Origin of the sequence: Duganella rhizosphaerae, assembly GCF_040364205.1 — a bacterium.
Lineage (GTDB): Bacteria > Pseudomonadota > Gammaproteobacteria > Burkholderiales > Burkholderiaceae_D > Rugamonas > Rugamonas rhizosphaerae.
The window spans coordinates 115,344-160,979 of the sequence record NZ_BPWK01000017.1; the positions used below are offsets into that span (position 1 = coordinate 115,344).

Genomic DNA, 45,636 nt, shown 5'->3' on the forward strand with positions numbered 1-45,636 from the left:
TACACAGACAACGCGTGGACGCTGTATGTGCTGGACGTGGCGACGGGCGCGATCAGGAAGATCGCCAGCGAACCGCTGTACGGCGTGAACAAGACACTGCGCGCCGCGTGGGCGCCCGATTCGCGCTGGATCGCCTACGCGCTCAATTCGATGACCTACACCCGCAGCGCCTACATTTACTCGCTGGAGCAGAACAAATCGTGGCCGGTGACGGATGGCTTGTCCGACGTCGTCGATCCGGTGTTCGACAAGAGCGGCAAGTACCTGTACTTCTTCGCTTCGACCAACGCCGGGCCTAGCAACAACTGGTTCTCGCAGCAGAACGAAGACAACCGCGTGACGCGCACCGTCTGGATGGCGGTGTTGCGGCGCGACTTGCCGTCGCCGTTGATCAAGGAGAGCGACGAGGAGAAGAGCGCCGCGTCGTCCGCGCCGGCCGTCGCCAAGGACGCGGCCAAGCCGGAACCGGCCAAGGTCGATCCGAAGACCGGCCGCGACGATCCCAAAGTGACGGTCGCGCCGGTGGCGCCGATCTCGATCGACTTCGACGGCATCGAAACCCGCATCGTCGACCTGCCTATCCCTGCCGCCGCCTTGTCCGACCTGGGCACCGGCGAAGCAGGGCAGATCTTCTTCCTGCGCGAGAACGACGGCAAGAAAGCCATCCAGCGCTTCGACCTGAAAGACCGCAAGGCCGAAACCCTGCTGGCGGAAGCCGACGATTTTGAAGTCTCGGCGGACGGCAAGAAGATCCTGTACCGGGCCAAGGAAGCCTGGGCCATGGGCAGCGCCACCGCCAAGACGCTGACGCCGGGCGAAGGCAAGATCAAGGTCGAAGCGATCGAAGTGCACGCCGAGCCGCGCGCCGAGTGGACGCAGATCTTCAACGAAGCCTGGCGCATCAATCGCGACTTCTTCTACGACCCCGGCATGCACGGCGCCGACTGGAACAAGATGCGCGCCAAGTACGCGCAGTTCCTGCCCGAGCTGTCCAGCCGCGGCGACCTGAATCGCCTGATCCAGTGGCTGTGCAGCGAGATCGGCGTGGGCCACCATCGCGGTGGCGGAGGTGACTTCTTCACCGACGCCAAGGCGGTGCCTGGCGGCTTGTTGGGCGCGGACTATGAGGTCAGCGACGGCCACTATCGCTTCAAGAAAGTCTACGGCGGCTTGAACTGGAACCCGGCGTTGCGCGCGCCGCTGACCGAGCCGGGCCTGAACGTCAAGGCCGGCGAATACCTGCTGGCGGTGGAAGGGCGTCCGCTGCTGGCGCCGACGAACCTGTACAGCGCCTTCGAGAACACCGCCAACAAGGCCATCGACATCACCGTCGGCCCGAACGCGGACGGCAGCAAGTCGCGCACCATCACCGTGGTGCCGGTAGCGACCGAAGACGCCTTGCGCAACCGCGACTGGATCGAAGGGAACATCCGCAAGGTGAACGCGGCCACCGGTGGAAAAGTCGCGTATGTGTACGTGCCGAACACCGCGACACTGGGCCACACCTACTTCAAGCGTTACTTCTTCCCGCAGGCCGACAAGGACGCGGTCATCATCGACGAACGCTTCAACGGGGGCGGCAGCGTGGCCGACTACTACCTGGAGATTTTGCAGAAGAAGGAAATCGCCTGGTGGACCATGCGCTACGGCGCCGACATGAAAACCCCGTCGGCCTCGATCCAGGGACCGCGCGCGATGCTGATCGACGAGACGGCAGGTTCGGGCGGCGACCTGTTGCCGTGGATGTTCCGCAAAAACCAGATGGGACCATTGATCGGCAAGCGCACCTGGGGCGGCCTGGTGGGCGTCCTCGGCTTCCCGACGTTGATGGATGGCGGCGGCATCACCGCGCCCAACCTGGCCTTCTGGACTCGCGATGGCGGCTGGGGCGTGGAAAACGAGGGCGTCGCGCCGGATATCGAGATCGACCAGAATCCGGCCGACGTCATCGCCGGCCGCGATCCCCAGCTGGAAAAGGCGATTGAAGTCATCAAGGCCGAACTGGCGAAGAACCCGCCGGTGCGGCCTGTGCATCCGGCCTTCCCGATCAAGGCGAAGTAAGGCAAAGTGTTCGGAAGTGAACAGCCATAACGTTCACTTCCGGACATCGGCCGACCGAATGCGGCCGCAGAAGCGCCAGAACAACCGTGGCATGGATGTTGCAAACGCTATGGGTTTTCCCCACCACGGATTTTCAATCACATGAAGCTAAGAGACTTTCGCATCGGCTGGCGCGCGCTGGTACAGGAGCCGGCCTACACGCTGGCGGTGGTGCTGGGTTTGGGCGTCGGCCTGGCCGCGTGCCTGCTGCTGCTTGGCTTTGTGCGCTATTCGATGGAGTACGACGCCCACTTCCCGGACGTGGACAAGGTCTACGTCGTCAAGCAGCATTTCAACGTCGATCCCGCGTCGCCCCTGCAGGAAGTGGTGCCGATGTTCCTGCGAGAGCCTGCGCTGAAGACGCCAGGCATTGCCGGCGCCGCCGTCTACATTCCGGCGCGGCCGGAGATCACGCCGCTGACGGTACGCATCAACCGCGGCATATTCACGGTGCGCGGCTTGACCGTCATGCCGGGCTTTACCGAGATGCTTGGACTGCGCGCGGTGCACGGCAACCTGGCGGATGCACTGGACAAGCCTGATCGCTTTGTCGTCACCGAGGCCGGCGCGCTGCGCTTGTTCGGCACGGTCAATGCGGTGGGCCGCACGATGCTGGCGGAAGGGAACACCGTGCAGGTAGGCGCCGTGGTGCCTACGCCTCCGGGCAATACGACGATACCGTTCGAGCTGCTTTTCGGCGTCAACTCGGTGGTGGCGGGGCCGGATATCCGGCACGAGATGATGACCGGCGAGCATGGCTGGATGGGCAAGATGCTGCTGCGCGTCCAGCCTGGCGCCTCGCTGCCAGCGATCATCGACAGCTTGCAGAAAGTGGTGGACACGGCGCCGAGCATGCAGAATTTCTCGCCGGAGGTGCGGGCCCGCCTCGGCAAGCGCAAGGCGATAGAACTCACCATGTCGCCGCTGCGCGATGCCTACTTCGACTACAAGATGCAGAACAGTTTCGTGTCGGCGCCCGGCGACCGCGCCAACCCGGTACTGGTGGCGGGCCTGGCGGCGCTTGCGTTGCTGATCCTGGTCATGGCGGCGATCAACTACGTCAACCTGAGCATGGTGCGCGTGCTGCGGCGCCAGCGCGAGGTGGCGATGCGGAAGGTACTGGGCGCCGGCGTGGGGCAGCTCATGCTGCTGTTCCTGCTCGAATCGTTGCTGGTGGCGCTGACCGCCACCGCGCTTGGATTGATGCTGGCGTGGCTGGCGTTGCCGGTCTTCTCGCAGCTGGTCAACCGTCAGCTGGAAGGCTTGTTCTCGTTGCAGAATATCGTCGCCGCCTTTGGCCTGGGCGGCATGCTGGGGGGGCTGACAGCGATCTACCCGGCATGGGTCGCGCTGCGCGTGCATCCGACGCAGGTGCTGGCCGGCCGTCCCGACACGGAATCCCGCGCCAGCATGCAATGGCGGCGCGCGTTGACGGTGTTGCAGGTATCGGTCGCGATGGGTTTCGCCAGCGTGACGATCGCCGTGGCGTGGCAGACCCATTATGCAATGCACGCCTCGCCCGGCTTCGATCCGATGCCGTTCGTGATTGTCGACATGCCCGAGCGGGTCAAGGACAGCGAGAAGGCGCGGCGCTTCTATTCGACCCTGGCGGCGCAGCCGGGCGTGGCCGGCGTGGCGATATCGGAAGATCCGGTGGGCCGGCTCGATTGGGCTTGGACCCATGACATGACGCGTCCCGGTGGGCAGAGCGCGGGGATGGAAATGAAATCGGTCAGCGCGAATTTCTTCGAGCTTTACGGCATCGCGCCACTGGCAGGGCGCTTGTTCCAGGCTGCTGTGGACAAGGAGGATGACCGGGTGCCGGTGGTGCTGAACGCGGTCGCGGCGCGCGAGCTGGGTTTTGCCAGCGCCGAGGAGGCAATTGGTCAAACCTTGCTGTTCAAGGGTTTCGACAATAAGGTGATTTACAAGCGCATCGTCGGCATCGCTCCAGAGTTGAGATTCCATTCGCTGCGCGATGCACCGATTGCGACGGCCTACGAACTGTGGACGGCGGGGACGGTGTTAAGCGTGCGCGCGTCAAGCGATCCGGCGGCCGTCGAGCGCAATGTGCGGGCGCTGTGGCCCAGCTTTTTCCCGGATGCGATCCCCAAGATCGTCCGCGCCAGCGATGTACTGGCTGCCAATTATGCCGACGATGCGCGTCTGGCCAAGCTGATGTCGGTCGCCACCGGCATTGCGCTGGCGATCGCCGCCTTCGGCACGTATGTGCTGTCGGCGAACACGGTGCAGCGGCGTGCCAGGGAGATCGTCATGCGCAAGCTGCACGGCGCGCGCGGCGCCGACATCGGCCTGCTGGTGGTGCGGGAAATCGGCGCGCTGGTCCTGGCTGCGGCGGTGATCGCCTTGCCGGTGGCGGTGATAGCGATTCGCCGCTACCTGTCGCGCTATGTCGAACACGCGCCGATAGGCTATTGGACCTTGCTGTTCGCCCTGTCGCTGACGCTGGTCATCGCCCTCATCGCTATCGCCCGCCACACCTGGATCGCCATGCGCATGGTGCCTGCCGAGGCACTGCGCACGTAGCGCATAACCCGGGGTCAGGTCCTAATGCCGCTAAGTTAAGCCCTTAGCGGCATTAGGACCTGACCCCGGATTTTTAGAGGCTGGCCAGACTTTTGAACTGGGCGGCGCGGCGGCGGGAGACTTCGACTTCGAGGTCGTCGCGCAGCAGCAGATCGAGGCCGCCGGCGTCGTTGGGCGTGACCTGGTCGACGTAGTCCAGGTTGACGATGTGGCGGCGGCTGGCGCGGAAGAAGCGTTGCGGGTCCAGTCTTTCCTCCAGCTGGTTCAATGAACGCAGCATCAGCGGCTTGTGGTTGTCGAAGTAGACGCGCGTGTAGTTGCCGTCCGATTCGAACAGCCGCACATCCTGCAAGCCGACAAACCAGCATCGCTCACCATCCTTGATGAACAGCTTCTTGGCCGCCGTCGGCGCCACGGCAGGGATGCCTGCCGCCGCGTAGGCCAGCGCGCGGCTGTGACGCAACGAGCAGCGCTGCAAGGCCGCCGCCATGCGCGCCGCCTGGATCGGCTTTTGCAGATAGTCCAGCGCATTGACTTCGAATGCCTGCAGCGCATACTGGTCGAACGCCGTGGTGAAGATCACCTCCGGCGCTTCCTCCAGCGCGGCCAGCATATCGAAACCGCTACCGCCCGGCATCTGCACGTCGAGGAACACCAGGTCCGGCTTGAGCGCGGTGATCTGCTGGATGCCATCGGCCGCGTTGACGGCCTCGCCGACGATTTCCACTTCCGGGTGCGCCGCCAGCAAACGGCGCAGCTCTGCGCGCGCCAGGCGTTCGTCGTCGATCAGCAATGCGCGCATCAGGCGGCCTCCGGTAAAGTCATCGTGGCGCGTACCCAACCACTGTTTTCAGTCAGATCCAGGCTGGCGTTGGAACCCAGCGCCAGCGCCAGGCGCTTGCGGGTGTTGACCAGGCCAACCTTGGTGGAATTTGCAAACGGCAGGATCGCGCCCAGGTTGGCGATCTCGATATGGATCTTGCCGTCGTCCATGCGCTGCGCGCGGATGCGGATCTCGCTGCCGGTGGGGCTGGTCTCGACGCCGTACTTGACCGCGTTTTCCACCAGCGTCTGCAAGGCCATCGGCGGTATGCGCACCTGGTCCAGTCCCAGTCCGATTTCCACGCTGACCCGCATGCGTTCTTCGAAGCGGATTTTTTCAATCGCCAGGTAGGCCTGCACGGCTTCGATCTCCGCCGCCAGCGGCACTGTGTCGTGCTGGCCCGATTGCAGCGCGTAGCGCATCACGCTGGCCAGTTGATCGATCATCTGCGCGGCGGAGTCCTGGTCTTCGTAAATCAGGGCGCGCACGCTGTTCATGCTGTTGAAGAAAAAATGCGGATTGACCTGCGCCTGCAAGGCGCGCAGCTCGGCGTCCTTGGCGCTGATCTCCAGCCGCAGCGCCTCCTGCTCGAAGCGGTTGGCGCGGCGCAGCGACAGCACCGCCATGTAGAAGGTGTTCCACACCAGATAAACTCCCCACCAGAACATCAGCACGCCCGGCACCCAGGCCAGGTTGTGCACTTCACCGAAAGGCTTGATGACCACATAGCCGACCGTCTGCACACCGGCATGGATGGTCCCCAGGATCAGGATGGCCACCGTCATCATCTTCCAGCTGACCCGCACGCCGTTGCGGATTTGGCGCTTGAGCAGCCGGTGCCAGGTATCCGAGATCAACAGGCCGGCCACCACGCCCCAGAACGAGATGGCGATCATGCGCCCGGTGTGGGTGGCGCCGGGCGTCATGAGCAGCAGCAGCAGCGGCAGGAAGTTCCAGCCCGCCAGCTGGAACAGCCAGTACCAGTTCAGGCGCGCGAGCAGTGGACGGTCGTTGGTCATGATGGGTTTATTTTAAAAAGTTGTCGATGCGATCATACATCCAAGCCGGATCGTCGTACATGATGAAATGGCGGGCGTTGTCGGCCAGCTCCACTTTCACGTTGGGCAGCTGCTGGTACTGGCTCTTGTACAGCTGTTCGAACATCGGCTTGGTGCCATAGTCCTTGTAGGCGATCCAGGAGCCCAGCACCAGCGTCGGCGCCTTGATGCGGCTCACTTCAGGGCGCAGATCTTCGCTCATCATCTCGACCATCGCGTTGGTGACGGTGGCAGGGTCGGACTGCTTGCCCCAGCCGGCGGCGCGATCGATATCCTCCTGCTTGGTGATCATGGCGTGCAGGGTTTTCATCTGGTTGCTACGTTTGGTTTCCGCGTCCAAGGATTCCATGCGGGTCTTTATGCCTGCCGCCATTTCCTTCATCTGCGGGCCGGTAATGCTGGGCATCTGGATCGCTGCCAGCGCCGGCAGGGTGTCGACGATGACCAGACGGCCTACCTGGTCGGGATGGTCCGCAGCCAGCTTCATGCCGAGGAAGCCGCCCAGGCTATGGCCGATGACGATGGGATGGTTGAATTTGTTGGCGGCGATGTAGTCGCTCAGCTGCTGTTCCACGGCCGGCAGCAGCGGGCCTTCGATGGCGGGCACGCCGGCGAATCCAGCCAGGGTAACGACGTGGCACTGGCGGCTGCCGCAGTAGTGGGCGACGGTGCCGTTCCATACTTCGCCGGAGGAGGCCAGGCCGGGAATCAGGATCACAGGCTCGCCCTTGCCGGTCACTTCGACCTTGAAGGCGGGATGCGCGGCGGATGCGGCGACGGCAGGTGCTGCGGCGTAAGCCAGCGCCAGGCTGGCGGCAATGGTGGCGATACGTTGGATGAGCGAACGTTGCATGGTGACCTCCTTGGTTGTGACGTTGTGTCAAATAAGTGAGGCCATGCTATCGAACCGGCTTGGCACCGGCGATGACTACTGGATGAACGGTTTTTTGAAAGGATGAGCGGTAGTTGGGCAGTGCCGCCCACCTAGCCAGCTTCGGCGCGAAGTTTGCGCCAGAGCGTGGTGCGGCTGATGCCGAGGTAGTCTGCGGCGGCATCGCGGCGGCCGCCAAAGCGGGCCAGCACATCGGTCGCACTTTCGGTGGATGCGCGGGGCGCTGGAAGTGGCGGTGGTGGCGCGCCCGCGGCGCCAGGCAGGGCGGTGGTGTGCGCCGCCAGCTCCGGCGCCACGCTGAGGACGAAAGCCGGTGTCAATGCCTGCAAAGGTTCGGCCGCCAGGAACAGCGCCAGGCGCTCGGTCAGGTTGCGCAGTTCGCGCACGTTGCCCGGCCAGTCGTAGCGTTGCAGCAGCGGCGCGCAGGTCGCCATCTCGGCGTGCAGGTTGGGATGCGGGCGCGCGCCCAGCGAGGCCAATGCGTTCTTCAGCGACCATTCGGCCAGCGTCATCACATCCTCAGGCCGCGCGCGCAGCGGCGGCAGCGACAGGCGCAGCACCGCCAGCCGGTAGAACAGGTCGGCGCGGAAGCGGCCTTCGCGCACGCGCTGCTCCAGATCGCAGTGGGTGGCGCTGATGATGCGCACGTTGACGGCGATCGGCCGCGTGCCGCCCACCCGCACCACCTCGCGCTCCTCCAGCACGCGCAGCAGGCGGGTTTGCAGTGTCAGCGGCATTTCGCCTATCTCGTCGAGGAACAGCGTGCCGCGATTGGCCGCTTCGAACAGGCCCGCATGGCCGCCGCGCCGCGCACCGGTGAAGGCGCCTTCCTCGTGGCCGAACAGCTCGGACTCCAGCAGCGATTCCGCAATCGCGCCGCAATTGACGGCGACGAAGGGCCGGTTCTGGCCCAGCGTGCGCGGGCTCTCGCGGTGGATGGCCTGCGCCACCAGTTCCTTGCCGCAGCCGGTTTCGCCTTGTATCAGCACGGTCGCCGGGGATTTTGCATACAGCACCACGGACTGGCGCAGCGCCTCCATCGCGTCGGAATCGCCGCGCAGGTCGTTAATGCCGTGCTTGGCGCGCAGCGTGTCCGCCACCACGGCGCCGCGGTTGCGGCTGCGGTTCGATTCGAGCTGCGTCAGCCGCGCCATCTCCAGCGCGTCGTCGAAGGCGTGGCGGATCGAGGCGGCCGAGTAGACGAATACGCCGGTCAGTCCCGCTTCCTCGGCCAGGTCGGTAATCAGGCCGGCGCCGACGATGGCCTTGATGCCGGCCGCTTTCAAGTCGTTGATCTGGGCGCGCGCGTCTTCCTCCGTCGCGTAGGTGCGCTGTTCGACGTCGAAGCCGAAGGTGCCGGCGAATTCGGCCAGTTCAGGCAGGCGCTCCTGGTAGGTGACGATGCCGATGCGGTCCGACACACGGCGCGCCCGCGCCAACGCCTGCATCACGTCGAAGCCGCTGAACTTGGCGATTACCACCGGCACCGATAGCCGGCCTTTCAGGTAGGCCGCGTTGGAACCGGCGGCGATGACGGCGTCGCAGCGCTCGGTGGCCATGCGTTCGCGGATATGGCGCGCCGCTTCGTCGAAGCCGAGGTTGATCGGTTCGATGGTGGCCAGGTCGTCGTATTCCAGCGTGATGTCGCGGAACAGGTCGTACAGGCGCGAGACGGACACCGTCCAGATCACCGGTTTGTCGTTGGCGTCGAAGGGCAGGGGGGTGGAATGGCGCATGTTTCAATTGTAGTTCATATGTTTCGTCGTTTCAAATTGAAACGCTAGTGAAACATGGAAAATACGTAAGTTATTGATTTATATAGGGTGGCAATCTGGCACGCCCCTTGCACTAGATACCCCAACTTCACTGCAACATTGAAAGGTCACAACATGAGTCAATACTCCGCAGGCGCCGCGTTCCGCAAAGCCGTCCAGGAAGAATCCCCATTGCAGGTGGTCGGCGCGATCAACGCCAACCATGCCCTGCTGGCCAAGCGCGCCGGCTTCAAGGCGATCTACCTGTCGGGTGGCGGCGTGGCGGCGGGTTCGCTCGGCCTGCCGGACCTGGGTATCTCCAGCCTGGACGACGTGTTGACCGACGTGCGCCGCATCACCGACGTGTGCGACCTGCCGCTGCTGGTCGACGTCGACACCGGCTTCGGCGCCTCCGCCTTCAACGTGGCGCGCACCGTCAAGTCCATGATCAAGTTCGGCGCCGCCGCGATGCACATCGAAGACCAGGTCGGCGCCAAGCGCTGCGGCCACCGTCCGGGCAAGGAGATCGTCTCCAAGCAGGAGATGGTCGACCGCATCGCCGCCGCAGTCGATGCGCGCACCGACGAAAACTTCGTCATCATGGCCCGCACCGATGCGCTGGCCGTCGAAGGCCTGGACGCCGCGATCGAACGCGCCGTGGCCTGCGTTGAAGCCGGCGCAGACATGATCTTCCCGGAAGCGATGATCAGCCTCGATATGTACAAAAAATTCGCCGCCGCCGTCAAGGTGCCGGTGCTGGCCAACATCACCGAATTCGGCTCGACGCCGCTGTTCACGGTGGATGAACTGCGCAGCGCCGATGTGGGCCTGGTGCTGTATCCGTTGTCCGCCTTCCGCGCGATGAACAAGGCTGCGGAAAACGTCTACGGCGCGATCCGCCGCGACGGCACGCAGCAGAACGTGGTCGACACCATGCAAACCCGCGCCGAACTGTATGAGCGCATCAACTACCACAGCTTCGAGCAGAAGCTGGATGCCTTGTTCGCCGCACAGAAAAAATAATCAGGAGACCTATAAAATGACCGAAGCTACTTTCAAACCAAAAAAATCCGTCGCCCTGTCCGGCGTCACCGCTGGTAATACCGCACTGTGCTCCGTCGGCAAAACCGGCAACGATCTGCACTACCGCGGCTACGATATCCTGGACGTCGCCAGCACCTGCGAGTTCGAAGAAATCGCCTACCTGCTGGTGCACGGCAAACTGCCGACCGCCGCCGAACTGAAAGGCTACAAGACCAAACTGCGTTCGCTGCGCGGCCTGCCTGCGTCGTTGAAAGCCGCGCTGGAAGCACTGCCAGCATCGGCCCACCCGATGGACGTGATGCGCACCGGCGTCTCGGTACTGGGCTGCACGCTGCCGGAAAAGGACGACCACAACGTGCCGGGCGCGCGCGACATCGCCGACCGCCTGATGGCTTCCTTCGGTTCGATGCTGCTGTACTGGTACCACTTCAGCCACAACGGCAAGCGCATCGACGTTGAAACCGACGACGACTCCATCGGCGGCCACTTCCTGCACCTGCTGCACGGCGAGAAGCCGTCCGAAAGCTGGGTGCAGGCGATGCACACTTCGCTGATCCTGTACGCGGAACACGAGTTCAACGCCTCCACCTTCACCAGCCGCGTCATCGCCGGCACGGGTTCGGACATCCACTCCGCCATCACCGGCGCGATCGGCGCGCTGCGCGGCCCTAAACACGGCGGCGCCAACGAATTCGCCTTCGAGATTCAGAAACGCTACGAAAACGCCGACGAAGCCGAAGCGGACATCCGCAACCGCGTCGCCAACAAGGAAGTCGTGATCGGCTTCGGCCATCCGGTGTACACCATCTCCGATCCGCGCAACGTCGTCATCAAGGAAGTGGCGCGCAAGCTGTCGCAGGAAGCCGGCTCGATGAAGATGTTCGACATCGCCGAACGCCTGGAAACCGTCATGTGGGACATCAAGAAGATGTTCCCGAACCTGGACTGGTTCTCGGCCGTGTCGTACCACATGATGGGCGTGCCGACCGCGATGTTCACGCCGCTGTTCGTCATCTCGCGCACCTCCGGCTGGGCTGCGCACATCATCGAGCAGCGCATCGACAACAAGATCATTCGTCCAAGCGCGAACTATGTCGGTCCTGAAGACCTGAAGTTCGTCCCGATCAAGGACCGCAAATAATGAACACCCAATTCCGCAAACCCCTGCCGGGCACCAAGCTCGATTACTTCGACGCGCGCGCCGCTGTCGACGCGATCCAGCCAGGCGCCTGGGCCAAGCTGCCTTACACCTCGCGCGTACTGGCCGAAAACCTGGTGCGCCGCTGCGATCCGGCGACGCTTAACGCCTCGCTGTCGCAGCTGATCGAACGCAAGCGCGACCTGGACTTCCCATGGTTCCCCGCGCGCGTGGTGTGCCACGACATTCTCGGCCAGACCGCGCTGGTCGACCTGGCCGGCCTGCGCGACGCGATCGCGCTGCAAGGCGGCGATCCTGCGCTGGTTAATCCGGTGGTGCCGACCCAGCTGGTGGTCGACCACTCGCTGGCGGTGGAATGCGGCGGCTTCGATCCCGATGCCTTCGACAAGAACCGCGCCATCGAAGACCGCCGCAACGAAGACCGTTTCGACTTCATCAACTGGACCAAGAAGGCGTTCAAGAACGTCGACGTGATCCCGCCGGGTAACGGCATCCTGCACCAGATCAATCTGGAGCGCATGTCGCCTGTCATTCAAGCGGTGGACGGCGTGGCCTTCCCGGATACGCTGGTCGGCACCGACTCGCACACCCCGATGGTCGATGCGCTGGGCGTGATCGCCATCGGCGTCGGCGGGCTGGAAGCGGAGAGCGTGATGCTGGGCCGCGCATCGTGGATGCGTCTTCCGGACATCATCGGCGTCGAGCTGACGGGCAAGCCGCAAGCCGGCATCACCGCCACCGACACTGTGCTGGCGCTGACCGAATTCCTGCGCAAGCAGAAGGTCGTTTCGTCGTACCTGGAGTTCTTCGGCGAAGGCGCTTCGCACCTGACCTTGGGCGACCGCGCGACCATCTCCAACATGGCGCCGGAATACGGCTCCACCGCCGCGATGTTCTACATCGACGAGCAAACCATCAAATACCTCAAGCTGACCGGCCGCGATGATGAACTGGTCAAGCTGGTGGAGACCTACGCGAAGGAAACCGGCCTGTGGGGCGAAGCACTGAAGACCGCGGAATACGAGCGCGTGCTGAAGTTCGACCTGTCGTCGGTGGTGCGTACCATCGCCGGTCCGTCGAATCCGCACAACCGCGTGCCGACCTCCGAGCTGGCCGCACGCGGCATCAGCGGCGTGGTGGAGAACGAGCCTGGCCTGATGCCTGACGGCGCCGTCATCATCGCGGCCATCACCAGCTGCACCAACACCAACAACCCGCGCAACATGGTCGCCGCAGGCCTGCTGGCCCGCAACGCCAACGCGCGCGGCCTGACCCGCAAGCCTTGGGTGAAAAGCTCGCTGGCGCCCGGCTCCAAGACCGTGACGCTGTACCTGGAAGAAGCGGGCCTGATGCCCGAGCTGGAGCAGCTGGGCTTTGGCGTGGTCGCTTACGCTTGCACCACCTGCAACGGCATGTCCGGTGCGCTCGATCCGGCGATCCAGAAGGAAGTGATCGACCGCGACCTGTACGCCACCGCTGTGTTGTCGGGTAACCGCAACTTCGATGGCCGCATCCACCCATACGCCAAGCAGGCCTTCCTGGCTTCGCCGCCGCTGGTGGTGGCCTACGCCATCGCCGGCACGATCCGCTTCGACATCGAGAAGGACGTTCTCGGCCTCGACGCCAACGGCCAGCCGGTCACGCTGAAGGACATCTGGCCGACCGACGAAGAGATCGATGCGCTGGTCGCGTCCAGCGTCAAGCCGGCGCAGTTCAACAAGGTCTACATCCCGATGTTCGCCAAGCAGGAAGACGACGGCATCAAAGTGAAGCCGCTGTACGACTGGCGTCCGCAGACCACCTACATCCGCCGTCCGCCGTACTGGGAAGGGGCGCTGGCTGGCGCTCGCCCACTGAAAGGCATGCTGCCGCTGGCGGTCCTGGGCGATAACATCACCACCGACCACCTGTCGCCGTCGAACGCGATCATGCTCAATAGCGCTGCCGGCGAATACCTGGCGAAAATGGGCCTGCCGGAAGAGGACTTCAATTCCTACGCCACCCACCGCGGCGACCACCTGACCGCGCAACGCGCCACCTTCGCCAATCCGACGTTGAAGAACGAAATGGTGCGCGACGCCGACGGCAAGGTCAAAGCCGGTTCGCTGGCACGCGTGGAGCCGGAAGGCAAGGTCACCCGCATGTGGGAAGCCATCGAGACCTACATGGAGCGCAAGCAGTCGCTGATCGTGATCGCCGGCGCCGACTACGGCCAAGGCTCGTCGCGCGACTGGGCGGCCAAGGGCGTGCGTCTGGCGGGCGTTGAAGCGATCGTGGCCGAAGGCTTCGAGCGCATCCACCGCACCAACCTGGTCGGCATGGGCGTGCTGCCGCTGGAGTTCCAGCCCGGCGTGAACCGCCTGACGCTGGCGCTGGACGGCACCGAGAGCTACGACGTGATCGGCGAGCGCACCCCGCGTTCGACGCTGACGCTGGTGGTCAACCGCCGCAACGGTGAGCGCGTCGAAGTGCCGGTGATCTGCCGCCTCGATACTGCGGAAGAAGTGTCGATCTACGAAGCGGGCGGCGTGCTGCAACGCTTCGCCCAGGACTTTCTTGAATCCGTAAAGGCTGCCTGATCATGGCTCACACACCTCAAATCAAGATCCCCGCCACGTATATGCGTGGCGGCACCAGCAAGGGCGTGTTCTTCCGCTTGCAGGATCTGCCGGCTGCCGCACAACAGCCGGGCGCCGCGCGCGACGCCTTGCTGCTGCGCGTGATCGGCAGCCCGGACCCATACGGCAAGCAGATCGACGGCATGGGCGGCGCCACCTCCAGCACCAGCAAGTCGGTGATCCTGGCCAAGAGCAGCAAGCCCGATCACGATGTCGACTACCTGTTCGGCCAGGTCTCCATCGACAAGGCCTTCATCGACTGGAGCGGCAACTGCGGCAACCTGTCCGCAGCCGTTGGCGCCTTCGCCATCAGCGGCGGCCTGGTGGACGCGGACCGCATTCCGCCCGACGGCATGGCCGTGGTGCGCGTATGGCAAGCCAACATCGGCAAGACCATCATCGCCCACGTGCCGATCACCAACGGCGAAGTGCAGGAGACCGGCGACTTTGAGCTCGACGGCGTAACCTTCCCCGCAGCCGAAGTCCAACTGGAATTCATGGACCCGGCGGCGGAAGAGGAGGGCGCGGGCGGCTCGATGTTCCCGACCGGCCAACTGGTCGACGAGCTGGAAGTGCCAGGCGTCGGCACCATGAAGGCGACCATGATCAACGCCGGCATCCCGACCATCTTCGTCAACGCGGAAGACATCGGCTACCTCGGCACAGAACTGCAGGACGCCATCAACAGCGATCCGAAGGCGCTGGCACGCTTCGAGCTGATACGCGCGCACGGTGCGCTGCGCATGGGCCTCATTCACCATATCGACGACGCGGCCACGCGCCAGCATACGCCCAAGGTGGCCTTCGTCGCCAAGCCGGCGCCGTACACCTCGTCCAGCGGCAAGCAGGTCGCCGCGACCGACGTTGACCTGTTGGTGCGCGCCATGTCGATGGGGAAGCTGCACCACGCGATGATGGGCACCGCCGCTGTGGCCATCGGCACCGCTGCGGCGATACCGGGCACGCTGGTGAACCTGGCGGCCGGCGGCGGCGCGCGCACGGCGGTGCGTTTCGGCCATCCATCCGGCACGCTGCGGGTGGGCGCGGAAGCGACGCAGCAGAACGGCGAGTGGAGCGTGACCAAGGCGGTCATGAGCCGCAGCGCACGCGTGTTGATGGAAGGTTGGGTACGCATCCCCGGCGACACGTTCTAAGCTGAACACACCATAACGGAGGAGACATGAATTACGCTGATTTTTATCAGCGCTCTATCGTCACGCCTGAACAATTCTGGCAGGACGAATCAGCGCTCATCGACTGGAACGCCCCATGCACGAAAGTGCTGGATTATTCTCATCCTCCGTTCGCCAAGTGGTTCGTCGGCGGGCAGACCAATCTGTGCCACAACGCCGTGGACCGCTGGTGCGCCAGTCAGGGCGACCAGCCCGCGCTGATCGCCATCTCCACCGAAACCAATACGGAACGCAGCTACTCCTTCAACGAACTGCGCATCGAGGTCGAACGCTGCGCCGCGATAATGCAGGCGTTGGGCGTCGGCAGGGGCGACCGCGTGCTGATCTACATGCCGATGATCGCCGAAGCGGCATTCGCGATGCTGGCCTGCGCCCGCATCGGCGCGATACACTCGGTGGTGTTCGGCGGGTTTGCCGCCAACAGCCTGGCCAGCCGCATCGACGATGCGCGGCCTGTGCTGATCATTTCGGCCGATGCCGGTTCGCGCAACGGCAAGGCCATCCCCTACAAGCATTTGCTGGACGAGGCAATCGAACTGTCGTCCGCCAAGCCGGCCAAGGTGCTGCTGGTGGACCGCAAGCTGGCGCCGATGGCGCTGGTGGCCGGCCGCGACGAAGACTGGGCCAGCCTGCGCGCCGCCCACATGGACGCGCGCGTACCGGTGACCTGGCTGGAGTCGAACGAGCCGTCCTACATCCTGTACACCTCCGGCACCACCGGCAAGCCGAAAGGCGTGCAGCGCGACGTCGGCGGCTACGCGGTGGCGCTGGCCTCGTCGATGAAGTACAACTTCTGCGGCAAGGCCGGCGAGACCTTCTTCGCCACCTCCGATATCGGCTGGGTGGTCGGTCATTCCTACATCGTCTACGGCCCGCTGATCGCCGGCATGGCGACCATCATGTACGAAGGCTTGCCCATCTGTCCGGACGCCGGCATCTGGTGGAGCATCGTCGAGAAGTACAAGGTCACGCGCATGTTCTCGGCGCCGACGGCGATCCGCGTGCTGCGCAAGCAACCGCCGGAATTCATGCGGAAGTACGACCTGTCGTCGCTGCGCGCGCTGTACCTGGCCGGCGAACCGCTCGACGAAACCACGTCGCAATGGATACACGATGAGCTGGGCGTGCCCATCATCGACAACTACTGGCAGACCGAAACCGGCTGGCCCATCCTGTCGATCGCCAAGGGCGTCGAAGACAATCCGACGCGCCTGGGCAGCCCCGGCGTGGCGATGTACGGCTACAAGGTCAAGCTGCTCAACGAATCGACCGGCGAGGAGTGCGCCGCCAACGAGAAGGGCGTGGTGGTGATCGATGGCCCGCTGCCACCGGGCTGCATGCAGACCGTGTACGGCGACGACCAGCGATTTGTCGATACCTACTGGTCCACCTTCGACGGCCAGCAGGTGTATTCGACCTTCGACTGGGGCGTGCGCGATGAAGACGGCTACTACTTCATCCTTGGCCGCACCGACGACGTGATCAACGTCGCCGGCCACCGTCTCGGCACGCGCGAGATCGAGGAATCCATCTCCAGCCACGCCAACGTTTCCGAGGTGGCGGTGGTGGGCGTGGAGGACAAGCTCAAAGGCCAGGTGGCGGTTGCCTTCGTCATCGTCAAGGACGTGACGCGTGTCGCCAGCGAGGAAGGCTGTGCGGCGCAGGAGCGCGAAATTCTCGGCGTGGTCGATCATCAGCTGGGCGCTGTCGCGCGGCCGTCGCGCGTGTATTTCGTGCCGCAGTTGCCGAAGACCCGCTCCGGAAAATTGTTGCGCCGTTCGATCCAGGCCATCTGCGAAGGACGCAATCCTGGCGACCTGACGGCGATCGAAGATCCGGCTTCGCTCCAGCAGATACAACGTGTTCTGCAGGCGGGTGTGGCGAAATAGTGTGCGCGTAAGGGACCGGTAAGTCTCGCTGTCTATTGTGGTTACAAACAACACAGGAGACACGCAATGCATGACGATCTGGTTCAAAAAATAAAGCGGGACCCCAACTACCATCAGCTGGTCAGGGCCCGCTCCCGTTTCGGCTGGGTGCTGACGGCGGTAATGATGTTGGTCTATTACGGCTACATCCTGTTGATCGCTTTCGACAAGGAACTGCTGGCGTCGAAGACCGGCGCCGGCGTGATGACGTGGGGGATGCCGATCGGCCTGTTTGTGATCGTGTTCACGGTGCTGGTGACCGGCCTGTATGTACGCCGCGCCAACAAGCAGTTCGACGACCTGACCCACGCCATTCAAGAACGGGTGCGGGCATGAGCGCCGCCCAACGCATGCTGCGCGGGCTCGCCGCGTTGACGCTGCTGGGCGCCAGCGGTGCGGTGCTGGCGGCCGGAGCGGATCTCGGCCAGGCGGTGAAGCAGCCGGTTAACTGGACCGCGATCACCATGTTCGGCGCGTTCGTCATCTTCACGCTGTTCGTGACCAAATGGGCGGCGGCCAAGACCAAGTCGGCATCCGACTTCTACACAGCCGGCGGCGGCATCACCGGCTTCCAGAATGGCCTGGCCATCGCCGGCGACTACATGTCGGCGGCGTCCTTCCTCGGCATCTCCGCAGCCGTGTTCCTCAACGGTTACGATGGTTTGATCTACGCCATCGGTTTCCTGGTCGGCTGGCCGGTGATCACCTTCCTGATGGCGGAGCGCCTGCGCAACCTGGGCCGCTTCACCTTTGCCGATGTCGCCGCCTACCGCTTCAAGCAGGCGCCGATCCGCATCTTCTCCGCTTCCGGCACGCTGGTGGTGGTGGCGTTCTACCTGATCGCGCAGATGGTCGGCGCGGGGCAGTTGATCAAACTGCTGTTCGGTCTCGAATACTGGATCGCGGTGGTGCTGGTCGGTTCGCTGATGATGATCTACGTGCTGTTCGGCGGCATGACCGCCACCACCTGGGTGCAGATCATCAAGGCGGTGATGCTGCTGGGCGGCGCCACCTTCATGGCCTTCGTGGTGATGGCGCAGTTTAACTTCAGCCCCGAGGCGCTGTTCGCCAAATCGGTCGAGATCCACGCCAAGAAGGACGCCATCATGGGCCCCGGCACCTTCATCAAGGATCCGGTGTCGGCGATCTCGTTTGGCATGGCGCTGATGTTCGGCACCGCCGGTCTGCCGCACATCCTGATGCGCTTCTTCACCGTGCCGAGCGCGAAGGAAGCGCGCAAGTCGGTGTTCTGGGCCACCAGCTGGATCGCCTACTTCTACGTGCTGACCTTCATCATCGGTTTCGGCGCCATCGTTTTGGTGAGCACCAATCCCGAGTTCAAGGACGCCGCCGGCAAACTGCTGGGCGGGAACAACATGGCGGCGATCCACCTGGCCAAGGCCGTGGGCGGCAATGTCTTCCTCGGCTTTATCTCGGCCGTGGCTTTCGCCACCATCCTGGCGGTGGTGGCCGGCCTGACGCTGTCCGGCGCCTCGGCGGTATCGCACGACCTGTACGCCACCGTGATCAAGAAGGGCAAGGCCACTAGCGCCAAGGAACTGCATGTGTCGCGCCTGACCACCGTCGCGCTGGGTGTCGTCGCCGTCGTACTGGGCATCGTGTTCGAGAAGCAGAACATCGCGTTCATGGTGTCGCTGGCGTTCGCCATCGCTGCCTCGGCCAACTTCCCGGTATTGTTCATGTCGGTGTTGTGGAAGGACTGCACCACCCGCGGCGCCACCGTGGGCGGCTTCATCGGCCTGACCACCGCCGTGGTGCTGACCGTGGTGTCGAAATCGGTGTGGGTCGATGTGCTGGGCCATGCCGACGCGCTGTTCCCGTACGCGTCGCCGGCTATCTTCTCGATACCTGCGGCCTTCGCCAGCATCTGGCTGTTCTCGGTGCTGGACAAGAGTCCGCGTGCACGCATCGACCGTGCCGGCTACGAGGCGCAGGAAATGCGCTCGGAGACCGGTATCGGCGCTGCGGGAGCCGCCGCTCACTGATGTAATTGACAAGTGGTCAGATGACGACAATGCCCGGCTCTCCGGGCATTGTCGTTTTTAGGGGCGTCGCTCAGTACGCGCGATGGCTAATGCGCCCAATGTGGTTTATGATCTGCCAACTATGCTGCCGGTAAGTAACGGGCGAGGTGGCATCTTTTATTGGGTGCCATTGGTGTACATGAATCGAGTTTCGACCAATCCTGATTTCGTAGCTGACGCGCTGGCGCTGATCGGCGTTCCCGCGTGCGCCTATGGCACCGATGGCGTGGTGCTGGCTGCCAATCCGGAGCTGGTGGAATTGCTGGGTTTCGATCCCGGCGGCCGGCCGATGGCCGACCTGTTCGCGCGCCACGTGCGCGGCGCCAGCGTCGAAGCGCTCGAGGCGGCGCTGGAGGGCTCCAATGCGGGCCGGCGCTGGGACAGCTGCCTGACCTGCGCCAATGGTCAATACCTGTCGGTGCAGGCGTGGAGCAAGCCGCTGCCGGCCAGTTCGGCGGTGCAGGGCGCCACCATCGTCTTCCACGACATCAGCGCGGTGGAGCGCGACCAGCGCTCCCTGCGCAAGACGCTGCTGGAGCAGCAGGCCATCCTGGAGAACGCCGCCGTCGGCATCCTGTTCAGCAAGGACGGGGTTATCCAGGAGTGCAATATCCGCTGCGCCGAAATGCTGGGCTACAGCCGCCAGGAACTGGAGGGCGTGGCCAGCGTCACCGTCTATCCGAGCGAAGCGGACTTCGTCGACCTGGGCCGCAAGGCCAGCCCGCCGCTGTCGCAGGGACTGTCCTTCATGCAGGAGGCGCAGTTGCGCCGCAAGGACGGCTCGCTGTTCTGGGCCCGCCTGTTCGGCCGCGCCATCGATCCTATCCACACCGCCGAAGGCACGGTATGGATCATGGAAGACATCAACGAGCACCGTATCGACGAAGAGAAGCTGCGCCGCGCGCTGCTGGAGATGCAGGCCATCATGGACAGCGCGCCGCTGGCGATCGGCTTCCAGCGCGATAACCGCATCCTGCGCTACAACCACCGCTTCGCCGAATTCTTCGGCTTCAACGACGACGGCGGCGTCGGCCAGCTGACGTCGACGCTGTATCCGTCGCAGGAAGCGTTCGACGCGGTGGTGCGCAAGGCACGGCCGCTGCTTGCGCGCGGCAAGCCGTACCAGGCCGAGATGGAGATGCGGCGCCAGGACGGCTCGACCTTCTGGGCGCACGCCTTCGGCTACGTGATCAATCCGGGCCGCACGCAGCAGGACACCATCTGGATCTTCGACGATCGCAGCGCGCAGAAACAGCATGAAGAGGCGACTCGCCAGCTGCTGCTGGAGCAGAAGGCGATCCTGGACAATGCGTCGGTCGGCATCCTGTTCAGCAAGGCGCAGGTCATGTTGAGCTGTAATCCGCGCATGGCGGAGATGTTCGGCTACGACATCGACGAAATGGTGGGACAGCCGTCGGCCATGGTGTTCCCGTCGCAGGAGCGCTACGAGGAATTCGGCCGCGAGGCTGCGCCGCTGCTGGGCACCGGCCAGCCGTTCGAGAAAAAGGAATACGAGTTCAAACGCAAGGACGGCAGCGTGTTCTGGTGCCGCGTGCGCGCCAAGGCGGTGGACGATGCGCACAGCGAAGGCGGCACCATCTGGATCCTGGAGGACGTGACCGGCACGCGCCAGACGCAGATGGAGGTCGAGGCCATCATGACCAACGCCTCGATGAGCATCCTGTTCACCAAGAACCGCGTCATCACGCGCTACAACCGCGGCTTCGCCGAGATGTTCCGCTACGAGGGCGACGCCGGCCTGGGCCTGCCCGGCCGCGCGCTGTATCCGTCGCAGGAATCCTACGACAAGCTGGGCGCGCAGGCCTATCCCTTCCTGTCGATCGGCAAGCCGTTCCAGATCGAGATGGAGATGCGCCGCTCCGACGATACCTTGATGTGGGCGCAGCTGATCGGCTACGTGGTCAATCCCGAAGATCCGACCCAGGGCACGATCTGGGTGATCGAGGACCGCACCGAGCAAAAGCGCGCCGAGGAATCGCTGCGCAACGCGCTGCTGGAAAACCAGGCCATCCTGGACAGCGCGGTGCTGGGCATCTCGGTGGTGGAGCAGGGCCGCAACCTGCGCTGCAACGCCAAGATGGAGGAGTTGTTCGGCTACGCGCCCGGCGAGATGAACCAGCTGAGCGTGCAGGCCTTCTATGCCGACAAGGATGCATGGGAAGCGGCGCGCGCCGCCACCGCCGACGACTTCCACGCCGGCCGCGTGCACGCCTCCGAATACCAGCTGGTGCGCAAGGACGGCAGCACGTTCTGGGGGCGGCTGTCCGGCCGTCCGTTCGACCTGGCGCAGGCCACCGGGCGTTCGGTGTGGCTGGTGGACGACATCACCGAGCGGCGCGAGGCGGCCGAAGCGGTCAGCCGCGCGCGCGACGACCTGGAAGTGCGGGTGCTGGAACGCACCGCCGAACTGGCCGGCGCCAACGCGCTGCTGCAAGGCGAGATCGTCGAGCGCCGCCAGGCCGAGGCGCGCGTGCACCACATGGCCTACCACGACAGCCTGACCGGCCTGCCGAACCGCGCGCTGCTGTCGGACCGGCTGGACCGCGCCATGCTGGCGGCGCAGCGTTCCGAGCGCCGGCTGGCGGTGATGTTCATCGACCTTGACCGCTTCAAGACCATCAACGATTCGCTCGGCCACATGACCGGCGACCAGCTGCTGAAGGAAGTGGCGAGCCGCCTGTGCCGCGCGGTGCGCGCCAGCGACACCGTGGCCCGCCTGGGCGGCGACGAGTTCGTGGTGCTGGTGCCTGGCATCCGCTCGTCGGAAGAGGCCAGCCACGTGGCGGAGAAGATCATCGAGGCGCTGTCGGACAGCTTCCCGCTCGAGGGCCGCAACCTGCACATCACGCCGTCGATCGGCATCTGCGTGTATCCGGACGACGGCGGCGACGTCGAGACGCTGATGCGCCACGCCGACGCCGCCATGTACCACGCCAAGGCCAGCGGCAGGAACAACTACCAGTACTTCAAGGAGGCGATGAACCAGACGGCGGCTGCGCACTTCGAGCTGGAGTCCAGCCTGCGCGGCGCGCTGGCGCAGGACGAGTTCGAGCTGCACTTTCAGCCGATCATGGACATCGGCACGCGCCGCCTGCACACCATGGAGGTGCTGCTGCGCTGGCGCCGCGGCGGCGGCGCGCTGGTGCTGCCGGACCACTTCATCCCCATCATCGAGGAGAACGGCCTGATCGTGCCGATCGGCGAGTGGGTGATACGCCAGGCCTGCGAGCAAAGCATGGCCTGGCTGCGCGCCGGCCTGGCGCCGGTGCCGCTGGCGGTGAACCTGTCGCCGCGCCAGTTCATGCATCGTGGGTTGATTGAGTCGATCCGCGCCATCCTCGATGAAACCGGCATCGATCCGTCGCTGATCGAATTCGAGATTACCGAGACGGCGCTGATGCAGCACGGCGAGCAGACGCTGGACATCCTGGGCCAGATCAACGCCATGGGCATCCGTCTGTCGATCGACGATTTCGGCACCGGCTATTCGAGCCTGGCCTACCTGAAGCGTTTCCCGGTCAAGAAGATCAAGATCGACCGCGCCTTCATCAAGGAATTGGAAGAGAGCGCGGAAGACCGCGCGATTGTGGCGGCGATCATCGCGCTGTCGGACAGCCTGCAGCTGTCGGTGGTGGCGGAGGGCGTGGAGACCGAGGGCCAGTACGCGCTATTGCAGCGCAACGGCTGCCAGTATGCGCAGGGCTATCTGTTCTCGCAGCCGGTGCCGCACGCGACGGCCCAGCTGCTGCTGCCAAGGCTCTAGCCTAGTCCAGCGTGGCGATCACGGGAGCGTGGTCGGACGGCTGCTCCCACTTGCGCGGTGCGCGGTCGATCACGCAGGCGCTGCAACGGGCCACCAGCGCCGGCGACAGCAGGATGTGATCGATGCGCAGGCCTTTGTTGAGGCGGAAGCCCAGCGCGCGGTAGTCCCACCAGCTGAACGATTTTTCCGGCTGTTCGAACAGGCGGTAGGAATCGGTCAGGCCGATGTCGAGCAAACGGGTGAGGGCGGCGCGCTCCTTGTCGGATACCAGCACCTGGCCGGCCCACGCGGCCGGATCGTGGACGTCGCGGTCTTCCGGCGCGATGTTGTAGTCGCCCAGCACCGCCAGTTGCGGATGCAGCGCGGCTTCTTCCTTGATCCAGTCGTGGAACGACGACAGCCAGCCCAGTTTGTACTCGTATTTGTCGGAGTCGACGCTTTGGCCGTTGGGCACGTAGGCGCACACCACGCGCACGCCATCGATGGTGGCGGCCAGGATGCGCTGCTGCGGGTCTTCGTAGCGCGGATTGTTCTTGATCACGTCGGCGATCGGCAGTTTGGACAGGATGGCGACGCCATTGTAGGTTTTCTGGCCGCTGTAGGCGACCTGATAGCCGGCGGCCTCGATGGCGGCTACCGGAAACTTGTCGTCCGTTAATTTTGTTTCTTGAATGCAGAGGACATCGATGGGGTTCTCCTCTAGCCATTTCAAGACGTGCGTCAGGCGAACGTTGAGTGAGTTAACATTCCATGTGGCTATTTTCATCTGAATCAGTGTCCTTGCGGGGTTTGGGGGAGGCGTTAGCCTGCATCACCGAATCTTACAGCATCTTGATTTAACACATAGGATTGTTAATTTGACGATTTTTATAAAAAAACATGAAAAAGTCTTTCGTGCGGGCACTGCCAGCGCCTAAAATGTTGCAAAATGTGTGAAATTAAAAAAAAATTGCTAGGAATGTCTCCTTGTTGTCAAAATAGAACGGTAAATAAAGACAAAATAAGCAAAAGAGAAATATACTGATACAAATTGGGTGGAAAACTTGTGTTTCCGTCGAGCAATCAAAAATAGTAGTGTCCAGGGTTCATTTTTGTGTTGTACATCAACAAGAAATGGTACTATAGGGAAATTACTTGTGGTTTTAACAGTGAATTGCGCGTAGCGCATTTACAAAGGAATTAAAATGCGAGCTGCATTCGAGACGTGGGCGCAGAAAGACGGTCACATCGTCCGACGCCGGGAAGACAAACCAGAGGAGTACCTGGTTTTTGAAACGCAACGCCGCTGGGTCATCTGGCAAGCTGCGTTGGAGCACGGCAAAACGCCGGGCGGCCGCAAGACGGCTGCGCAAAAGGAAGCCGCCGCGCTGGAAAAGGCCAAGGCTGCCGTTCAACGTCCGCCGGTCATCAATTCCGACGAGGCTGCGGTGCGCAACCAGGTGCTGAACGAAGTGCTGGACGCGTTCTCCACCCTGGGCGGCGAACGTGGCATGGACGATATCCTGAAAGTGGTACAGGGTCTGAAGAAGAAGCAGCAGGAGCAGGCGGAAGAGCGCATTGCTGCGGCTGAGCCGGTACGGCATAACGCCTGACCCGGATGCGCTTCAGGCACTACAAAGGGGGCCTCTACGAGCTGGTATGCGAGGCCACCCTGGAATCCGATCTGAGTACCATGATCGTTTATCGCGCCGCGAACGGATCCATCTGGACCCGGCCGAAAAACGTGTTTTTTGAAATAATCGACGTCGATGGCGTAAAAGTGCAACGCTTTACGCCTCTTGATTGAGCATATACAACCGCTCGCGGGCTGCTACACTGGTCTGACCCACTAACCCTGAGGCAGACCATGTATTTCCGTCCCGTTGCAGCCGCCGTTGCCAGCGCTTCCGCGCTGCTGTCCCTGTTGGCCGGCTGTGCTTCCCTGACTGAATCCACCCAACAAAACGTGCTGGTGCAGACCGTGCTCGATCATCGCGAGATCGCCGGCGTCGGCTGCGTGCTGTACAACGATGTTGGCAAATGGTTCGTGACCACGCCGGCGCGCGTTACGCTGCGCAAGAGCGCGGGCGCGCTGCGCATCGATTGCCAGAAAGAGGGCGCGGGCTGGGCCTACGAAAAGGTCGACTCCAAGGTGGACGGGAATCTGTGGGGGAATCTGGCGCTGACGGCGGGTGTCGGCTATTTCATCGACAAGAATACCGGCGCGGCCTATGACTATCCGGCCACGCTGACGGTGGTGATGCAGCCGGCGGTGGAGCGCGATGCGCTGCCGCCGCCGGCTGCGGGTGTTACCTTGTACTGATTACGTGCGCGTTTATGCCCGGTTAATCAGGAAGTTCGACAGCAGCGGTACCGGACGGCCGGTCGCACCTTTGGCGCCGCCCGATTTCCATGCGGTGCCGGCGATGTCCAGGTGGGCCCAGGTGTACTTGCGGGTGAAGTTCTCCAGGAAGGCCGCGGCGGTGCACGACGCGCCGCCCGGCGTGCCGATGTTGGCCAGGTCGGCGAAGTTGGACTTGAGCTGCTCGTTGTACTCTTCGCCGATCGGCAGGCGCCATGCGGTGTCGCCGGCGGCTTTGCCCGCGGCCATGATCTCGTCGGCCAGCTTGTTGTGGGTGTCGTCGTCGCGCGTGAACAGGCCGCTCTTGTGGTGGCCCAGGGCGACGATGCAGGCGCCGGTCAGCGTGGCGATGTCGATCACGGCGGCCGGGTTGAAGCGCTCGGCGTAGGCCAGCGCATCGCACAGCACCAGGCGGCCTTCGGCGTCGGTGTTGAGGATTTCGATGGTCAGGCCGTTCATCGAGGTGACGATGTCGCCCGGCTTGGTGGCGCGGCCGGAAGGCATGTTCTCGCAGGCGGCGATCACGCCGATCACGTTCAGCTTCAGGTTCATCTCGCCGATGGCGCGGAAGGTGCCGAGGACAGACGCCGCCCCACCCATATCGTACTTCATCTCGTCCATGCCTGGACCGGCCTTGAGCGAAATGCCGCCGGTGTCGAAGGTGATGCCTTTACCGACCAGCACCACCGGCGCGTCCTTGGGTTTGCCGCCCATGTGCTTGAGGATGATGAACTTCGGCGGTTGCTCGCTGCCGTTGGTCACGGACAGGAAGCTGTTCATCTTCAGTGCTTCCAGCTGTTTGCGGTCCAGCACTTCAACGTCGAACTTGTAGTCCTTGCCCAGCTTCTTGGCGGTGTTGGCCAAGTAGGTCGGGGTGCAGATGTTGGCCGACAGGTTGCCCAGTTCCTTGGTCAGGTCCATGCCGTTGGCGATCGCCTCGGCCTGGGCCAGCGCCAGCTTGGTGGCGGCGGTGTTCGGCACGGCCAGCGCGATTTTCTTCACGCCGGTCGGCGCCGGATCCTTCTTGCTCTTCTGGCCGTCGGTGCGGAACACGCTTTCGTGCGCGCTTTGCACCACGCAGCGGATCGCCCAATTGACGTCGCGCTCTTTCACTTCGGTCATCGGCAGTGCGATAATAGCGTCGCTCGCGCCCAGCGCGGAGAAAGCCTTCAGTACCGCGGACACGCCGCTGGCGAAATTCTTCTCGCTGACGCCATCGTCGCTACCCAGGCCGACCAGCAGCACGCGTTCGGCGCTCGCGCCTTTCACGCCGCGCAGCAGCAGGGTGGTGCCGGCTTTGCCGGAGATGTCGCCGGACTTCAGCGCAGCCGTGATTTCACCGGAGCCGTCGAGCGCCTTGGCGGCCTGCGACAGCTTCTTGTTCTCAAAGACCGCGACGGCGACGACGCCGGCTTTGGCCGAAGCGATGGTGTTTTTTGTGTCGAATGCTTTTATGCTAAAGTCCATTTGATTCTCCGTGTCGTGTACGAATTGCCAGCCTGTTTGCCAGGCTGTTATTTAACTTGTGGCCCTGTGAGGCCCTTAACTACCGAATTATAACTTTCGAATGATCTTTCAACGCGCCCTAAGACGTGAAATGGCAAGTGCCGCCGGCGCCACCTTCACCGTGCTGTTCAGCATATGCGTTACCTGGACCCTGATCGCCGTGTTGGGCCGGGCCGCAGGCGGCAAGGTCGCCTCCAGTGACGTCATCGCGCTGATCGCATTCGCAACGCTGAATTATCTGCCAACTATCCTCATCCTCACCAGCTTTATTTCAGTGCTGATGGTGGTCACGCGCAGCTACCGCGATTCCGAGATGGTGGTGTGGTTCGCCTCGGGCCTGAGCCTGACCAAATGGATAGCGCCGGTGCTGACCTTCGGCCTGCCGATGGTGCTGCTGACGGGCGCCCTGAGTTTCGTCGCCACGCCGTGGGCCAAGCAGAAAAGCTCGGAATACGTGGAGCGCTTCGAAAAACGCGAAGACCTGCAAAAGGTCTCGCCGGGCCAGTTCAAGGAATCGGCGTCGGCCAACCGCATCTTCTTCGTCGAAGGCGTGGCCGGCAAGACGGCCGTGGTGCAGAATGTGTTCGTCAACACGGTCGACGAACACGGCACCGCCGTCATCGTCGCGCGCGAGGGCGTGATCAACACCGGCGCCAAGGGCGAACGCTATCTGGTGTTGAAGAACGGCCGCCGTTACCAGGGCACGCCGGGCCAGTCGGACTTCCAGACCATGGAGTTCGAGAGCTACAGCATGCGCGTGACCAGCCAGACCCAGGACCTGGAGTCCGAGCGCAACACCGACGCCGAACCTATCATGGCGCTGCTGTCCGACACCACGGCCTTCGGCCGCGCGGAACTGTTGTGGCGCATCTCGTCGCCGGCCACCTGCCTGATCCTGATCCTGCTGGCGGTGCCGCTGGGCTTTGTCAATCCGCGCGCCGGCAGTTCGGCCAACCTGATCATCGCGCTGCTGATCTTCTTCAGCTACAGCAACGTGGTCAAGCTGGTCGAGGCCAGTGTCAAGCAGGGCAAGTCGTCGTTCGCGCTGTCCTGGTGGCCGCTGCACCTGGTCGCGGTGCTGCTGGTGTTCGCGCTGTTTGCCTGGCGCCTGAACCTTAACCATCGCTACCATCCGCTGGCATTGCTGGCGGCGCTGAAGCGCTCGCGCGCAGCCGGCAAGAAAGCTGTCACGCCATGAAAATCCTGCAACGCTATTTCGCCGTCTCGATCCTGAAGGCGGTGGCCTTCGTGCTGGTCGGCTTCCTCGGACTGCAAGCCTTCATGGACCTGACGGGCGAGCTGCCTTCGGTCGGCAAGAACGGCTATGCCATCCAGTACGCCTTCCTGTATGTGCTGGTGCAGCTGCCGGCCCACGTGTATGAAGTGATGCCGCTGGCGGCGCTGATCGGCACTATCATCACCATGGCGCAGTTCGCGGCGACGTCGGAATTCACCATCATGCGCGCCTCCAGCATGTCGACCGGGATGGTGGCGTGGATGCTGGCCAAGATCGGCTTCGTGCTGGTGATCGTCACCTTCATCTTCGGCGAGCTGATTGCGCCGCGCACCGCGCCGCTGGCCGAGAAGATCAAGCTGAGCGCGCGTGGCGCCGCGATCTCGTCGGAGTTCCGCTCCGGCCTGTGGACCAAGGATATCGTCAAGTCCGACGGCATGACCGGCACCGTGACCGGCTCGCGCTTCTTCAACGTGCGCCAGGTGAAGCCGGACGGCACGCTGGTCGACGTCAAGCTGTACGAGTTCGACACCAGCTTCCGCCTGCGCTCGATCACGCTGGCCAAGATCGGCACCTTCAAGGGCAGTAACAACTGGCAGCTGTCGGATGTGACGGAAAATATCTTCACTAATCCGGCGCTGCTCAAACCGGGCAGCGAGGCCAACCTGGCCAACAACTTCGCCCAGGGCACCAGCCTGATCGAGACCCGCCACAGCGCCACCAAGGACCTGCTGTCCGAAGTGACGCCGAAGATCCTGTCGGTGGCCGGCTCCGATCCGGAGCGCATGTCGGCCAATGAACTGGCGGTCTACACCCGCCACCTGCAGGAGAACAAGCAGGAGACCGAGCGCTTCAAGATCGCGTTCTGGAAGAAGCTGTTCGACCCGCTGGCGATCTTCGTGCTGATGGCGCTGGCGCTGCCGTTCGGCTACCTGCACACGCGCAGCGGCGGCGTGAGTCTGAAGATTTTTGTCGGTATCATGATCGGTGTCAGCTTCCAGTTGGTGAACACGCTGTTCTCGCATCTGGGCCTGCTGAGCACCTGGCCGGCGGTGGTCACGGCGATCGCCCCGAGCCTGTTATTCCTGCTGCTGGCGCTGGGCGCCTTGTGGTGGGTGGAGCGACACTAGATGAGCAAGCAAGCACTGGTTCTATTTGCGCACGGCGCCCGCGCCGCATCCTGGGCGGCGCCGTTCGAGCGGCTGCGCGACCTGACGCAGGCGCGTACGCCTGAGATACGCGTGTCGCTGGCTTTCCTCGAGCTGATGACGCCGCGCCTGCCGGAGCTGGTGGCCGATCTGACCGCCGACGGCGTCACGCAGATCACCGTGGTGCCGGTGTTCCTGGGGCAGGGCGGCCATGTGCTGCGCGACCTGCCGCTGATGGTCGAGCAATTGCGCATCGATCATCCGCAGGCGACCATCAACGTGGTCGAAGCGGCCGGCGAGAACGCGGCCGTGCTCAACGCCTTGTCCGACTACTGCGTGGCCTCGCTGTCAGCGCAGGCGGCGCCAGACTGACAGCGGAATTTGCCCGTCCGGCCTGGCCGGCACGCGGTAGCTGAGTTCATCCCCGTTCAATTCGTAGCTGCGTTTCTGCTGCGTTCCCTCCCAGTTTGAAAAGGCCGCGCTGGCGATGCTGAAGGTCAGCGTATGCGCCTCGCTGTCGATGGCGATGGTGCCGAAGTGCGTGCTCGAGCCGAAGACGGCGGCCTCGAATTCGGCCGGCGTGCCGCTTTTCTTGTCGCCGCCGGTGAAGCGCGGCCGGTCGGCGCGGTAGATCTGCACGCTGTAGCGGCCCTGTCGATCGATCATCATCAGTCCGGCGGGGGCGTCGCCGTAGTCGCGCACGCGGGTGCCGTCGGGTAGTATGCGGTCGGCGGCGACCAGCGTCCAGGTACCTGCCAGCGGAAAGTCTGGCGCGCCGGCGCCGGCCTGGGTGGCAGGCACCCACATGGCGAGGAAAAATAATCGGTTCAGCAGTTTCATGGGGATCTCCCTGGTGACGATGCTGTCACGATAGCGGCAAAACCACTTGAACGAAATTGGCGAAATTCGCCCGGGATATGTGCATAATTGCACAATGAACCAACCAGACTGGGATCACCTGCGTTATTTCCTCGCGCTGCACGACGCCGGCACCTTAAGCGGCGCCGCGCGCGCAGCCGGCGTCGAACACACCACTGTGGCGCGGCGCATCGATGCGCTGGAGTCGGCGTTGGCGGTGAAGCTGTTCGACCGTTTTCCCAAAGGCTGGTCGCTGACGGCGGCCGGCAAGGCGCTGGTGCCGCATGCGCGCATGATGGAAGAGAGCTTGCACGGCCTGATGCGGGCTGCCAGTGGCGCCGCCACCCTGAATGGCAAGGTGCTGGTGTCGGCGCCGCCGGCGCTGACTGCATATCTGCTGGCGCCGCGTCTGAGGCCGGCGCTGTTACGCCTGCCCGGCATCGAGCTGGATTTGCGTGGCGAGGCCCGCGAGACGGACTTGATGCGGCGCGAATCGGATATCGCGCTGCGCTTCAAGCGCCCAGAGGCGCCGGGGCTGGCGGTGCGGGCGCTGACGACGGTGGGGTATCGGCTGTATGCCAGCGCAGCCTATCTCGCCGCGCGCACGCCGCAGCAATGGGAGTTTGTCGGCTACGATGAGCTGATGAAGGATACGCCGCAGCAGCAGTGGCTGGACAAGATACGGAACGGCCGCCGCTACTGTCTGCGCTCCAATGACCTGGGCACGCTGTACCAGTCGGTGGCGGCCGGTTGCGGCGTGGCGGTGTTGCCGGAGTATCTGTTCAACATGCGGCTGGGCGACCTGGTCGCCATCGACACGCCGGCCTGCCCGGTCAGGCGCAAGCTGTGGATCGTCATGCACGAGGATGTGCGGCGCGCCGCGCCGGTGCGCGCGGTGGCCGACGAGTTGATCGCGCTATTTACTTCCTAGGTACGATCTTGATCTCGTACAGCTTGGGCCACAGCTTGCCGGTGACGAACAGGCGCTTCTTCTCGGCGTCCCAGGCGATGCCGTTCATGACGTTTTCGCCGTTGAGCCCTTTGCCGGCGTCCGGGTACAGCTTGCCCAGGTCGATCCAGCCGGTGATCTTGCCGTTGGCCGGATCGATGCGGGCGATGGTGTTGGTGTGCCACAGGTTGGCGTAGATTTCGTCGCCCACCACTTCCAGCTCGTTGACCTGGTTGACCGGAATGCCGTCCGCCGTCACCTTCACGCGGCGCACTTCGAGGAAGGTCTTGGGATCGAGGAAGCGCAGCGTGGCCGTGCCGTCGCTCATGATCAGTTCCTTGCCGTTCTGTGTCAGGCCCCAGCCTTCGCCGGGGTAGGCGAACTGGCTGCGCATCTCGAAGGTGGCGAGGTCGAACACGAAGCCGGTCTGGGTCTGCCAGGTCAGGCCGACCAGCGTATCCTTCCATACCGTCAGGCCTTCGCCGAAATACTGCGGCGGGATGTCTTTGCTCTGCAGGACCTTGCCGGTCTCCAGGTTCACCTTGCGGATCGACGATTTGCCATTCAGGCCGGTGCTCTCGTACAGGAAGCCGTCGCGGTACAACAGGCCTTCGGTGAAGGCTTGCGGATCGTGCGGGTAGGCGTGGACGACCTTGAAATCGTAGGTCGGGATGGCGGCGGGAGCGCTGGCGGCGGCCGGCAGCAGAAGTATTGCGGGAATGAGCAGGGTGTGGGCGTAGTTCGTTTTCACTATTCGGTCGCTGATGAGTTTTCGAGTTCGATCATGGCGTCGAGCGTCGTGCCGGGGGCGTCGAGTTCGGCCTGGACGCAGGCGCGCGCTTCCGGCGACTGCACCAGCGTCACCGCCTGGCCGCGCGCCGCTTCCGCCGCAGCAGTATCGCCGCAGCCGGTCAGCAAGTCCAGCACCAGCGCCAGTTCGTTGACATAGTTGTACACCTCGGCCAGCAGGGCGGACATGCCGGCGGTGGTCAGCACGTTAAAGCCGGCGCGCCGCTCGTTGAGCAGGGCCGCCGCCTGCGCCAGGTGCTGCATCGGCTGCGGCAGGTGGCGGCTGGCCAGCGCGTAGTCGCCGCAGGCCATGATCGACGGCAGTGCGGAGCGGGCGCATTGCTGTGCCAGCGCTTGCGGCAGCTGCTGGAACAGATGGTAGGTGTTTTGCAGGTCGCCCAGCTTGTCGTTGATGGCGCGGATGTCGTTGAACAGGGCCTCGGCGGCGTCGCTGTCGGCCTGGGCCAGCAGGCGCTGGCTGTCGCGGTCGCGCAGCTCGACCAGTGCGCGGCGCGCCGGCAAGTGTTCTTCGGCCAGCTTGGCCCAGGCGCTCAGCACGTAGGACAGGCGCAGCGGCGCGGTTTCCGCGTCGGCGGCGCTGGCGTCGAACAACCAGATGTAGTCATTGAGCGCGCTATCGAAGGCGCCCTCGGAGTGGGCCTTCCATGCGCGTTCCAGCACTTCGTGAACAGTGTCCATTACTACCTCGTTTGGTTTGAATGGACATTCTATTACGGATCAGGCGCTCAGTTGCTGTACTGCTGAAGGGAGTTGTGCATCGTCGCTGTGCTGGTGGGCGCGGGTTTTCATCGCGTCGCCCAGCATCACCAGCACCGGGCCGTGGGCCGCGCCCAGGCCTTGCGCCAGCGAGGCGATGGTCAGGCGGCGGATATGCTGGTCCGGGCGGCTGCAGTTTTCGATCACGACCACCGGCGTGTCCGGCCGGCGGCCCTGCGCCAACAGGCGCTCCGCCGTGGCGATGGCTTCGCGGCCGCCCATGTACTGCACCAGCGTGTCGGTGTCGGGAATGGCGTCGTGGTCGGCGTGTTCCGGCGCGGTGGAGGAGGTGAAGAAGGCGACGCTGCGCGCGACGCCGCGTTTGGTCAGTGGCTGCTTGCTGGCGGCCGCTGCGGCCAATGCGGTGGTGATGCCGGGGACGACTTCCACCTCGATGCCTGCTTCTTCCAGCGCGCGCAGTTCCTCGTCGGCGCGGCCGAACAGCATCGGATCGCCGCCCTTGAGGCGCACCACCAGCTGGAACTTGTGAGCGTTGTCGACCATTTGCTTGTTGATGAACTGCTGCGCGGTCGACAGCTGGCCGCAGCGCTTGCCGACCAGGATTTTCTCGGCTTGAGGGCACAGCTCCAGCATCTCTTCGGTCACCAGGGCGTCGTGCAGCACCACGTCGGCTTGCGCCAGCAGGCGCGCGCCACGCAGGGTGATCAGGTCCTGGGCGCCGGGGCCGGCGCCGATCAGGTAGACTTTTCCAAGGGATGCCATCGCTGTTTCCTCTTACTTTATTCGCCGAGGCGGATCATGCCCGCTGCGACGGTCTGGTGCGTGACTTCATCGATCAGGATGAAGGCGCCGGTCGCGCGGATGTCGGCGTAGGCGTCGGCCGCCAGCGGCTGCTGCACGGTCAGGCCGATACGGGCGATGTCGTTCAGCTTCAGGCCTTCGGCGCTGTGGCGCTGCTGGGTGTTGATGTCCAACAGCGAGTCGATGCCGGTGATCTTGGCCGAGGTCTGCTTGGTGCCGTGCTTGATCCAGTACTTGCGGCGCTGGTCCAACGGCTCGTCGGACATCCAGCAGACGTCCGCCTTCAGCTGCTTGAGCAGGGTCGCAGGCTGGTCGGCGCCGGCCAGCAGGTCGCCGCGCGAGATGTCCAGGTATTCGTTCAGCAGCAGCGTGATCGACTGACCGACCACCGCCGATTGATGCGAACCTTCCAGCGTGACGATATCCTTGACGGTCGCGCTCTGGCCGGACGGCTGCACCACCAGCTTGTCGCCGACCGAAACCTTGCCGGCTTCAATGCGGCCCATGTAGCCGCGGAAGTCGTTGGCTTCGTGGCCGTTGTGGCGCGCCACCAGCTGCACCGGGAAGCGGAACGGCGCGTTGTGCGATTCGTCGTACACCGACAGCGATTCCAGCAGCTCGATCAGCGTCGGGCCCTTGTACCAGCTCAGTTTTTCGCTGGCGGCAACCACGTTGTCGCCGGTCAGGGCGGACAGCGGAATCGGCGTGATGTCCTTCAGGCCCAGCGTCTCGGCGAACTCGCGGTAGGCTTTGACGATGCGGTCGTAGATCGCCTGTTCGTAGTTCACCAGGTCCATCTTGTTGACGGCGACCACCACGTGCTCGATTTGCAGCAGGTGGGCGATGGTCGAATGGCGCTTGGTCTGGATCAGCAGGTCCACGCGGCCGTCTTCGTGCAGCTTCACTTTCGAGACGTCGATCAGGATGATGACTGCATCGGCGGTCGAGGCGCCGGTCACCATGTTGCGGGTGTACTGCTCGTGGCCCGGCGTATCGGCGATGATGAACTTGCGCTTCGGCGTGGCGAAGTAGCGGTAGGCCACGTCGATGGTGATGCCTTGTTCGCGTTCGGCTTCCAGGCCGTCGGTCAGCAGCGACAGGTCGACGGCGTCGCCGACGGTGCGCTTGTGCTTGGAGCGCGACATGGCGTCCAGCTGGTCGGCGAAGATGCCTTTGCTGTCGAACAGCAGGCGGCCGATCAGGGTGGACTTGCCGTCGTCGACGGAGCCGGCGGTGATGAAGCGCAGCAGTCCTCGCTCGATCAGTTGTTCGTTGTTGTCAATGCGAGCGTTCATCAGAAGTATCCTGCTTTCTTACGTTTTTCCATCGAAGCCTCGGAGGTCTGGTCGTCCATCCGGGTGGCGCCGCGTTCGGTGATTTGCGTGACTGCGGTTTCGGCGATGATCTGCTCCACCGTGGCAGCATCCGACGACACCGGGCAGGTGCAGGAGATGTCGCCGACGGTGCGGAAGCGCACCACTTGTGTTTCGACGGTCTCGCCTTCGCGTGCCGGGGTCAGATCGGTCAGCGGCACCAGCAGGCCGTTGCGCGGGATGACCTGGCGTTCGTGGGCGAAGTAGATCGGCGGCAGTTCCAGCTTTTCGCGGGCGATGTACATCCACACATCGAGTTCGGTCCAGTTCGAGATCGGGAACACGCGCATGTTCTCGCCCGGATGAACGCGGGTGTTATACAGGTCCCACAGTTCCGGGCGCTGCGATTTCGGATCCCATTGGCCGAATTCGTCGCGGAAGGAGAAGATGCGCTCCTTGGCGCGGGCCTTCTCTTCGTCGCGGCGGGCGCCGCCGATGCAGGCGTCGAAGCCGTGTTCGGCGATGGTTTCCAGCAGCGTGACCGCCTGCGCGGCGTTGCGCGAATCGGTCAGCGGATTACGCAGGCGCACCGTGCCTTTTTTGATCGACTCTTCGACCGAGCCGACGATCAGGCGTTCGCCCAGTTCGGCCACGCGCTTGTCGCGGAAGGTGATCACTTCGGCGAAGTTATGGCCGGTGTCGACGTGCACCAGCGGGAACGGGAATTTGCCGGGACGGAAAGCCTTCTCCGCGATGCGCAGCAGGACCACCGAGTCTTTACCGCCCGAGAACAGCAAGGCGGGGTTGCTGCACTCGGCCGCGACTTCGCGCATGATGTGGATCGCTTCCGATTCCAAAGCGTCGAGGTGGCGCGAATTCACGTGCGCGGCGTGGTTTTCAACTAGAGCGTTCATGGACTATGCCTATTCTTTTGTGTGGCGTGCTTATGCCGCCACGGATTTAATGCGTATCAGTTTGCCGTCGACCATGTGCAGGCCGCACTCTTTCGAATCCGGGTTCTCCCACCACCAGCGGCCGGCGCGGACGTCTTCACCCGGTTCGATGGCGCGCGTGCAGGGTGCGCAGCCGATCGATGGATAGCCCTGGTCGTGCAGCGCGTTGTACGGCACGCCGTTGTCGCGGATGTAGTTCCAGATGTCCGCCTCCGACCAGTCGGCCAGTGGATTGAACTTGGTCATGAGGTGGGCCGGATCGTCTTCTTCCACCATCAGCGAGGTGCGGGTGGCCGACTGCGCGCGGCGCTGGCCGGTGACCCAGGCCTTGTTGCCGGCCAGGGCACGGCCCAGCGGCTCGACCTTGCGGATGCGGCAGCACTCGCGGCGCATCTCGACGCTGTCGTAGAAGGCGTTCAGTCCGTTCTGGGCGACGTAGGCGTCGACCGCTTCGGTCTGCGGCTTGTACAGCGCGATCTCGTAGCCGTCGTAGTGCTCCTTGACGCGGTCCAGCATGGCCAGCGTTTCTGGATGCAGGCGTCCGGTCTCCAGCGAGAAGATGCCGATATCCAGTTTGGCTTTGAGGATCAAGTCGGTCAGCACCATGTCTTCGGCCGCCAGGCTGGAGGCGAAGACCGCCGGGCTGTGGTCCTTGACGATGCGCGCCAGCGTGGCGTTGGTGTCCGCAATCAGCTTATTCAGTTCACTCATGGCGGCTCCGATCAGATGCCGTAGCCGGCGTCGCCGGTGTTGACGCCGACGTTGCGGGCGTGGCGGCGGAACAGCGGTACTTTCTGGTCCACCGACGCCTGGTAGGTTTCGGAGAAATCGGACAGGCCTTTGAGCGCATCGTGGATGTTGCGGTCCGGGCGCGTGGCGTAGGCGTCGAAGCCGACGCGCTGCATCGAGAACAGCTGGTCGCGCAGCACGTCGCCGATGGCGCGCAGTTCGCCGGTCCAGCCCAGGCGGGTGCGCAGGTTGTAGGCGATCGAGTAGCCGCGGCCATCGGTAAATTTAGGGAAGTCGACGGCGACCACGGCGACTTGGGACAGGTCGTCCTTCAGCGTTTCCGGGCGTTCGTCGCTGGCGATCCAGACGCCGATCTCGCCGGCGGCGGCGCGCGCAGCCAGCAGCTCGCGCTGCACCAGCCAGAGGCTCAGCGGCACGATGAATTTGCCCGCCGGGACGGCGACGGTGGCCGGGTCGTGTTTCGGCGCACCGTCGACCGGTTCGGCCAGGCGCAGCACCTGCCAGTCGTCTTCGACGACTTCACGGCCCTTGATGATCAGGTTTTTCACGGCTTCAGACATATTCATCCTCTCCAACCAGGCGACCGGCTTCGATCGGCGTGGCGTACACAAATTCCTTGAACGGCGCGACGCCCAGGCGTTGCGCGCAGTCGGCGAACGATTCGTCTTCGTAGCGTTCGCGCACATACACTTGCAGCAGGCGGCCTATCACTTCCGGCATTTGCAGCGCGGAGAACGATGGTCCGATGATCTTGCCGATGGCTGCGTTGTTGCCCTGCGAGCCGCCGATCGACACCTGGTACCATTCGCTGCCGTCCTTGTCGACGCCCAGCACGCCGATGCTGCCGACGTGGTGGTGGCCGCAGGCGTTGATGCAGCCGGAGATATTGAGTTCGATCTCGCCGATGTCGTGCTGGAAGTCGATGTTGTCGAAGCGCTCGGCGATGGCGGCGGCGATTGGCAGCGATTTGGCGTTGGCCAGCGAGCAGAAGTCGCCGCCGGGGCAGCAGATCATGTCGGTCAGCAGGCCGATGTTAGGCGTCGCCAGGCCCTTGGCCTTGACTTGCTCCCACAGCGCGAACAACTGCGACTGCTCGACGTCGGCCAGCACGATGTTCTGCTCGTGCGTGACGCGCAGTTCGCCGAAGCTGTGGCGGTCCGCCAGGTCGGCCATGAAGTCCATCTGCTCGGCGGTGGCGTCGCCCGGCGGCACGCCGGTCTTCTTCAGCGACAGCACCACGGCGGCGTAGCCCGGCTGCTTGTGCGGCTTGACGTTGCGGTTGACCCAATTGGCGAAGGCCTTGTTGCCGGCCTGCGCCGCGACCACGTCGCTGTCGTCCAGCTGCTTGTAGGCCGGCGGCTGGAAGTAGTCGATCACGCGCTGCATCTCTTCGACGGTCAGCGTTTCCGGACCGTCTTTCAGGTCGGCCCATTCGGCTTCGACCTGGCGGGTGAATTCTTCGACGCCGATGGCCTTCAGCAGGATCTTGATGCGGGCCTTGTACTTGTTGTCGCGGCGGCCATGCTGGTTATACACGCGCATCACGGCTTCGGTGTAGGTCAGCAGGTGCTGCCACGGCAGGAAGTCGCGGATCACGCTGCCCAGGATAGGGGTGCGGCCCATGCCGCCGCCGGCCATGAACTTGAAGCCGATCTCGCCGGCGTCGTTGCGCACCACGGTCAGGCCGATGTCGTGCACGGCGATGGCGGCGCGGTCTTCGACGGCGCCGTTGATGGCGACCTTGAACTTGCGCGGCAGGGCGATGAATTCAGGGTGGAAGGTCGACCACTGGCGCAGCACCTCGGCGTACGGACGCGGATCGATGATCTCGTCGGCGGCGACGCCGGCGTAAGGATCGGAGGTGGTGTTGCGGATGCAGTTGCCCGAGGTCTGGATGGCGTGCATCTCCACCGAGGCCAAGTCGGCCAGGATGTCCGGGGTCTGTTCCAGCTCGATCCAGTTAAACTGGATGTTCTGGCGGGTGGTGAAGTGGCCATAGCCGCGGTCATACTTGCGGGCGATGTGCGCAAACATGCGCATTTGCTTGGATGCCAGCAAGCCGTACGGCACGGCGATGCGCAGCATGTAGGCGTGACGCTGCATATACAGGCCATTTTGCAGGCGCAGCGGCAGGAATTCGGCTTCGGTCAGCTCATCGGACAGGCGACGGCGCACTTGATCCCGGTATTGGGCGATGCGTTCGCGGACGATGAGATGGTCATATTGGTCGTATTGATACATATTCTTCCTAGATAGTCGCTTGCTAGAACCCCCAAACTAGCGCTAATAGTAATAAACTTCGTCTTTATTCCATACGACTTAGTCTTTATTTGCTTATATACGTATTGGGTATAAGCATGGACGTTCAATTTATGATGAGCCTGGACCCGCAATGAACCTTCACCAACTGCGCTTCGTGCGCGAAGCTGTACGCCAGAACTACAACCTGACCGATGCCGCCAAGGCGCTGTTTACGTCGCAGCCGGGCGTGTCCAAGGCGATTATCGAGCTGGAGGAGGAGCTGGGCGTCGATATCTTCACCCGGCACGGCAAGCGTATCCGTGGCCTGACCGAGCCAGGGCGGCTGGTGCTGGAATCGGTGGAGTTAATTATGCAGGAAATTGACAGCCTCAAGCGCATCGGCAAGGAATATGCGGCCCAGGACAGCGGCAGTTTTACCATCGCCACCACACACACGCAGGCGCGCTACACGTTGCCGAAAGTGGTACAGGCCTTCATGCTGAAGTTCCCCAAGGTGCGCTTGTCTTTATTGCAAGGCAATCCGCAGCAGATCGCCGAAATGGTCCAGCGCGACCAGGCCGACCTGGCCATCGCCACCGAATCCATCGCCGGCGTGACCGGTTTGATAACTTTGCCATGTTATCAATGGGAGCACGTGGTGGTGGTGGCGCCGGACCATCCATTGCTTAAATCTAAGCAGGTTACGCTGGAAGAAATTGCCGCTTTCCCGATTATCACTTACGATGGCGCCTTTGCCGGCCGCAGCAAGATCGACCACGCCTTTTCCCTGCGCGGCCTGAAGCTGGACGTGTTGCTGGAAGCCATAGATGCCGACGTGATCAAGACTTATGTGGAGTTGGGCATGGGGATTGGTATCATAGCGGGCATGGCCTTCGATGCCGAGCGCGACAAATCGCTGCGCGCCATTCCTGTGGGCCACCTGTTCGGCATGAATGTGTCGCGGGTGGCGGTCAAGCAGGGGGCTTATCTGCGCAGCTATATCTACACCTTTATCGAACTGCTGGCGCCTACGCTCAACCGTAAATTGATCGAGCAGGCCATGAGCGGTGCAAAAGAACACTACGAACTGTAAATTAGAAAGTAAGACATGATTACCAACCAGTTGGCACAATTTTATGCCGTCAACGCCGATAACTATGACCAGGTCTACGCGCGGGAAGAGCGCTTCGACGATCTGGATGACTTGCAGGAAATGGTCGCCGAGCTGTTCCAGGGCCACAAGGTGCTGGAACTGGCCTGCGGCACCGCGTACTGGACCGACCTGATCGCCGAAGTGGCGGAATCGGTGCACGCCACCGACCTGGTGCCGGAAATGATCGCACTGGCCGAAACCCGCGGCTTGGACGAGGACGTCGTGACCTTCGGCGTGATGGACGCGTTCAACCTGCCGGACGGCCTGGAAGGCAAGTACACGGCGGTGTTTGCGGCCGGCCTGTGGACCCACGTCAAGCGCGAAGACCAGGAGAAATACCTGAAGACCTTGCGTGCCAAGCTGGGCAAGGACGTGCTGCTGGTGCTGCTGGACGAGACTTATGTCGATGGCGATAGCATGGTGTTCGCCCGCACCGATCTGGAAGGCAACACTTTCCAGATCCTGACCGCCGACGACGGCCAGCGCTACGAAGTGATGAAGAACTACCTGACCGACAGCACGCTGCGCAAGCGTTTCGCGACGTCGGCGCGGCAGATCCGCATCGAGCGGATGGAGTACTACTACCTGCTCAGCTGCCGGTTGAAATAAATAAAAACCTCTCCCAAAGCCGCGTTTCGCGGCTTTTTTCATGGTGATGCTGATTTACAACAAATGGCCGATGTCACATTGTTGAAGTAATTGATAGGCATGATTCGCCCCGTAGATTGATTACATGCAGTTACTTCTTCCAACCTTCAGTAGAGAACATCAAGTGAAAAAACTTACTCTGGTAGCAATGATCATCGGCGGTTTCGCAGCTCAAGCTCAAGCTCAATCGAATGTCACGATCTATGGCCTGGTCGACGCAGGCTTGGTCGGCGAGCGCGGCGGCGCGGCAGGCAGCGTGACCAAAGTCACCAGCGGTATCGGTGGCCAGTCGCGTTTGGGCTTCCGCGGCACCGAAGACCTGGGCAACGGCCTGTCGGCCATCTTCACCCTGGAAACCGGCGTGAAAGTGGATGACGGCGCGCTGGACAACGCCAACAGCGCCCTGTTCAATCGCCAAGCGTTCGTCGGCCTGAAAAGCAAGGAAGCCGGCACGCTGACCATCGGTCGCCAATACACCATGCTGTACAACGCCATGAGCCAGGTTGCCGACCCATTCGGCGCCGGCTACGCAGGCAGCATCAAGAACTTGTTCCCGGCAGCCGGCGCGAATACCCGCGCCAGCAACGCCCTGGTCTACTCGACCCCGGTGATGGAAGGCTTCAGCGCCGACGGCCTGTACTCGCTGGGCGAGCAGGCTGGCAGCTCGACCGCCGGCCGCCAGTTCGGCTTCGGCCTGAACTTCGCCAACGGCCCGCTGAACGCGCGCCTGGTGTACAACAACCGCAACAACGACACCGCCGCCGTCGGCGCCACCCCGGCCAAGCTGCAGGACAGCGGCCGCAACACCCTGTTCGCGATCAACTACGATTTCCAGGTTGTCAAAGCTTTCTTCGCCTACGGCGCGGACAAGGGCGTGAACAGCGCGGCCCTGCCGGTGGCGAATGCTTACGGCTACACCGTGGCGCCTAAGGCCAGCCTGGACAGCAACGACCTGCTGATCGGCGTGCAAGTGCCGGTCGCTCCTAGCGGCACCATCATGGCTTCGTACATCCGCAAGAACGACAAGACCGTCAACAACCAGGACGCCGATCAGTGGGCGCTGGGCTACCTGTACTCGGTATCGAAGCGTACCGGCCTGTATGTTGCCTACGCCAAGATCAAGAACAAGAACGGCGCCGGCTATACCGTTGGTAACAACAACGAAGCTGGTAGCGGCGACAAAGCCTTCAACGTCGGCATGCGTCACGCGTTCTAAGCAGGATCAGGCGACGTTTTCCTGAGGTGGCAGCGGTAGCCGGATCATGATCCGGGTGCCGCCGTCGCTGACGATGGAAATGTCGCCATGCAGTGCCCAGACCCGTTCGCGCATCCCGATCAGACCGAAGGATGAAGCTTTGTCCATGTCCTTTTCGGCGATGCCGCGGCCGTCGTCATGGATGGTGATTTGCAGCAGACCGTCGGTGCGATACAGCGACAGCAAGACATTGCGCGCTTCGGCGTGGCGGGTGATGTTGGTCAGCGCTTCCTGCGCAATGCGGAAGATGGCCGTGCTGTAGGCGTCGTCCAGTATCAAATCTTCTTCATTGGCGTCCAGCGTGCAGGCGATGCCGTAGCGTGAGACGAATTCCTGGCGCAAGCTCTCCAGCGCAAAATACAAGCCTCCTTCATCGAGCGCGCGCGGCCGCAGGTTGCTGGCGATGCGCCGCAGCGACGTGATCGCCGACATCAGCAGTTCATCCATGCCCGCCTGGAGTTTGCGCGCGGCCACGTCATTGCTGTGCTGTTGCTGCAGCAGCGCCAGGTCCACCCGCAGCGTCGCCAGCAGCTGGCCGAGGTCGTCATGCAGCTCGCGGGCGATGTGCTTGCGCTCCTCTTCCCGTATCGTTTGCAGCGCGGCCGACAGTTCCCGCAGCTGGGAGTAGGACTGTTCCAGCTGCTCCTGCACTTGCTTGCGTTCGGTAATGTCGCGCAGGATGATGGTGTAGATTTGGTGGCCGTTTTCGGATAGCGACGAGATCGATCCTTCGAGCGGGAAGTGCTGGCCGCTGGCTTTCAAGCCGGTCACGGCATAGTCGCTGGCGCGGCGGCCTTTCATGCGCAGCCGGATGCCGGTGTCGCCGAAATAGCGGGTGCTGGCCGGCTCGTTGCTCAGGCGCTGGTCGCGCGGGATGAATTGCTGCAAGGGCGAACCCTCCATGGCCTGCACCGTGGTGCCGAACATGGTGGCGGCCGAAGGGTTGGCTTGCAGGATGTGCTGATGCTCGTCAGTGGAGATGATGGCGTCGCTGGCATGCTGGATGATGCCGCGGCTGCGCTTGTGCGCGGCGGCCGTGCGCGCACATTGCCAGCCCATGCGCCAGGAAAGGCGGCTGGCCAGCGCGACGGCGCCGGTGAGCAACAGCAATGATCGGATACGGGCCATGCGCTTCCCCATGCGGCAGGGGGCCGCGTGGGTACACACTAAAGTATGCGCAGGGCAGGAGTTTGATGTGCCTCAGACGCGCTCGGCGTCTGAGGTGGATTACATCTGTTTGAACAGGTGCAGGAAGCTGCGGCTCACTTCCAGCTTGTCCGGCTTGCCCTTGATCATGACCAGGTGGCGGCCGCGGATGTCGCGCGTCACGCCTTCGATGGCGTTGACGTTGACCAGCGTGGCGCGGTGGATCTGCCAGAACAACGCGGGATCGAGTTCTTCCGCCAGGTCGCGCACCGGTTTGCGGATCAGCGCTTCGTAGCGCTCGGTCTGTACGCAGGTGTATTTTTCGTCGGAGCGGAAGAACAGGATTTCCTCGACCGGGATCATGCGCAGGTCCTGGCCGATGCTGGCCTGTATCCATTGCAGATAGGCTGGTTTCGGCGTCGCGATCTTTTCCGCCAGTTGCGACAGCATCGCCGTCACGCTGGCGTTGACGTCGGCGGCCGCAGCCGGCTTGCTCAGGCGGGTCTTGAGGCGGTCGACCGTGATTTGCAGGCGTTCCTGCTCGGGCGGTTTGAGGACGTAGTCGACCGCGCCGCGCTCGAAGGCTTCCACCGCGTAGGCGTCGTAGGCGGTCACGAACACGATGTGGCTCTTGTTGCCGATCACGGAAGCGGCTTCCATGCCGGTTTTGCCGGGCATGCGGATATCGAGGAAGGTGAAGTCCGGCTTGAGCTGGTCGACCAGTTCGATCGCTTCGTCGCCGTTCTTGGCTTCGCCAATAATTTCCAACTCGGGCCAGACCTGGCCCAAGCGCATGCGCAGTTGGTCGCGCATCAGTCTTTCGTCGTCGGCAATAATCGCAGTAGGCATCGTGGTAGGGTGTGTGGTGTTAATTATTTAGTTAGTTATTGAAAGGATTATTCAACGAATCGCCGTAATAATCAATCGTTCTTATTTGGACAGCTGGTACGGGACTTCGATCGTGGCGATCACACCGCTCGGGCTGTTGGCGGCGATCAGCAGCTGGCCTTGGTCGCCGTGCAGCAATTTCAAGCGTTCGCGGATGGTCATCAGGCCCAGGCCGGTGCCGTCACTGGGCACGGCGCCGAAGCCGAGGCCGTTGTCGGTGACGATCACGCGCAGCTTGTTGTGGGCCACGTCGGCGCGCACTTTCAGCGTGCCGCCTTCGGGCTTGGCTTCCAGGCCGTGCTTGATGGCGTTTTCCACCATCGATTGCAGCATCATCGGCGGGAAGGCGGCGGTGCGCAGGCCGTCGGGGATGTCGAAGTCCACGGTCAGGCGCTCTTCCATGCGCATTTTCAGCAGGTTCAGGTAGGCCAGCACCATGTCGGCTTCGCGGCCGAGGTTGGTGATCAGGGCGTTGTCGCGCATCTGCGGCAGCACCGCGCGCAGGTATTTGATCAGGCTGCGCTGCATGGCGGAGGCGCGCGGTGGGTCGGTTTCGATCAGGTGCTCGACCGAGGCCAGGGTGTTGAACAGGAAGTGCGGCTCGACCTGGGCTTGCATCATCTGCATCTTCGCCTCGCTGAGCTGGCGCTGCATGGATTCGCGTTCGACGGCGGCGTTGGCGGTCAGGGTTTCTGCTTCGGCGCGTTTTTTGCCGCCCATCAGGGCCTTGGTGCCGAACAGCGCGAGCACCAGTAGCGAGACAAAGCTCTTGAACCAGGTCGAGGCCTGACGATGGTAGCGGGTGACTTTTTGCTCGGCGGCGTCGTCGACGGCTTCTTCAATCGCGTTCGACAGTTCTTCGCCGATTTGCGGCGGCAGGTCGATATGGACTTCTTCGCCCGGCAAGGTGGGGAGGGCGGGGACGGAGGCTGCCGACGGTTTGCCTGGCTTGCCCGCCTTGCTTGCAGGGGCGGCTGGTTCGGCGGGGTGCGCAGGTTCGGCAGGCTGGGCTGGTTCGGCCGGCGGAGCAACGGGAACGTCCTTGTTGTCGTCGCTGCTGTCGGTTTTGTCGGCATCCTTGTTGCGGATCTTGCCTCGCGGGTTGAAATGGATGCCGCTATCGTCGATCAAAATATTGGTGTCGCCGTTTTTGCGTTTGGGATGCTTGTCGTTCTTGATCACGACTTCTTCGTCCGGGCTGGATGAAAACAGCTCGTCCTGCAGGATCGAGCCGGCGATCAGTGTCAACACCGCGAAGACCAGGAACTTCCACCACGACAGCTGAGTGACCCACGTTGCGGTCGAGTCAAAGCCTCGGTGCAGCCAGGCGCCGGCGGTTTTCAGGGTGTCTTGCGTTTTAGGCATCGGAAACATGTGAGGCTTTCGTTCTGTATTGTCATGCAAGCGGCAAGTGTAGCCTAACGGTCAACTGTCCAGCTTCCATATTGCTTTGAATGACAATGCTATTGGGACGATGCAACTGTAAGGGATAGCGGTCGCGGGAGCCAACGGCATGCGACAGTCTGCAGAAAACCGGGGATGAGAGGCGAAGAGAGGGGAAGGGGCGCATGCCGACGCTTGCGGAATTCATTCTCGTTTGCTATAGTTCGCCCCCTCGCAGAACACAGCGCATGTTGCTGAGTGAAGCGAGAAAAAGTAGGGGTTGACGAAACGATCTAAACGCTTCATACTCTTTCTTCTTCGCTGACGGACACAACGCTCCGCAGCAAACGCAGTACCGAATAAGTTCTTTAAAAATTTACAGTCGATAAGTGTGGACGTTTGATGAAAGTGCACACGTTGCTTAGGCAGCGTGAAACTTAAAATATCAAATGTTCACAAGAAGTAATGAAATAGGCGCTACGAAAGTAGTGGCCTGTCAGTATTTTGAGTGAGCGACCCCTTAGCAATAAGGGTGCTACGAGAGTAGCAAAAGTAACAGAGATTAAACTGAAGAGTTTGATCCTGGCTCAGATTGAA

Annotated in this window: 38 protein-coding genes (1 of these 38 cut by a window edge); 20 read left to right on the plus strand and 18 right to left on the minus strand. The window is 63.1% G+C overall.

Translation table 11 applies throughout. The features are described from left to right. A protein-coding gene (locus tag RUGAMON1_RS27865) for a S41 family peptidase (protein WP_445233564.1) crosses the window boundary here: on the plus strand, positions 1-2,061 show its 3' portion. The gene continues 1,239 nt to the left of window position 1, outside the view; 2,061 of the gene's 3,300 nt are visible here — the last part of the coding sequence; its start codon lies off the left edge, out of view; it ends in the stop codon at positions 2,059-2,061. 141 nt (positions 2,062-2,202) lie between these two features. Continuing rightward, positions 2,203-4,647, plus strand: a complete 2,445-nt coding sequence (locus tag RUGAMON1_RS27870; RefSeq protein WP_445233565.1) for an FtsX-like permease family protein — start codon at positions 2,203-2,205, stop codon at positions 4,645-4,647. Positions 4,648-4,720: 73 nt separating this feature from the next. On the opposite strand, the gene RUGAMON1_RS27875 is transcribed toward RUGAMON1_RS27870, so the two are convergent. The 4 genes from RUGAMON1_RS27875 to prpR all read right to left on the minus strand — a co-directional run bounded on the left by RUGAMON1_RS27875 (position 4,721) and on the right by prpR (position 9,156). After that, positions 4,721-5,449, minus strand: coding sequence for a LytR/AlgR family response regulator transcription factor (locus RUGAMON1_RS27875; protein WP_445233566.1), 729 nt, complete (start codon positions 5,447-5,449; stop codon positions 4,721-4,723). Beyond that, on the minus strand, positions 5,449-6,489 hold the full coding sequence (locus tag RUGAMON1_RS27880; RefSeq protein ID WP_445233567.1) for a sensor histidine kinase: 1,041 nt from the start codon (positions 6,487-6,489) through the stop codon (positions 5,449-5,451). The genes RUGAMON1_RS27875 and RUGAMON1_RS27880 overlap by 1 nt, the downstream gene beginning before the upstream one ends. 7 nt (positions 6,490-6,496) lie before the next feature. Next, positions 6,497-7,381, minus strand: coding sequence for an alpha/beta fold hydrolase (locus tag RUGAMON1_RS27885; protein WP_445233568.1), 885 nt, complete (start codon positions 7,379-7,381; stop codon positions 6,497-6,499). 131 nt (positions 7,382-7,512) lie between these two features. Further along, on the minus strand, positions 7,513-9,156 hold the full coding sequence (gene prpR / locus RUGAMON1_RS27890) for a propionate catabolism operon regulatory protein PrpR (RefSeq protein ID WP_445233569.1): 1,644 nt from the start codon (positions 9,154-9,156) through the stop codon (positions 7,513-7,515). Between the two features lie 153 nt (positions 9,157-9,309). Here prpR and prpB point away from each other — a divergent pair, with 153 nt between their 5' ends. The 8 genes from prpB (at position 9,310) to RUGAMON1_RS27930 (ending at position 22,945) form a co-directional block, all read left to right on the plus strand. Next, positions 9,310-10,197 carry a methylisocitrate lyase gene (prpB, locus tag RUGAMON1_RS27895; RefSeq protein ID WP_116993014.1) on the plus strand — a complete coding sequence of 296 codons (888 nt, stop codon included), beginning with the start codon at positions 9,310-9,312 and terminating at the stop codon, positions 10,195-10,197. A 16-nt stretch (positions 10,198-10,213) separates the two neighbouring features. Further along, on the plus strand, positions 10,214-11,359 hold the full coding sequence (prpC, locus tag RUGAMON1_RS27900; RefSeq protein ID WP_116993016.1) for a bifunctional 2-methylcitrate synthase/citrate synthase: 1,146 nt from the start codon (positions 10,214-10,216) through the stop codon (positions 11,357-11,359). Further along, positions 11,359-13,956: a Fe/S-dependent 2-methylisocitrate dehydratase AcnD gene (acnD, locus tag RUGAMON1_RS27905; RefSeq protein ID WP_445233570.1), complete on the plus strand. Its 2,598-nt coding sequence runs from the start codon at positions 11,359-11,361 to the stop codon at positions 13,954-13,956. The genes prpC and acnD overlap by 1 nt, the downstream gene beginning before the upstream one ends. Before the next feature lie 2 nt (positions 13,957-13,958). Next, positions 13,959-15,149: a 2-methylaconitate cis-trans isomerase PrpF gene (gene prpF / locus RUGAMON1_RS27910; protein WP_445233571.1), complete on the plus strand. Its 1,191-nt coding sequence runs from the start codon at positions 13,959-13,961 to the stop codon at positions 15,147-15,149. Positions 15,150-15,175: 26 nt separating this feature from the next. Continuing rightward, on the plus strand, positions 15,176-17,077 hold the full coding sequence (locus tag RUGAMON1_RS27915) for a propionate--CoA ligase (RefSeq protein WP_445233572.1): 1,902 nt from the start codon (positions 15,176-15,178) through the stop codon (positions 17,075-17,077). Positions 17,078-17,143: 66 nt separating this feature from the next. Next, complete coding sequence (locus RUGAMON1_RS27920; protein ID WP_445233573.1) at positions 17,144-17,452, plus strand: DUF485 domain-containing protein; 309 nt, start codon at positions 17,144-17,146, stop codon at positions 17,450-17,452. Beyond that, on the plus strand, positions 17,449-19,122 hold the full coding sequence (locus tag RUGAMON1_RS27925; protein WP_445233574.1) for a cation acetate symporter: 1,674 nt from the start codon (positions 17,449-17,451) through the stop codon (positions 19,120-19,122). The genes RUGAMON1_RS27920 and RUGAMON1_RS27925 overlap by 4 nt, the downstream gene beginning before the upstream one ends. Positions 19,123-19,300: 178 nt before the next feature. Beyond that, on the plus strand, positions 19,301-22,945 hold the full coding sequence (locus RUGAMON1_RS27930) for a sensor domain-containing protein (RefSeq protein WP_445233575.1): 3,645 nt from the start codon (positions 19,301-19,303) through the stop codon (positions 22,943-22,945). Between the two features lies 1 nt (position 22,946). On the opposite strand, the gene xth is transcribed toward RUGAMON1_RS27930, so the two are convergent. Continuing rightward, the gene (gene xth / locus RUGAMON1_RS27935; RefSeq protein ID WP_116993027.1) at positions 22,947-23,711 is read right to left on the minus strand and encodes an exodeoxyribonuclease III; all 765 of its coding nucleotides are present in this window, start codon (positions 23,709-23,711) and stop codon (positions 22,947-22,949) included. Between the two features lie 418 nt (positions 23,712-24,129). Between xth and RUGAMON1_RS27940 the strand changes: the two genes are divergently transcribed. The 3 genes from RUGAMON1_RS27940 to RUGAMON1_RS27950 are packed head-to-tail and all read left to right on the plus strand — an operon-like array spanning position 24,130 to position 25,247. Then, a complete protein-coding gene (locus RUGAMON1_RS27940; protein WP_445233576.1) occupies positions 24,130-24,537 on the plus strand; it encodes a phiTE_015 family protein in 408 nt (135 codons plus the stop codon). A 5-nt stretch (positions 24,538-24,542) separates the two neighbouring features. Beyond that, on the plus strand, positions 24,543-24,731 hold the full coding sequence (locus tag RUGAMON1_RS27945) for a DUF1653 domain-containing protein (RefSeq protein ID WP_445233577.1): 189 nt from the start codon (positions 24,543-24,545) through the stop codon (positions 24,729-24,731). 60 nt (positions 24,732-24,791) lie between these two features. Then, entirely contained in the window at positions 24,792-25,247 is a 456-nt protein-coding gene (locus RUGAMON1_RS27950; protein ID WP_445233578.1) for a hypothetical protein, read from the plus strand. A gap of 12 nt (positions 25,248-25,259) precedes the next feature. On the opposite strand, the gene RUGAMON1_RS27955 is transcribed toward RUGAMON1_RS27950, so the two are convergent. Beyond that, positions 25,260-26,753, minus strand: coding sequence for a leucyl aminopeptidase (locus RUGAMON1_RS27955; protein WP_445233579.1), 1,494 nt, complete (start codon positions 26,751-26,753; stop codon positions 25,260-25,262). A 100-nt stretch (positions 26,754-26,853) separates the two neighbouring features. Here RUGAMON1_RS27955 and lptF point away from each other — a divergent pair, with 100 nt between their 5' ends. Genes lptF through RUGAMON1_RS27970 form a run of 3 tightly spaced genes read left to right on the plus strand, consistent with a single transcriptional unit; the run spans position 26,854 to position 29,546 of the window. After that, positions 26,854-27,990 carry an LPS export ABC transporter permease LptF gene (gene lptF, locus RUGAMON1_RS27960; RefSeq protein ID WP_445233580.1) on the plus strand — a complete coding sequence of 379 codons (1,137 nt, stop codon included), beginning with the start codon at positions 26,854-26,856 and terminating at the stop codon, positions 27,988-27,990. Further along, complete coding sequence (gene lptG / locus RUGAMON1_RS27965; RefSeq protein WP_445233581.1) at positions 27,987-29,156, plus strand: LPS export ABC transporter permease LptG; 1,170 nt, start codon at positions 27,987-27,989, stop codon at positions 29,154-29,156. The genes lptF and lptG overlap by 4 nt, the downstream gene beginning before the upstream one ends. Beyond that, positions 29,157-29,546 carry a sirohydrochlorin chelatase gene (locus tag RUGAMON1_RS27970; protein ID WP_445233582.1) on the plus strand — a complete coding sequence of 130 codons (390 nt, stop codon included), beginning with the start codon at positions 29,157-29,159 and terminating at the stop codon, positions 29,544-29,546. Here RUGAMON1_RS27970 and RUGAMON1_RS27975 read toward each other — a convergent pair. Next, complete coding sequence (locus RUGAMON1_RS27975) at positions 29,523-29,981, minus strand: lipocalin-like domain-containing protein (protein WP_445233596.1); 459 nt, start codon at positions 29,979-29,981, stop codon at positions 29,523-29,525. The genes RUGAMON1_RS27970 and RUGAMON1_RS27975 overlap by 24 nt on opposite strands. Before the next feature lie 127 nt (positions 29,982-30,108). Between RUGAMON1_RS27975 and RUGAMON1_RS27980 the strand changes: the two genes are divergently transcribed. Beyond that, complete coding sequence (locus tag RUGAMON1_RS27980) at positions 30,109-30,963, plus strand: LysR family transcriptional regulator (protein WP_445233583.1); 855 nt, start codon at positions 30,109-30,111, stop codon at positions 30,961-30,963. Here RUGAMON1_RS27980 and RUGAMON1_RS27985 read toward each other — a convergent pair. From RUGAMON1_RS27985 to RUGAMON1_RS28020, 8 genes are read right to left on the minus strand one after another with little or no spacing between them, the layout of a single operon-like run. Then, a complete protein-coding gene (locus tag RUGAMON1_RS27985) occupies positions 30,953-31,732 on the minus strand; it encodes a glutaminyl-peptide cyclotransferase (protein ID WP_445233584.1) in 780 nt (259 codons plus the stop codon). The two genes, RUGAMON1_RS27980 and RUGAMON1_RS27985, sit on opposite strands and share 11 nt — an antisense overlap. After that, complete coding sequence (locus tag RUGAMON1_RS27990; protein ID WP_445233585.1) at positions 31,732-32,469, minus strand: hypothetical protein; 738 nt, start codon at positions 32,467-32,469, stop codon at positions 31,732-31,734. Before RUGAMON1_RS27990 ends, RUGAMON1_RS27985 begins: the two co-directional genes overlap by 1 nt. Before the next feature lie 39 nt (positions 32,470-32,508). Continuing rightward, positions 32,509-33,270, minus strand: coding sequence for a uroporphyrinogen-III C-methyltransferase (gene cobA / locus RUGAMON1_RS27995; RefSeq protein ID WP_445233586.1), 762 nt, complete (start codon positions 33,268-33,270; stop codon positions 32,509-32,511). A 17-nt stretch (positions 33,271-33,287) separates the two neighbouring features. Next, entirely contained in the window at positions 33,288-34,604 is a 1,317-nt protein-coding gene (locus RUGAMON1_RS28000) for a sulfate adenylyltransferase subunit 1 (protein WP_445233587.1), read from the minus strand. Further along, complete coding sequence (cysD, locus tag RUGAMON1_RS28005; RefSeq protein WP_116993045.1) at positions 34,604-35,536, minus strand: sulfate adenylyltransferase subunit CysD; 933 nt, start codon at positions 35,534-35,536, stop codon at positions 34,604-34,606. The genes RUGAMON1_RS28000 and cysD overlap by 1 nt, the downstream gene beginning before the upstream one ends. Positions 35,537-35,566: 30 nt before the next feature. Beyond that, positions 35,567-36,286, minus strand: coding sequence for a phosphoadenylyl-sulfate reductase (locus RUGAMON1_RS28010; RefSeq protein WP_445233588.1), 720 nt, complete (start codon positions 36,284-36,286; stop codon positions 35,567-35,569). An 11-nt stretch (positions 36,287-36,297) separates the two neighbouring features. Beyond that, entirely contained in the window at positions 36,298-36,885 is a 588-nt protein-coding gene (locus RUGAMON1_RS28015; RefSeq protein WP_445233589.1) for a DUF934 domain-containing protein, read from the minus strand. Continuing rightward, positions 36,878-38,566: a nitrite/sulfite reductase gene (locus RUGAMON1_RS28020; RefSeq protein ID WP_445233590.1), complete on the minus strand. Its 1,689-nt coding sequence runs from the start codon at positions 38,564-38,566 to the stop codon at positions 36,878-36,880. Before RUGAMON1_RS28020 ends, RUGAMON1_RS28015 begins: the two co-directional genes overlap by 8 nt. 151 nt (positions 38,567-38,717) lie before the next feature. On the opposite strand from RUGAMON1_RS28020, the gene RUGAMON1_RS28025 reads away from it, so the two are divergent. The 3 genes from RUGAMON1_RS28025 to RUGAMON1_RS28035 all read left to right on the plus strand — a co-directional run bounded on the left by RUGAMON1_RS28025 (position 38,718) and on the right by RUGAMON1_RS28035 (position 41,583). After that, positions 38,718-39,659 (plus strand): CysB family HTH-type transcriptional regulator, encoded by a 942-nt coding sequence (locus tag RUGAMON1_RS28025; RefSeq protein ID WP_445233591.1) that lies wholly within the window; start codon positions 38,718-38,720, stop codon positions 39,657-39,659. Between the two features lie 15 nt (positions 39,660-39,674). Beyond that, positions 39,675-40,328 carry a class I SAM-dependent methyltransferase gene (locus tag RUGAMON1_RS28030; RefSeq protein ID WP_445233592.1) on the plus strand — a complete coding sequence of 218 codons (654 nt, stop codon included), beginning with the start codon at positions 39,675-39,677 and terminating at the stop codon, positions 40,326-40,328. A gap of 163 nt (positions 40,329-40,491) precedes the next feature. Next, the gene (locus tag RUGAMON1_RS28035; RefSeq protein ID WP_510167300.1) at positions 40,492-41,583 is read left to right on the plus strand and encodes a porin; all 1,092 of its coding nucleotides are present in this window, start codon (positions 40,492-40,494) and stop codon (positions 41,581-41,583) included. A 6-nt stretch (positions 41,584-41,589) separates the two neighbouring features. Here the strand turns inward: RUGAMON1_RS28035 and RUGAMON1_RS28040 are convergent, their stop codons facing one another. From RUGAMON1_RS28040 to RUGAMON1_RS28050, 3 genes are all read right to left on the minus strand, one after another. Next, positions 41,590-42,750 (minus strand): sensor histidine kinase, encoded by a 1,161-nt coding sequence (locus RUGAMON1_RS28040; protein WP_445233593.1) that lies wholly within the window; start codon positions 42,748-42,750, stop codon positions 41,590-41,592. A gap of 99 nt (positions 42,751-42,849) precedes the next feature. Beyond that, on the minus strand, positions 42,850-43,617 hold the full coding sequence (locus RUGAMON1_RS28045) for a LytR/AlgR family response regulator transcription factor (protein ID WP_445233594.1): 768 nt from the start codon (positions 43,615-43,617) through the stop codon (positions 42,850-42,852). A gap of 81 nt (positions 43,618-43,698) precedes the next feature. After that, positions 43,699-45,030, minus strand: coding sequence for a sensor histidine kinase (locus RUGAMON1_RS28050; RefSeq protein WP_445233595.1), 1,332 nt, complete (start codon positions 45,028-45,030; stop codon positions 43,699-43,701). Between the last annotated feature and the right edge of the window lie 606 nt (positions 45,031-45,636).

Excerpts from the sequence above, each read along its gene's own strand:
- RUGAMON1_RS27955 (WP_445233579.1), bottom strand. The coding sequence starts at position 26,753 with ATGGACTTTAGCATAAAAGCATTCGACACAAAAAACACCATCGCTTCG.
- RUGAMON1_RS28050 (WP_445233595.1), bottom strand. The coding sequence starts at position 45,030 with ATGTTTCCGATGCCTAAAACGCAAGACACCCTGAAAACCGCCGGCGCC.
- RUGAMON1_RS27880 (WP_445233567.1), bottom strand. The coding sequence starts at position 6,489 with ATGACCAACGACCGTCCACTGCTCGCGCGCCTGAACTGGTACTGGCTG.
- RUGAMON1_RS27915 (WP_445233572.1), top strand. The coding sequence starts at position 15,176 with ATGAATTACGCTGATTTTTATCAGCGCTCTATCGTCACGCCTGAACAA.
- cysD (WP_116993045.1), bottom strand. The coding sequence starts at position 35,536 with ATGAACGCTCTAGTTGAAAACCACGCCGCGCACGTGAATTCGCGCCAC.
- RUGAMON1_RS27885 (WP_445233568.1), bottom strand. The coding sequence starts at position 7,381 with ATGCAACGTTCGCTCATCCAACGTATCGCCACCATTGCCGCCAGCCTG.
- RUGAMON1_RS27940 (WP_445233576.1), top strand. The coding sequence starts at position 24,130 with ATGCGAGCTGCATTCGAGACGTGGGCGCAGAAAGACGGTCACATCGTC.
- RUGAMON1_RS27980 (WP_445233583.1), top strand. The coding sequence starts at position 30,109 with ATGAACCAACCAGACTGGGATCACCTGCGTTATTTCCTCGCGCTGCAC.
- RUGAMON1_RS28030 (WP_445233592.1), top strand. The coding sequence starts at position 39,675 with ATGATTACCAACCAGTTGGCACAATTTTATGCCGTCAACGCCGATAAC.
- lptF (WP_445233580.1), top strand. The coding sequence starts at position 26,854 with ATGATCTTTCAACGCGCCCTAAGACGTGAAATGGCAAGTGCCGCCGGC.
- RUGAMON1_RS28020 (WP_445233590.1), bottom strand. The coding sequence starts at position 38,566 with ATGTATCAATACGACCAATATGACCATCTCATCGTCCGCGAACGCATC.
- cobA (WP_445233586.1), bottom strand. The coding sequence starts at position 33,270 with ATGGCATCCCTTGGAAAAGTCTACCTGATCGGCGCCGGCCCCGGCGCC.
- RUGAMON1_RS28040 (WP_445233593.1), bottom strand. The coding sequence starts at position 42,750 with ATGGCCCGTATCCGATCATTGCTGTTGCTCACCGGCGCCGTCGCGCTG.
- RUGAMON1_RS27975 (WP_445233596.1), bottom strand. The coding sequence starts at position 29,981 with ATGTGGGTGCCTGCCACCCAGGCCGGCGCCGGCGCGCCAGACTTTCCG.
- RUGAMON1_RS28025 (WP_445233591.1), top strand. The coding sequence starts at position 38,718 with ATGAACCTTCACCAACTGCGCTTCGTGCGCGAAGCTGTACGCCAGAAC.
- RUGAMON1_RS27945 (WP_445233577.1), top strand. The coding sequence starts at position 24,543 with ATGCGCTTCAGGCACTACAAAGGGGGCCTCTACGAGCTGGTATGCGAG.
- RUGAMON1_RS27920 (WP_445233573.1), top strand. The coding sequence starts at position 17,144 with ATGCATGACGATCTGGTTCAAAAAATAAAGCGGGACCCCAACTACCAT.
- RUGAMON1_RS28015 (WP_445233589.1), bottom strand. The coding sequence starts at position 36,885 with ATGTCTGAAGCCGTGAAAAACCTGATCATCAAGGGCCGTGAAGTCGTC.
- prpR (WP_445233569.1), bottom strand. The coding sequence starts at position 9,156 with ATGCGCCATTCCACCCCCCTGCCCTTCGACGCCAACGACAAACCGGTG.
- acnD (WP_445233570.1), top strand. The coding sequence starts at position 11,359 with ATGAACACCCAATTCCGCAAACCCCTGCCGGGCACCAAGCTCGATTAC.
- RUGAMON1_RS27875 (WP_445233566.1), bottom strand. The coding sequence starts at position 5,449 with ATGCGCGCATTGCTGATCGACGACGAACGCCTGGCGCGCGCAGAGCTG.
- xth (WP_116993027.1), bottom strand. The coding sequence starts at position 23,711 with ATGAAAATAGCCACATGGAATGTTAACTCACTCAACGTTCGCCTGACG.
- RUGAMON1_RS27950 (WP_445233578.1), top strand. The coding sequence starts at position 24,792 with ATGTATTTCCGTCCCGTTGCAGCCGCCGTTGCCAGCGCTTCCGCGCTG.
- RUGAMON1_RS27930 (WP_445233575.1), top strand. The coding sequence starts at position 19,301 with ATGAATCGAGTTTCGACCAATCCTGATTTCGTAGCTGACGCGCTGGCG.
- prpC (WP_116993016.1), top strand. The coding sequence starts at position 10,214 with ATGACCGAAGCTACTTTCAAACCAAAAAAATCCGTCGCCCTGTCCGGC.
- RUGAMON1_RS28045 (WP_445233594.1), bottom strand. The coding sequence starts at position 43,617 with ATGCCTACTGCGATTATTGCCGACGACGAAAGACTGATGCGCGACCAA.
- lptG (WP_445233581.1), top strand. The coding sequence starts at position 27,987 with ATGAAAATCCTGCAACGCTATTTCGCCGTCTCGATCCTGAAGGCGGTG.
- RUGAMON1_RS27870 (WP_445233565.1), top strand. The coding sequence starts at position 2,203 with ATGAAGCTAAGAGACTTTCGCATCGGCTGGCGCGCGCTGGTACAGGAG.
- RUGAMON1_RS27925 (WP_445233574.1), top strand. The coding sequence starts at position 17,449 with ATGAGCGCCGCCCAACGCATGCTGCGCGGGCTCGCCGCGTTGACGCTG.
- RUGAMON1_RS28000 (WP_445233587.1), bottom strand. The coding sequence starts at position 34,604 with ATGAACGCTCGCATTGACAACAACGAACAACTGATCGAGCGAGGACTG.
- prpF (WP_445233571.1), top strand. The coding sequence starts at position 13,959 with ATGGCTCACACACCTCAAATCAAGATCCCCGCCACGTATATGCGTGGC.
- RUGAMON1_RS27970 (WP_445233582.1), top strand. The coding sequence starts at position 29,157 with ATGAGCAAGCAAGCACTGGTTCTATTTGCGCACGGCGCCCGCGCCGCA.
- prpB (WP_116993014.1), top strand. The coding sequence starts at position 9,310 with ATGAGTCAATACTCCGCAGGCGCCGCGTTCCGCAAAGCCGTCCAGGAA.
- RUGAMON1_RS28010 (WP_445233588.1), bottom strand. The coding sequence starts at position 36,286 with ATGAGTGAACTGAATAAGCTGATTGCGGACACCAACGCCACGCTGGCG.
- RUGAMON1_RS27990 (WP_445233585.1), bottom strand. The coding sequence starts at position 32,469 with ATGGACACTGTTCACGAAGTGCTGGAACGCGCATGGAAGGCCCACTCC.